Consider the following 57671-nt stretch of genomic DNA (forward strand, 5'->3'; position numbering starts at 1 on the left):
CGAGCCCCAGCCAGGTCACAAAAAATCTAAAAGACGTTGCAATGCAACGTCTTTATTTTTTTAAGGCCATGTGGAGAAACGGTAGACTCGCCATCTTGAGGGGGTGGTGCTCGCAAGGGCGTGAGGGTTCAAATCCCTCCATGGTCACAAATATTTACTTCCTGCAAACTCTTTTCTTATTCATTAAAAAAATTTGTTTGATTATTTTTCTTATTAGTTAAACATTTATTATCATAAAAATTTTTTTGTTTACTTTTTTTGTTACTTTTGTTAAACAAAAACAAAAGAAGATGAACAATGTTAAAAACGTATTTAGTATCAAAGATTTAGAAAATCTTTCAGGCATAAAAGCACATACCATCCGTATTTGGGAAAAACGCTATAATGTTCTAGAACCTATGCGCTCTGATACCAACATACGTTCGTACGATATAAAAAACCTACAAAAGTTATTAAACATCGTATTACTTCATAATTACGGTTATAAAATTTCTAAAATTGGCACTCTGAATCAGGAACAAATTAATAAACTAGCCAATGATATTATTTCCGAAAAAAGTGCAAAAACTCATGCCATAAGTACTTTTAAAATGGCAATGATGAATTTTGATCAATCTTTGTTTTTCAAAACATACAATGAATTATTAAGCGAAAAGTCCTTTAGAGAAGTTTTCTATACTGTATTTATTCCGCTAATGCAAGAAATCGGTTTCTTATGGCAAACTGAAACCATCTCGCCTGCTCACGAGCATTTTATAAGTTATTTAATCAAACAAAAACTTCTAATTAACACAGAAAAAGTTCAAATATTAGAACCTACTAAAACCGATAATGTATATGTTTTATTTCTTCCTTTAAACGAAGTTCATGAACTTGGCTTAATGTATTTGAATTACGAAATTCTATTAAAAGGCTATCAGACCATATATCTAGGAGAAAGCATTCCAACTGAAAGTTTGTTAGATTTAAAAAACTCTTACGAAAACATAACTTTTGTAAGTTATTTAACCGTAGAACCTAATCAAGAAGAAATTGATAGTTATATTGTTGATATGCAAGCAAAATTACTTGAAAACACAAACCACAAAGTATTATTATTAGGAAGAATGACCCAATTCATTACATCCAAAACTCTACCTAACAACGTACATATTTACAATAGCATAGAAGAACTTTCAAATACTTTGTAAAAATATTTGTTTTGTTTAACTTTTTTACTATTTTTGTTAAACAAAACTAAATCAAGTGCATAAAAAAATTATAATAATCGGTTCTGGATTTTCATCATTGTCTGCAGCGTGTTATTTAGCAAAACAGGGAAATGATGTTACAATCTTTGAAAAAAACAGCACCATAGGAGGAAGAGCTCGTCAACTTAAAAAAGAGGGTTTTACTTTTGATATTGGCCCAACATGGTATTGGATGCCTGATGTTTTTGAACGCTTTTTTGGTGATTTTAATAAAAAACCATCCGATTATTACGAATTGATAAAACTTTCTCCAGCTTATCAAGTATATTTTGGACATTTAGATTTTGTAACAATTGCCGATAATTTACCAGAAATTGTAACCACTTTCGAATCTATTGAAAAAGGTAGCGGTAAGCAGTTAGAACAATTTATGGCAGAAGCCAAAAGTAATTATGATATTGCTATTAAAGATTTAGTATATCGCCCAGGCGAATCTCCAATGGAATTAATCACATTAGAAACTGCTAAAAAAGTGAATCAGTTTTTCAGTAACATTAAAAAAGATGTTCGAAAACGATTCAAAAACATGAAATTGGTTCAAATATTAGAATTTCCCGTTTTATTTTTAGGAGCTAAACCAAGCGACACACCTTCTTTTTATAACTTCATGAATTATGCCGATTTTGGATTAGGAACTTGGCATCCAAAAAACGGAATGTACTCTGTGATATTGGCTATGGAAACGTTGGCAAAAGAATTAGGTGTGAAAATCGAAACGAATGCTAACGTAGAAAAGATTGATGTTACTAACGGAAAAGCTACAGGCATATTAGTCAATAATAAAATTGTAACAGGTGATGTAATTTTAAGCGGTGCTGATTATCATCATTCTGAAACTTTATTAGATAAAAATTACCGTCAGTATTCAGAAAATTATTGGGAGAGCAAAACATTTGCTCCATCTTCACTCCTATTTTATGTTGGGTTTGATAAGAAAATAGAAAATGTAGAACATCACTCTTTATTTTTTGATGTAGATTTTGATATTCATGCAGAAGCCATTTATGACAATCCAAAATGGCCAGAAGAACCACTTTTCTACGCCAGTTTTCCATCTAAAACAGATGAGAATTGCGCTCCAGAAGGAAAAGAAGCAGGTATCTTTTTAATTCCATTGGCACCTGGATTAGAGGACACAAACGAGTTAAGAGAACTGTATTTTGAAAAAATAATTACTCGTCTTGAACGATTAACGGATCAAAAAGTAAAAAATAATATTATCTTTAAAGAATCGTTTTGCGTGAATGATTTCATAAAAGACTATAATTCATATAAAGGGAATGCATATGGTATGGCAAATACTTTACTGCAAACTGCTTTTTTAAGACCTAAGTTGAAAAGTAAAAAAGTAAAAAACTTGTATTTTACTGGACAATTAACTGTTCCAGGACCAGGAGTTCCTCCTTCCTTAATCTCAGGAAAACTAGTTTCAGATTTAATAGAAAAATATCAATAAGAATGAAGGCACTATTTGACAAAGTTTCTAATGATTGCAGTGTTAAAGTAACTAAAGCTTACAGTACTTCTTTTTCTAGTGCTGTAAAGATGTTAGCACCAAGTATTAGACAAGATATTTATAACATTTATGGTTTTGTTCGCTTTGCAGATGAAATTGTGGATTCATTTCATGACTATGATAAAGAATTCCTTTTTTCAAAATTTGAACAAGATTTGACAGATGCATTGGAGCATAAAATTAGTTTAAATCCAATTTTAAATTCATTTCAACATACTGTGAATAAATATAATATCCCACAGGAAATGATTGATGCTTTTATGAAAAGTATGAAATTAGATTTGAGTAAAAGTGAATACAAAACTACAGAAGAATATCAAGAATATATTTATGGTTCAGCTGATGTAGTGGGTTTAATGTGCTTAAAAGTTTTCGTTAACGGAAATGAAGAAAAGTACAATGAATTAAAAGATTCAGCTATGCGATTAGGTTCAGCTTTTCAAAAAGTGAATTTCTTGCGCGATTTAAAAGCAGATTTTGAAGAATTAAGCAGAACTTATTTTCCAAATACCGATTTGAATCATTTAGATGAAAAATCGAAACAAGAAATTATTGCTGATATTGAGAGCGATTTTGAAGCCGCATTTGAAGGTATTAAAAACTTACCTTTAGAAGCTAAATTTGGAGTTTACACCGCTTACAGATATTATAAGAAGTTATTAAAAAAGCTTCAAAAAACACCTTCTTTAGAAATCAAAAATACTCGCATACGAGTTTCTGATTATCAAAAAGTAGAATTATTAGCAAGATGCTATGTCAAATACAGATTAAATATAATTTAATACTATAATTATGTGGTTACACGTTTTAGTTTTTTTTACAACCTTTTTCTTTATGGAATTTATGGCTTGGTTTAGTCACAAATACATCATGCATGGATTCTTATGGAGTTTACATGCTGATCATCATAAAAAAGATCACGATTCGTGGTTTGAGCGTAATGATGCTTTTTTTATTTTTTATGCGATAGTGAGTATTGGATGTTTTTTATTGTGGCAAAATGATATTTTAGAAATTGGATTAGCTATTGGATTAGGAATTTTCGCTTATGGTTTAGCTTATTTCCTAGTACATGATATCTTTATTCACCAACGATTTAAGTTGTTTAGAAACGCTAATAATCGTTATGCAAAAGCCGTAAGACGCGCTCACAAAATGCATCATAAACACATTGGAAAAGAACATGGCGAATGTTTTGGAATGTTAATAGTTCCATTGAAATACTATAAAAACTAAAAAATCCCGCTTCTGCGGGATTTTTTTATTTCATAAGTTGTTGTAAGGGTTTCAATTGCTCCATATCTACTTGTGATTTTTGGAGTAAACTAAGCATATTCATTATATGAGTTGGATTCATATTGTTTCCTAAAACGCGAACTACTGCAAAACCGTTTTCTTTCTTTCCTGCTAAAACGACAAATTCTTCTATGTGTTCATCGTCATTTCCAACGAAGTAAATAGCCGCACCATCGTTTCCTGAACCAGCTTTCATTAATTGCTGATAACTTTCGTCTTTCAAAATAGCTTTTACTTCTTTAATTTCCTTTTCGTATCTAGCCGTATTAGTTGAATCGGTTCTGAAAGCAAGAATATTCATTTTTTCAAACGATTCTAAAGCTGCTTTCTCTGTTTCGGAAAGAGAAACTTTATCTGTTTTAATAATGTTTGAAGCTAAATCAATTGCAATAAACTCGGAAGATTCTGTATTTTCTACAAAATACTTTTGAAGTGTAGGCTTATCTTCACAACTGCAAAGTAACATTACACCTGAAACGAGTAATAATAACTTTTTCATTTCTTATTTTTTAGAAGCTTTTTTCAAATCATCTCCACCAGGTAAATTCATTTTCTCTGTTAACATAGAAATTTCATCTAAACTAAAGTTTCCTGTTAATGATAAAACAACTGTACTGGCATCTTTCATATTAGCACCTTCAATAAACATTAAAAGTTCTCTTACTATGTTTTCATTCGCACCCGATTTTACGTAAATTTTTACATTTTTACCATCGCCATTAACACGCATTAACTCTTCTAAAGGATTTGATTTCAAGTAACCACTCACCGTTGCTTTCATATCAGCACTCAATTTTGCATTGCTAGTTGTAAACACTTTTAGGTTGTCTAATTTTTTAAGCAAGTTCATGTATTGTTGCATTTCTTTATCTTTTGCATCCACTTTCACTTTACTCATCATTTCAAACATCTTCTTGTTAACAACAACAGACGCTACTCCTTCTTTATCTTCAAATTTATCAAACGCTCCTTGTGCAAAAGAAACTGTTGATGCCATTAAAAACGCTATAACTACTACTAAATTTTTCATTGTTTTTATTATTTAAAAATTGTTTTTTTTGTTTTTTCGTATTCTTCTAAATATACTACACTTTCCATGCCAATATTTACTTGTTCTGAAACCATTAACAAAGCTTTTTGTGTAGCTTCAAAGGCTTCTTCTGGATTATCATACGTTCCTAAATCTTCATGTTTAGGTACAGATGGATAATAATAGAAAGTAGCCAATCCAAAAAGCACTACAAAACTTGCTGCAATACCTATCCATTTTACAGTACTTTGTTTTCTAGGTTGTAATGGAAGTTTTTGCTCGAATTGCGTTCCTTTTTGTGTTTCAAAGTAACCAAACAGCGCTTGATATTTTGCCAAATGTGGCACCACATCATTGGAAGAAAAATAGGCCTTTAATTGTTTTTCTTCTACTATTGTAGTTTCTCCTTGAAAGTATTTTTCCAATAATTGTTCAACTAACTTGAGTTCCATAATTATGTGTTTTTTCGATTTGTTCTCTTAAGGTTTTTCGAGCTCTTGATAAAGCTACTCGAACCGCCGTTTCATTCATTTCTAATACTTGAGCAATTTCCGAAAATTCATATTCTTCAATTTCTCTAAGTTGTAATATCAATCGTTGTTGTTCAGGTAAATCGTTCATTAACTTTTCTGCCCATTGCAACGTATTTTGATGTTCTATTTGTGTTTCAACACTAGCTTGCTTGTCTTGATAATTGTTATGCACAATTTGCAAATTCGTAGCTCTTTTGCTTTTGAGTTGATCCAAACAATAATTCTTGGTCATTGTCATCGCTAAAGCTTCTACACTATTGTATTGTTCTAAAGAACTGTTTTTATTCCATAATCTCACCAACACTTCCTGAGTAGCATCTTCTGCTTCCTCTGTACTCACGAGCATTCGTTTCGCTAAACGAAATAACTTATCCTTAAAAGGAGTAATTATTTGTACAAACTCGTTTTGGTTCATAGTAATTGGTTAGTTTATAATGAAGACGAATGTAATTTAATTTTGTTACAAAAAAAAATGTATTTATCTTTATAAAAAAAAACTATGAAAAAATTTGGCTTTGTATTACTTATAATACTTTTTACGCAAAGTTTTATAAAATGCTCTGATGATTTTGATGATAACATATCATATGGTTCAGTTAATAATTTTGTTTGGAAAGGACTAAACTTATACTATTACTGGCTTACAGATTCGCCAGATTTAGTTGATGATCGATTTGAATCTACAAATGATTATGAGAATTTTATTAATTCTTTTAGTTCGCCAGAGGCAATCTTTAATCATTTGTTAGTAGATTCTTCTATTGATCGTTATAGTGTTATTTTCTCTGACTATACTGAATTAGAACAAGTCCTCAGCGGTACTCAAAAAAATAATGGTGTTGACTATGAATTGCGCTTCAAAGAAGGAAGCACTACAGAGTTATTTGGTTGGGTACGATACATTTTACCTAATTCAGATGCCTCAACCAAACCAATAAATCGTGGTGATATATTCTATGGTATAAATGGTATTCAACTTAATACATCAAATTATAGAGACTTATTAAATCAGGATAATTACACGCTAAACTTAGCCGAATTTGATGGGGGCGCAATTACTCCAAATGGAAATTCCGTTTCATTAATTAAAACAAATTATTCAGAAAACCCTGTTTACACAAGAAAAGTATTTATTGAAGGAACTAAGAAAATTGGATACTTAATGTATAATGGTTTTTATAGTAATTATGAAGTAGAATTAAATAATGCTTTTGAATATTTTCAAGGACAAGGAATTACACACCTAATATTGGATTTACGTTACAATTCAGGGGGTTCTGTTTCCACAGCTACAAGATTAGCTAGTATGATAACGGGCCAATTTAATAACCAAATCTTTGCTAAACAACAATGGAATTACAAAATTGAAAATTTGATTAATAATCCTGAACAACTGTTAAATAGATTTACAAATTCATTAGGCAACGGAAATAGCATAAACCATATACATTTAGACAAAATATACATTTTAACGACAAAAAGAACAGCATCTGCAAGCGAGCTAGTTATTAATGGATTAAAACCTTATATAAATGTTATACAGATTGGGGATGATACAGCTGGAAAAAATGTAGGATCTATAACATTATATGATTCTCCAACATTTAGAAAAGAAAATGTAAATCCTAATCACAAATACGCAATGCAACCTATTGTTCTAAAAATTGCTAACAACAATAATTTTAGCAATTATACAAATGGATTAACTCCAAATGTACCGCAACTTGAAGACTTAAATAATTTAGGTACAATTGGAGAAATTTCCGATCCTCTTTTAAATACAACAATAAATTATATTAATTTAAATGGTAGATTTCAGCAAAGTGTGCCTGAAAAAATATTTAACCATTTTGAAGACAGTAAATCGATGCGTTTATTTGGTGATGAAATGTATTTGGAATAAAAAAGAGGGCATTAAGCCCTCTTTTTTATTTCTTTATTAAAACAGAAAATTCAATCCTAATTTAAAGTTTCTTCCTCTGGTGTTGTATCCAATTAATTCTTGGAAATCATCGTTTAAAATATTCGTTACAGTTCCAAAAACATGTAAACGATTAGGCAATAACTCATAAGAAATATTAGAATTAACCAACTGATAAGCAGCTAAATTAACAGCTTGTGTTGCCCAAATATTAGAGTCGTAATACGCATCACTTCTATGATCTACATATTGATAATTGATTCCGAATGTTCCTCTTTTGAATTTGTAATTCAAATCAACATTTCCTTTGTGCTTTGGAATCAAACGGTTTAATTGCTCTTCGACTTGGGTAAACGTATAATTTCCACCAATATTGAATCTTTCAGATAATGAGTAACGAACGCTTGCTTCAACTCCTTTTGCGTTGTAAGTTCCGTCAACATTAATATAATACGATTCAAATGTAGATGAATTGTAATAGAATCCAAAAGTATTTTCTTCTTCTCTATAAAAACCAACCGCATTAATAGTCAACTTCTTATCTAGTAATTGCGATTCAAAACCAAATTCTGCCGTAGCATTTTCTTCTGGCGTTAAGCCTAAGTTTCCATAAGGTCCATATAATTGATATAAACTTGGCGTGATGAAAGCTGTGCTATAAGAAGCTAAAACTTTCAAAGGTAAGTTCTCAAATGAATAACTCGGATTGAAGTTGTAAACTGCTTGACTTCCATACTCGCTGTGTGTATTGAAACGAGCTCCTGCGTTAATGTTAAATCCAAAATCAGAATTAAATACCAATGTTGCATACGGATCTAATAAATTGAACTTCGCATTTTCTTTGATAACATCTACTACTCCATTCGTGTTTTGTGTCATATCGAAATATTGATATTGTACACCTAAAACTAAATATACTTGCTTGCTGAAATTGTATTTATTGAAAGCATCAATCGAAGCACTTCTTCCTGAATAATTATAATTATCAATCGTTCCCGACCACGAATTTGAAATATTTAAAACTCTATCAATTGTTGAAGCTCCTGCATTAATTGCAAATTCGCCTTTATTGTATTTATACTTTGGCAAGAATCCTATTCTGAATTGTTCCGAAAAACTATTGTTGTTCAAATCATCTGCATTAGCGATAATTCCGTCAAAAGAATTGTCAAATGTATTTTTAATTCGGTCGTAATTTCCAAAAAACTCAAAACTTAATTTATCATTCGCCTTGAAACCTATTTTTTGCAATACATTGACTCTCGAAAACGTATCTTCTTCAAAATCTTCTCCAGCTGCTTCCGACATTCCTTTTGTTTCCGTGCTGTTTAAAGTAGTCATGTAAGAAACTTTATTAATAGTTCCGTTTACAGACAATCCTTGATTGAAATCTTGTGCGCTCGTTTTTGAAGTTTCCGAAGTATTTTGCGTTCCCATATTGATGTACGCATTACCAGAAATTTCCTTTTTAGCTGATTTTTTCAACGTAATATTGACAACTCCCGTTGCAGCTCCAGTTCCATAAAGCGTACTCGAAGCGCCTTTCATGACTTCAATTTTTTCGATTTGTTCCACTGGAATTAAACGCAAATCATATTCGATATTAATTCCTGAAGCATCAGAAACTGGAACACCATCAATATAAATGGCTACTTGACGATTACGCCCACCACGAATGTAATAACCTAAGTTTTTTCCATTGAACGATTGATTTCCGTTGATTTCAACTCCCGCAACTTGACTCAACACATTAGCCAAATTTTGACCTTTTTTAGCTTCTAAGTCTTGAGCGGTAATAACTTCAATAATTTTACCTGATTTTTCTTTGCTTTGCGCAAACTTGGTGTCCGAAACAACAACTTCTTTTAGGTTGTTAACTTTTAGCGTATCTGATTCTTGAGCATACGCAAAAGCAGTAGCTAGTGTAAATACACTTAAGCCAATAAACTTTTTGTTCATTTTAGGGTTAATAAAAATTTTAATAAATTGGGGAGAAAAGCACAGAATTTACCCATACTCAAACTTTTTTTCCCGAAAGTTTGTTACTCAATGAATGTGGCAGGTCTCCTGGCTTGCGTCTTGTTATCAACCTTCTCACCACGCAAGGCGTGGCAATGGTAATGTAGATAATAACAAGCTTTGTAGCTTACAGTTGCGGGTACAGCTCAAGATTTTTGATTTAAATTGATGATTCAAGATTTAGGAAGTATTCTAAAATCATAAATCGTTACTCAACATTCATCAATCACTTGATTCCCTTTTAATGTTGTTTTGAAAAATTTAGAAACAACAACCAAAATTCGAGGGCAAAGGTACATAATTTTTAAAATAATAAATGATAAAAAATAATATCACTTTTTCTATCTTTGAAATTTCCCAACATTAAATAATTTCTCCCTGAAAATAATTTTACAAACTAAATTTAACATCTAAGTAAAATGTTATTCAAAAACCCTATTTTTTCAATAATAAATAATTATGAAAAAACTAATAACATAAGTAACAATTATGTTTATAGATCTATAAATAAGTACATACTTCTTCAAATTGTCATTTTTACTACTCACTTTCTATTTAATGTAATTGAATATGGATTTATACTAATTTCTAAAGTTCTTCTTTTTTTGATTCTTTATTTTATTTTAATGTTATCATTAAAAAAGAAAACATATGTATATGGAGTACATATAAATATATATTCTTTGATTGCTTATCTTATTTTAATTTTTTCTATTTCTTTTCTCTCTATTCACACTAGACAATTAATTAATATTGATTTATATTATTTCCCTATTATTAGTTCTATTCCTTTTTTATACAACCTAAAAGAAGATAAACCATATGTTTTATCAATTATCATATTAACATTACTTTTGATGTGTATCCCAACACTAATTGATCTTGATTTTATTATTAAAAGCGAATTAATAATAAATAAACGGTCAAACTTAACTTTTATGAAAATAACTAACTTACTAGTTAGCTTTATTGCATTATTTGTTAATCTTCATTTAGTATACAGAAAGGATGAATATATTTTTAAAATCCATAGCGAAAAAGAAACCCTTAAGGAACATATGCACGAACTAGAAGGTAAGTATTTAAATTTAATGCAAAAACAATTTATAATAAACAATATAAACACAGAAGAAATCGATGAAATTTATAAACTAGCAGAAACAAACTCTACCTTATATTTTGATAAATTTTGTATATTATTTCCTAACTTTAAAAATACTTTAGTCAACATAAATCCAGAATTAAATTTTTCTGAGCTTCATTTTTGTTCTTTAATAAAATTAAATTTTGATACAAAGAAGATTGCACAAATTTTAAACTTAACTGTAAGAGCTGTTGAAAGTAAAAAATACAGATTGAAAAGAAAATTAAATTTAAATACGGATATAAACATCCATGAGTTTATTATAAAAATATAACTTTTTTTAATGAAAAATGAGTTTTAATACGCATGCGTAGTTTTGAGTAGTTGTTTTTAATGAATGTTAAGTTAAAAAAAATAAATTGGTCTCAACTAACCAAAACAAAACAATTATGAGACTAAAACTTCAATTAAAATTGTTCTTTATTTTTTTTACTATCTTAAAAATTAATGCTCAAGTTGGAATTGGAACTGTAACACCACATTCGTCTTCAGTTCTTGATGTAACAGCCTCAAATGCAGGTTTTTTAGCACCTAGACTAACCTCTATAGAAAGAGATGCAATTGTATCACCATCACAAGGATTAATTATTTTCAATATAGATACACAATGTTTAGAAGTATACAACCTAACTTTAGGAGTCTGGAAAGCAAACTGTGGTGATCAAGCTGCAACAACTGGTTCTTTTTCTCCAGATTGTAACGGTATTTCTGTTCAAGGCACTTACACAACTGGTAGCACACTTATTAGTACTAGTAACACAATTACTATACCTGTAAATGTTACTCAACTTGGCACTTATTCAATAAATACTTCATCAGCAGGAATGTTTTTCAACAATTCGGGAACATTTACTACATTAGGATTTCAAAACATTGTATTAGAAGGCTCTGGGGTTCCAACTACAACAGGTAGTAATTTAGTTACAATTCAAATGGGAAATACCTACTGCAATGTTATTATCAATGTTCAAAATGGTATAGCAAACATTACAACTTGTCCTACACAAGGAACCATTACTGGAACTGTAGCAACAGGCCAAACTTTAAACAATGGAGATTTAATTATTCCTTTAAACAACATTAACTATACAGGTGGAAACATATATGGTTTTACAACTGCTTCAAATAATGGACTATCTCTCTCTTCTCCACTACAAGGCACTTTAGGAGCAACTCCAGCAAATTTAACAATGAATGTGACTGGTTCACCAATATTGTCAGGTAATACAACTTTAACTTTTTCTATAAATAACATTACAAATTGTTCGGTCACTATACCTGTACAATCAGGAACTGGTAGAGCAAGCGCTATTTCTTGTACAGGCACATTAAGCGGCACATATACTTCAGGTACAACAATGACAGGAACAAATACAAAAGTTATAAATTTAACTGTTAGTACTACTGGTACATTTAATATTACAACGAATACTCAAAATGGTGTACGATTTACAGGAGTATACACAGCAGCTGTATTAGGTGCTCAAAACATGACATTAACAGCAACTGGTACACCTTTAACTTCAGGGCTTTTCACATATACAGTAACTATTAGCAATACTCCTACTACCTTCATTACTTGTACTTTTGATGTTAATTATGCCCTACCTCCAACGGTTCCCAACTATACAACTTTAAGTTGTGGTACCCCTAATAATAACTACACTTATCTTAAACCATCAAACACTTCTTCAGATGATTGGTTTGGGGGATATTATATTAATTGGGATTATACAGGAAACGCTATGCAAATGAGTGCTGATGGTTTAACATTAGTCGTTGGTGGTGTTGGTGAAGATGGAAGCGGAAGTGGCATTAATCCACCAGATAATAATTTACTAACACAAGCAGGTGCAGCTTATGTGTTTACTAGATCAACTATTGGAGGTGCTTGGACTCAACAAGCCTACCTAAAAGCTTCCAATCCAGGTTATGATGATGTTTTCGGTACAGCTGTAGCGATAAGTAACGATGGAAATACTATTATTGTAGGAGCTCCAAGAGAAGATAGTAATGCCATTGGAGTAAACGGAAATCAAAGTAATGATTCGACTGGTGATGCTGGTGCAGCCTATGTTTTTTCTCGTAGTGGAACAACTTGGACGCAACAAGCTTATTTAAAGGCTACAAATCCTGGTGGTTCAGATTGGTTTGGCTTTAGTGTTGCAGTAAGCGGAAATGGGAACACTGTAGCCGTTGGTGCTTATAGAGAAGACGGATCTAATTATGTTATTAATCCTTCAGATAATAATGGGACTGTTGATTCAGGAGCAATCTACGTTTTCACACGATCAGGAAGTACTTGGACATCACAAGCTACTATAAAAGCTTCCAATGGAGGTTACGACGATCGTTTTGGTTTTTCAGTTGCATTAAGTACAGATGGAAATACATTAGCTGCTGGAGCTAATAGAGAAGATAGTAGTACCGTAGGAATAAACTCTTCATCTAACAATTCTGCTGGAGATTCAGGAGCTGCTTACATTTTTTCAAGGACAGGGACAACTTGGACACAACAGGCTTACATAAAAGCTGGTAATACAGGAGGTTCAGATTACTTTGGATATAGTGTAAGTTTGAGTGGAGATGGAAATAAATTAGTTATAGGAGCTCCTTTTGAAGATGGAAACGGAACAGGAGTTAATCCTGCTGAAAACAATTTATGGGGAGATTCAGGAGCAGCTTATATTTTTTCAAGAACAGGAACTACATGGTCGCAAAGTGCATACTTAAAAGCTAATAGCCAAGGTAGTGACTATTTTGGCTGGGGAGTTGCAATTAGTAAAGATTCTGACCATGTTGTAGTAGGTGCCCCAATTGAAGACACAAATTTAAGTTGTATTAATCCTGTTAGTAATAATCTAGCCGCAGATAATGGTGCCGCCTATACATTCCACAATAATGCTGGGAATTGGGGTTTTGGATACTTTATTAAAGCTGCTAACTCAGACACTTCAGATTATTTTGGCAACTGTGTATCTATAAATGAAACAGGAACTACGATTGCAGTTACGGCAGATGCTGAAGATGGAAGCGGATTGGGCATAAATCCAGCTCATAACAACAGTGCTAGTAATTCTGGGGCTTGCTATGTGTTTACTCAATAAAACATATAAAAAATTAAGCTTTTAAAAGAGCCGACAACAGTAGAATAAATAATTAAACATCCATTTATGAATGAGAAAAAAGAAAAATTAAATCATTTAATAAAAGTTAGGGATTTAATTGGCATTAGACTCGAAACCATTAATAATAAAGAGCTTGAGTAAATGGCACTAAAAATAATTCTAGCATGTCAATATATTAAACTTTAACGGTAAAAATCAAAAAATTAATAGCAGAAATTTACGGCTAAACGTATAAAAAAACACTAAACTGAGAGAATTATTGGATGGACATCTATAGTTAGGGAGACTTTGATACCATCCAACTCTCATTTTTTACTTCTTCTTATTCATCTTACGCCACAACCAAATAAAGCCAATTACAAAATGCGCCAAAATAATTGTTGCTACTGCATAAAGGAAGGCATTGGAGTCTGTTCTCATGTTTTTTTATTGCAAATTTAGTGGTTTTTGATAAATCGTTTGGCATCATTTGTTACATATAATCTGTTTTTGAATGTAAAGTACTACTTTTGCAAAAAACATTTTCATGCGCCATTATTTCTTTTTACTAGTTTTATTTTTAGCATTTATCCAATGTAAAGAATCGGAAGGTTCTGCAAATCTGAATACTTCTGAACAAAATAGCATTCAACATGCGGAAGGCTTTTCTATTGAAAAATACGAAGGTTTTTCCGTTGTAAAAGTTACGAATGCGTATCCTGAAGCTAAAAATGATTACACTTACATACTTCATAAAAAAGGGATTCAAATTCCAGATAGTTTACAACAATTTACTTCGATTGAAGTGCCAATTAAAAAAGTAATCGTTACTTCAACAACGCACATTCCAGCTTTAGAATCATTAGGAGTAGAAAATACTTTAATTGGTTTTCCAACCACACAATATATTTCTTCTGAAAAAACAAGAGCATTAATCGATGCTGGAAAAGTAAGAGATTTAGGCTCCAATCAAGGATTAAACACCGAAGTTATTTTAGATATTCAACCTGATTTAATCGTTGGATTTAGCGTTGATGGAGATTTAAAAACCTATAAAAACTTAGAAAAAAACAGTCAGAAAATAATCTTTAACGGAGATTGGACTGAAAAAACACCTTTAGGAAAAGCCGAATGGATTAAGTTCTTCGGTGCTTTGTATGATTTAGACGATAAAGCAACCGAGATTTTCAATTCGATTGAAAAAGAATATAATTCGGTGCTAACTTTGGCTAAAAACGCAAAAAAACAACCGACTATTTTTGCAGGTGCTATCTACGAAGATCAATGGTTTTTACCACAAGGCGATAGTTGGGCGGCTTATTTCTTAAAAGAAGCTAACGGAAATTATTTATGGAAAGATTCCAAAGGAACTGGAAGCTTAGCTTTATCATTCGAAAGCGTTTTAGACAAGGCAAAAGATGCTGATTTTTGGATTGGTCCAGGACAATTTGGTTCGATACAAGAAATTTTGAATAGTAACCCAAATTACATTCACTTTAAAGCGGTAGAAAATAAAAACGTTTATTCGTTTAGCACTAAAAAAGGGAAAACAGGTGGCGTGATTTATTATGAATTAGCACAAAATCGTCCTGATTTGGTTTTAAAAGACATTGTAAAAATTTTACATCCAGAAGTATTACCAAACCATGAGTTATTCTTTTTTGAGAAATTAAAATAACCTAATTTAGCCAAAAATTCAAGGCATGCCTTTAACCAAAAAACAAAACTTTCTTTTTATCATCTTACTTTTAGTAATGGTGTTTTTGTTTTTGGTAAACATTAGTCTAGGTTCTGTGTCAATTCCTTTGAAAGAAGTGGTTAACGGACTTTTATCGCAAGAAATGAGTAAGGAAAGTTGGGAAATTATTCTGTGGAATTTCCGCTTTCCAAAAGCCATTACTGCAATTTTAGTAGGAATTGGACTTTCGATGAGCGGATTGTTGATGCAAACTTTGTTCAGAAATCCATTAGCTGGACCTTATGTGTTAGGATTGAGTTCGGGTGCGAGTTTAGGAGTTGCATTTGTTATTTTAGGAACAGGATTTTTACCCACTTTTATTTCCTCTTTCTTTCTATCAAATTACGGATTAGTTTTAGCTTCGAGTTTAGGTAGTTTTTTAGTTTTGATGGCAGTTTTATTAGTTTCCCAAAAATTAAAAGACACCATGGCAATTCTAATTGTCGGATTAATGTTTGGGAGTTTCACTAGTGCCATAGTTTCGGTTTTATCTTATTTTACTTCGGCTGAAAAATTGCAGAAATTTACTTTTTGGTCGATGGGAAGTATTTCGAATTTGTCATGGAATGAAATTTCACTTTTATCCGTTTTTGTTATCATCGGAATTGGTATTAGTTTTATAGTTATCAAACCTTTGAATGCTTTATTATTAGGAGAAAAATACGCCCAAAGCATCGGAATCAACTATAAAAAAACCCGTTTTTTAATTATTATCGCAACCAGTATTTTAGCTGGGAGCATTACCGCTTTTGCAGGTCCGATTGCGTTTATTGGGTTGGCGGTTCCACACATGGCGAAATTATTGTTTCAAACAAGTAATCATTTTGTGTTGTTTTGGAGTACGCTTTTACTTGGTGCAATTGTGATGCTTTGTTGTGATACTATTGCTCAAGTTCCAGGAAATGATATAACCTTACCAATTAATGCGATAACTTCTGTAATTGGAGCGCCAGTAGTGATTTGGTTGTTAGTTAGAAAGAAACGTTTTTAGGAACACAGATTAAAGAAATGAGAGAAATTAACTTAAATGAACTTTTGTGTAATTTTATAAATACTTTTAACTTATATGACTTATATGTTTAAAAATTAATCCGTGGCAATAAAATAAAAATGACCCAACAAAATTTCACCATACAAACCCAAAACCTTTCGATTGGATACAAATCCAAATCGGAAACGATTACTATTGCTCAAAACATCAATCTTGGTTTAGAAAAAGGCAAATTAATCGCTTTAATTGGTGAGAATGGAATTGGGAAATCTACTTTATTAAAAACAATAACTGGAATTATTCCTCCTTTACAAGGTAAAGTTTCTTTACTCCATAAGTCGCTTCAAAGTTACAAACCACTTGATTTAGCTCAGGAATTAAGTATAGTTTTAACAGAAAAATTGCCTCCAAGTAATTTAACCGTTTACGAAATCATCGCTTTAGGAAGACAGCCATATACTAATTGGTTAGGAACTTTATCAGAAGAAGATACAATCAAAATTGAAGAAGCTATTTCGCTTACAGAAATCCAACATTTGATTCATAAAAAACACGATGAAATTAGCGATGGTCAGTTGCAAATTGCATTGATTGCACGTGCTTTGGCACAAGATACTTCGATTATAATTTTAGATGAACCTACAACGCATTTAGATTTGGTTCACAAAGCGACTTTATTAAAATTGTTGCAAAAACTAACACACGAAACAGGTAAAACCATCCTCTACTCTACGCATGACATCGATTTAGCGATTCAAATGACTGATGAAATGATTGTATTTACGCCAACTCAAATTGTTCAAGACCAACCTTGTAATTTGATTCAAACTGGGATTTTTAATACCTTATTTAATACTGAACATCTGACTTTTGATGCAACTATTGGAAAATATAAAATCAAGTAATTTTATTCCAATTTTACATTTTGTTTAACGCACTAAACTAACTATTTTCATAATTTTACTAAAAAAAAGTTATGAAGTACATTTACATTACCTTACTCTTAGCAACATTGAATAGTTTTGGACAATTAGTAAAAGTAGATTACTCAGATGGTAATCAAAATTTAGAAGGCTATTTTGCCAAAGCACAAAAAGCAAATCCAAAGAAAATTGGTATCATCGTTTTACCCGCATGGATGGGTGTTGATGCGCATGCAAAAGAATCAGCTGAAAACTTATCTAAATTAGGCTATCATGCTTTTGTTGCAGATATTTACGGAGTTGGAAACAATCCGAAAAATACAGGTGAAGCTGGAAAAAATGCAGGTTTCTACAAAAACAATCCTGCGGAATATCAAAAAAGAATTCAATTAGCTATTGACCAATTAGTAAAAGCCGGTGCTGATAAAAATCAAATTGCAGTTATTGGTTATTGCTTTGGTGGAACGGGTGCTATCGAAGCGGCTCGTGGGAACTTAAACATAAAAGGAGTAGTTTCTTTTCATGGCGGTTTAGGAAAAGCTACAAATAGTCCAACCAGTGAAATTAAAACTAAAGTTTTAGTGTTACATGGTGCGGATGATCCTTATGTTCCTGCAAAAGAAATTGAAGCCTTCCAAAACGAAATGAGAACTTCTAAAGCCGATTGGCAAATGATTTACTATGCAAATTCGGTTCATGCTTTTACACACAAAGATGCAGGAAATGATAACAGTAAAGGCGCTGCTTATAACGAATTAGCCGATAAAAGAAGTTGGGAAGCAATGAAAACGTTTTTTACAGAAATTTTCAAATAATCGTTATAGTATTTCAAAAACTAAAACAGTTATTTCACCTGAAATAGCTGTTTTTTTTATACATCAAAACCACTCACTTCCAAAACTTCACCTGCTTTTAAATCATTCAAATGAATGTTTCCTACTCGCACACGAACTAATCGCAATGTAGGAAAACCAACTGCTGATGTCATTTTCCGAACTTGACGAAATTTTCCTTCGGTTAAAGTTATGGAAACCCAAGAAGTTGGCCCGTGACGCTCATCGCGAATCTTTTTACCGCGTTCGCCTAAATTGGGAATTGACTCTAATTTAAAGGCTTGACATTTTTTGGTTTTGTATTTTTTACCATGTAAGCCAATTTCAACTCCGTTTCGTAATTGTTTAGCGGCTTCTTCGGTAATGATTCCGTCAACTTGCGCGTAATATTCTTTTTCTACTTTTTTACTTCGCACAATTTCGCTCATCATGCCGTCTGTAGTTAACAAAAGTAAACCTTCTGAATCTTCGTCTAAACGACCAATTGCCATAGTGTTTTCAGGAAAATCGTATAATTCGCCCAACAACTTTTTCTTGCGTTTTAATTGGTAAATAAACTGCGATAAATAACCGTAAGGCTTATGAATAAGGAAATGATGATGCATTTAGAAAATTAAGTTTAAGATGCAACGAAGATAGTAAAAACTGTTGGAGTGAGACAAAAAATAAGGAGGCCTTATTAAGACCTCCCTGTGTCGATTTTGATTTATTACGTTTTTCTGATCTACTATAAATTGAGAAGAATAAACGACTGAATCTCTTTTTAGATATGTAACTAATGATATATTCAATAACTAATCAAAATCACATAGTAAAAGTAAAAATTATTTCACTACAAATAAATGATTTTTAATTGTTTAACATATAATTATAATTAAAATTCGATGAACGAATCATAACATCGATTAATAAGTTTTTAATAAAATTTCAAAGACTTTTAAATACTAATATGGCTTCAAATTTTATTTTTTGTTACATTTACAGTATTAAACAAAATCACCCACCATGTCACAAACACTTTTAGTACTTGCCGCATTTATTATTGCCTTAGGAATTGGAATTTTCATTGGAAAAATATTGTTTTCCGCCAAATCACAATCTGAAAAATCGGGTTTAGAAGAACGAATTAACGGACTTTTGAATCAAATTGAACAATTAAAAATTCAATTTCAAACCGAAAGAAATCAATTTGAAAAATCATTTACCCAACTTTCAACTGAAAAAGAAAACCTTCAAAAAGAAAAAGAAAGTTTATCGATTCATTTGGCTAAAAAAGAGAATGATTTTGAAAATCTTTGGGAACGCAACAAAGAACAAAAGCAAGAAGTAGAGCAACTTCAAGAAAAATTCACCAAAGAATTTGAAAACTTAGCCAATAAAATTCTGGAAGAAAAAACGGTTAAATTCACCGAGCAAAACAAGGAGAATTTGAAAAATATTTTGTCACCTCTACAAGATAGAATTCAACTTTTTGAAAAGAAAGTCGAAGACACACACAAAGAAAGTATCGATTATCACGCAGCTTTACGCCAACAAATTTTGGGACTTCGCGAAATGAACGAACAAATGAGTAAGGAAACCATCAATTTAACCAAGGCTTTAAAAGGCGATAGTAAAATGCAAGGAAATTGGGGTGAATTGGTCTTAGAACGCGTATTAGAAAAATCGGGATTAGAAAAAGATAGAGAATATTTCGTGCAACAAAGTCATACTACTGAAGATGGTAGTCGAGTTTTTCCAGACGTTATCATCAATCTTCCTGATGGCAAAAAAATGATTATCGATTCAAAAGTAACACTTACAGCTTACGAACGTTACATTAACGAAGAAGATGACAACGTGAAAAGTCAGTATTTAAAAGAACATGTGGTTTCGATTAATCGTCACGTAGAGCAATTGGGCAACAAAAATTATCAGGATTTATACCACATGGAAAGTCCAGATTTTGTTTTGTTGTTTATTCCAATTGAATCAGCTTTTGCTGTGGCTTTAAACGAAGATACAACCCTATATAACAAAGCATTTGAGAAGAATATTGTAATTGTTACACCTTCAACCCTTTTGGCCACTTTACGCACGATTGATAGTATGTGGACTAATCAAAAACAGCAAGAAAATGCAATTGAAATTGCGCGTCAGGCGGGTGCTTTGTATGATAAATTTGAAGGATTTGTTGGCGATTTGATTAAAATTGGTAAAAAAATGGACGAAGCCAAAATTGAATATGGTAACGCCATGAACAAATTAGTTGACGGAAAAGGAAATTTAATTACCAGCGTTGAAAAATTAAAGAAAATGGGTGCTAAAGCTAAAAAAGCATTACCCGAATCGGTTTTGAAAAGAGCAGAAAACGAAGAAAATTTACTAACAGAAGAAAATAACTAACTCATGAACACAGCAAGAAAAATTTTGGTTTACTTCCTATTAGCCGTAACCATAGGTTTAATAGGTTATACATTATTTATTTATAATTTCACTTTAAGCGATGGTGTTAGAAGTGGTGTTTTATCAAAATTTAGTCATAAGGGTGTTATTTTCAAAACTTGGGAAGGCGAACTAAATGAAGGTTTTGGAGCTACCCGATTTTTTCCATTTTCAGTTGAAGATGGCGAAGAAAAAGTCATTGAAGATTTAAAAAAATACCAAGGTCAATATGTGAAATTGGAATACAAAGAAAGATTAAAAACATTACCTTGGTGGGGCGATACACATTATTTTATTGTAAAAGTAACCCCTGAACAATCTCCATATTTTAATAGTAAATAGATGGAAACAGCCAATACAGTTAAAGCATCAAAAATTACGTTATCGGAATTAATGTTGCCGTCTCACTCCAACTTTAGTGGAAAAATCCATGGAGGCTATTTGTTGAAGCTTATGGATCAAATTGCTTTTGCTTGTGCTTCAAAATATTCGGGATGTTATTGCGTAACGGCTTCTGTTGACACGGTTGATTTTTTAAATCCGGTGGAAATTGGCGAATTAGTAACTTTGAAAGCTTCAGTAAATTACGTTGGGAAAACTTCGATGGTTGTGGGCATTCGAGTAACATCGGAACACATTCAAACAGGAATTAAAAAACATTGTAATTCGAGTTATTTTACAATGGTTGCCAAAGACGAATTGGGAAATAACGTAAAAGTTCCAAAGTTGATTATTTCAAATATGGAAGAAGTGCGTCGTTTTTATGACAGTATTAATCGTATTGAAAATAAAAAGAAATACAAAGAATTGGAAATGACTTTTGATTATCATTCAGAAGATGCCCTAAATAATTTGAAAAAATATAATGTTGAAATTTCAGAAAAACTAACAAACATTAGCTAACTTTTACAAAAAAAAAATTTGTCATTTTAAAAAAAAAGTTATATTTGTTTTTACAAAAACAAACAAACCCCACTAATATGACAAAAAAATACGCAATTCTATCCTTTTTTGCTATTTCACTTCTTATATTTTTTTCTTGTACAGACAATGATGACGAAGAATACACTCCAGTTTCACCAGTAACTGTAGATTTAACACAGGTTCCATATCCTAAATTATCAGACTATCATTTTTTTGACGGAGAAATGAAGAATCAAGTTCCTTCATTAGATGTTTTACCCTACGAACCAATTTCTTCTTTATTTACCGATTATGCACATAAAAAAAGATTTGTTTGGTTACCAAATGGAATGAAAGCAACTTATAATGGTGATGATCAAATATTAGATCTTCCTGTGGGTGCTGCTATTATTAAAACTTTCTATTATGACAATGTGCAACCTTCTAATACTACAAAAATCATTGAAACACGAATTATGATTCGAAAATCTGATGGATGGATTTTTGCTGATTATGTTTGGAATGATGATCAAACAGAAGCCTATTTAGATTTGAATGGAAGCACAAAAAATATTACATTTAAAGATGAAAATAATGTAACCCGAACTGTGGATTATCGTATTCCAAATGAATCGCAATGTATCGTTTGTCATAAAACTAAAAGTTATGAAAACGGGAATTATGTTCAAAAAAATATTCCTATTGGTATAAAACCACAAAATTTAAACAAAGTATTCAATTACGGTAGCGAAACCAAAAATCAGTTAACAAAATGGATTGATGCTGGTTTATTGACAAATAATTTCAGTTTACCTTCAGAAGCAAACACCATTGTTGATTATAATGACAGCAGTAAACCTCTTGAAAAAAGAGTTCGCTCTTATTTTGATATTAATTGCGCTCATTGTCACAAAGAACACGGTCACTGCGATTATAGACCAATGAAATTTGCTTTTTCGGAAACCAATAATAATTTAACAAACATGGGGGTTTGCGTAGATACTCAGGATATGCAAAATTTTGAACCTGCACTTTCTAAACTCGTTACTCCAGGAAATATTTACAGATCTATGCTTTATCATAGGCTTAATACTGTTGATGAAACATACAGAATGCCTTTACATGGACGAACAGTAATTCATGAAGAGGGCGTACTTCTTGTTGAAGAATGGATTAATTCATTAACACCTTGCAATTAAAAACTAACCTACTAACTAAAACAACTCAACTATGAAAAAAACTACTTTTTATTTTCTATTTTCATTATTTTCTTCTTTAGGAATACATGCCCAGGACGATTGTGGCACTGCTTCACCAATTTCGGGTCCTGGAATTTATACAGTTGGAGTTATTAATGGAACGCAACCAACTACATTTTGTGCAGCTAACAATGCTATTCCTGTTGGAAATATTCCAGCTGGTGAATGGTATGCATACACTCCAACTCAAAATTATTCGGTAACAATAACATCTGATATTGCAGCAAACACTCCAAGAAAAGACACTCGTGTTCATATTTATACTGGTGATTGTGCGACTTTAACTTGTTATGCAGGAGATGATGATACTGGTTCAGGTTATTCTTCTGTAACTACTTTTAATGTAGTTGCTGGAACAACCTATTATATTGCTTGGGACAACAGATGGTTAAATACAACAAACAATACAGGATTCAGTTTTCAATTATCTGAGAGTACAATTATAGTACCTACCACACCGATTTCATATACAACACAAACTGTAGCTACTATTAATAGCGGTTACAATATTTGTGTTGTTGACATGAATGGAGACTACAAAGATGATATTGTTGGTATAAGTGCGGCTAATATGAGAATACATTATCAAACTTCTACTCCAGGAACTTATACTGTTACTGATTATCCATTATCTGGAACCGTTTTACAACCTAACTGGAGTTTAGCGGCTGGAGATTATAACAAAGATGGTTTTAACGATGTTGTTTTAGGAAATGGTAGTGGCGCTACAATCTTGACATCAAATAGTACCGGAACTGCATATGCAACAAACACACCTGGACAGTACATTTTTTCACAAAGAACTAATTTTACAGACCTAAACAACGATGGAAATTTAGATGTTTTTGTTTGTCATGATATTGCTCCAAGTTGTTACTACTTAAATGATGGAACTGGTGCTTTAACTTTTTATCAATCTACAGTAACTCCTGGTGCAATGAGCATTGCAACAACAACTGGAAACTACGCTACTTTATTCACAGATTTTGATAACGATGGTGATTCTGATGTTTTTGTATCAAAATGTTCTGGTCCTCCATGTGAATTATATCGTAATGATGGAAATGGAGTTTACACTAATATTTCTGCTTTAGCTGGAATTAACATTACACCTATACAAACTTGGTCGTCTGCTATTGCTGATTTTGATAACGATGGAGATATGGACATCATAATAACTGCAAGTTCAGGAGCACATAATTTTTTCAGAAATAATTTAGACACTACCAATGGAACTGAAGAGGCTTACTCTAATATTACTGTAGGTTCAGGATGGGATACCAATATTTCAACAAATATTGATAATTTAGCATATGACTTTGACAATGATGGTAAAGTAGATGTAATTGGTGGTGGAAATAAAATCATGTTTAATCAAGGCAACAATACTTTTGCTCCGGTTACATACACTGGATTAGGGGTTTCTTCTGTGGGTGATTTAAACAATGATGGGTTTTTAGATTTTCAAAGCGGTACAACTATTCGATATGCCGTTCCAAACGGAAACAATTGGATAAAATTCAATCTTCAAGGCATTCAAAGTAATAGAAACGGAATTGGTGCAAGAGTTGAAATTCATGGCGCATGGGGAAAACAAATTAGAGACATTAGAAGTGGAGAAGGATTCAGACACATGAGTACTTTGAATGCTCATTTTGGAATTGGTACAGAAACAGCAATTACTCAAGTTGTGGTTATTTGGCCATCTGGTGTAGTGGATGTTATCAATAATCCTAACATTAATCAAGCTTTAACAATTATTGAAGGCTCTAGTCCTTTGAGTTTAGTTGATAATGGTAATTCAAAAATTAAATTATATCCTAACCCAACATCTGATATTCTTACACTTTCAAATATCGAAATGCTATCTATTAAAAACATTTCTATCATTTCAACATTAGGAAAAGTAGTTAAAAATGTACAACTTTCTAATTCAAGTGTTTCGGTTTCAGATTTGTCTGAAGGATTTTATATTCTTTTGATTGAGACAGAAGATGGAAAAAAATATTCGGAAAGTTTTCTGAAAAAATAAGACCATTCTTTTTTTGATTAAAAAATAAAAACTGCCTTTAATAAAAGGCAGTTTTTATTTTAATATGTAAACTATTTTTTTATATTATTGCAAATTATTTTAACATGAAAATTTTTCCATTTTTATTCGTCCTTTTCTTTTGTATTTCATCTGTTGCCCAAAAAAATGCAGATCCATCTCCTGAAGAAATTAAAACTGCAAAATCGATACGAGAAAAGTACGATAAATTTGATATCGCAATTCTTAACAGTACCGAAAAAGTGACTTTTAATATTAACAAAACAAATGACCTTGTTGAAGTTAATTACAGCGTAAAAGAACATTTAATGAACATAAACCATAGAGCGGATATTCAGAAATATGAGTTTTATGACAGTCAATCTAGCATTGAGAATTTCTCTTTAAAATACAAAACCGATAAACAAGCTAACTTTATTGTAAATGATGAGTTTTACAAAAGTGATGACTTATTCTACAATGATGCACGAGTAAAATTCATGCAAGTTGATTTTCCCGTTCAAGGTTATACTTACAAATATCAAATGGAAAAGAAAATCAAAGACAGTAAATATTTTACAAGTATTTACTTTAGTGATGAATTTCCAGTTATTGAAAAAAAAGTAATTATTGAAATTCCAAAATGGTTAGATTTAGAAATTAAAGAATTTAACTTCGACGGATTTGCAATTAAAAAAGCAATTACTCAAAATGCTGAAAACACCATTTACACCTACACGATTGAGAATTTAAACGGAAACCCAAAAGAAAATTATAGTCCTGGACCAAGTTTTTTATATCCACATATCTTATTTGTTGCAAAATCATTTTCGGTTAAAAACGAGAAGAAAACGCTTTTTAGTTCTACTGCCGATTTATATAAATGGTACAAATCGCTTGTAGATTCCATGAAAGATAATCCTGCCATTTTTGCTGAAAAAGTAAAAGAATTAACTGCCAATGCAAAAACCGACGAAGAGAAGATAAAAAACATCTATTATTGGGTTCAAGACAATATAAGATACATTGCTTTTGAAGACGGAATTGCAGGTTTTAAACCCGATGATTCTCAGAATGTTTTCCAAAAAAGATATGGCGATTGTAAAGGAATGGCCAACTTAACAAAACAAATGCTAAAGCTAGCAGGTTTTGATGCTAGATTGTGTTGGATTGGAACCAACCATATTGCTTATGATTATAGTACACCTTCCCTATCTGTAGACAACCACATGATTTGCGCTTTGATTAAAGATGGGAAGAAATACTTCTTAGACGGAACTGAAAAATACAATTCGTTTGGAGAATACGCTCAAAGAATTCAAGGAAAAGAAGTATTAATTGAAGATGGCGATAAATTTATTTTAGATAGAATTCCAGTACAAAAAGCAGCTTCAAACACAGAAAAAAGTGTAATTAACTACGTAATTGAAAACGAAAGTTTAAAAGGAAAAGTAAAAGCGGAATATCTTGGCGAAAGTAGAGCTTCTTTTTTATACAGCTATAACTCTATAAAAAACGATAAAAAAGAAGATGCTTTACGATGGTATTTGAATTCGAAAGATAAAAATTGTACCGTAACTAATATTAAGACTTCCGATTTATTAAATAGAGATCAAAAACTAACTTTGGATTATGATGTTTCCATTGCCAATCATGTTTCTTCTTTTGATAATGAAATTTATGTGGATTTGAATTACAGTAAAGAATATAATTCATTTGATTTTAAAGAGCGCAAAACTGATTTCATGTTGAGCTATAAATCATTTGACGACATTACGATTAGTTTACAAATTCCTGATGGTTATAAAGTAACAAAAATGCCTGAAAATATTTCGATAATTACAGATGATTATACCATTTCAATGAAATATGAAGTAAAAGGAAATACGTTAGAATATACCAAACAATTCCAATTTAAAAACGGAATCATCAAGTCATCAAAATTTAATGATTGGAAAAATCATTACGCAACAATTCAAAAAAACTATTCAGAACAAGTTGTTTTAACCAAATAAAAATCCAAAATGAAATTCAAATTATTCTTACTAACCTTTCTTTGGGTTAGTCTTTCACAAGCGCAAACAAAAGACGAAATTAAAGATTTCTTTTGGGGCAAAAATGACGAATACAAAAGCCAAAATACTATTCCAGATAAGTATAAAAACGAATCTGCTGTAATCATTTATAAATATGAAGATTATGATTTTCATAAATTTGGAAAAAGCGTAACCTTTAGAGCAGCCTTCAGAAAAAGAGTTAAATTAAACGACCAGGCTGCTGTTACAAGTTTTTCAGAATTTAATTATTCTGAAAAATCAAATCCAAGATATGGAGCTGTTCTTAAAACAGTTATTGGTATAAAAGTTATTAAACCAAACGGAACAGAAAACATTATTAATACCGAAAAAGAAGCCGTTACCGTTGACAAGGAGAAAAAAATTGCCGTTCCAAATTTAGAAATTGGCGACATTATTGATTTCTATAATTACAGTACAGAAACCTTCAGTTCAACTTATGAATTTGGATTTGATGCCGTAGAAAGAACACTTGGCGAAAGTTATCCCATTTTAAATTACAAATTAACTTTTCAAACCGAAAATGATTTCTTTGTTAACTTCAACACTTACAATAATGGTCCTGAATTAAAACAAATTCCTTTAGATAAAAGTGGCGAACGTAAATATGAAATTGTAGCAACTGATATTCCAAAAAACGATTTTCCAAGATGGTTTTTACCATTAGTAGAACTTCCTTGTTATAAATTTCAAGTTTATTTTGCGCGTTCGGGAAAGTTTGAGCAAAGAGCTGCTGCTTTTTTACCTGAAAAAGAAAGTATCATTAAAAGAACGGTTTCTAAAGAAGATATTTTTAATTATTATGATACCAAATTTTATCCATCAGGTAATTTAAATGATGTAGAAAACTTTTTAAAAGGTAAAAACTTTAAATCTAATGAAGAAAAAGTAAACGCTGTATATTATTTTATGCGTCATCAATTTTACACAAGATACATTGAAGCTTTTGTAATTAACGATGCAAATATTATGAATCCTTTTGGACTTTATGGTTATGATCCTGTTTTCTTTACAAAAGAAGAACAGTTCATTAATTATTTCATGCAATTTCTAAAAAAGCAAAAAATCGAATTTGATATCATAGTTGCAACGGGAAGAGAAAATGGTCCAATAAGTGATGTGTTAATTCAGGAAAACATTAGAATTCTTTTAAAAGTAAATACAGAAAGCCCTATTTATTTCGGAATTTTTGATCCTTTTTCTATCCCAAATCAATTTGACAGTACTTTAGAAAATACAAAAGCTTATGCTTTAAAAGTTTCAAAAAGTAAAAAAGTAAGTGATATTGAAGAAATAAAACTTCCAGGTTTAACCTATAAAGACAACGTCACAAAAGTGACAACTAATCTTTCAGTAAATACAGATTTTACAACTGCAAATGCCACAAAAATTTCTTCATTATATGGTCATAATAAAGAGTTTGAGCACAATAGCAAAATTTTCTTCTATGATTATATTAGTGAAGATTATGAAAAATATGGAACCAGTCCAGTTTTAGATTTAGTTCGAAAACAAAAAGATAAAGACAAATACAAAAAAGAATACGCTGCTTTAATTGAAAAATTTAAACAAAATCAGGTTGAAAAATTCAAAAAGGAAATTGAAGAAGAATACGACATTAAAGTTGACAAACACGACTTAAAGGTTGATAAAACAGGAAGATTTGGTATTAATGAACCATTAGTGATTACAGAAAACTTCACTATTACTTCAAATTTTATCAAAAAAGCAGGAAACAATTATATTTTAGATATTGGAAAATTCATCAGTTCACAAGTAGATATTGAAGAAAAAGAATACGAAAGAACCAATAATATTTATACCATTTTCCCACGTTCTTTTGAATACACTATTAATTTGGATATTCCAGAAGGATATACTGTTAGTGGTTTAGAAAAACTAAACGTAAAAGTGGAAAATGAAACAGGAAGTTTTGTAAGCAAAGCCGAAATAAAAGACAATAAATTAGTTATTGTTTCCACAAAAAATTACATCAATTCGTACGAACCTAATGCCAATTGGAAAAAAATGATTGCCTTCTTAGATGCGGCATACCAGTTTTCACAAGAGAAAGTATTACTTAAGAAGAATTAAAAATTAAAAACCGAGCTAAGCTCGGTTTTTTTATGCTTTAAAAAACTCGTACCAAATTAAATCCAAAACCAAACTCGCCTTTTCCCCAATCACCTACTGTTTGTCCTAAATAACCTGTTTCATGCATTGCCGTTGCATTTGTAAAATGCATTTGAAAAACGTGTCCGCCAGTTTCTAAATCAAAACCTATCGATAGCGGATTTTTATAAATAGATTCGTTAGCGCGGTTTAAATGAGCTACATAATCTATGTTAAACGACCAACGTTTAGTTAACTTATAACGACCTCCAATTCCTATTGCATATTGTGTATTATCTTGAGGATTTGGAGAAATTACCATATTATTTTCATCTAAAACATCACGTAATGTATTTTCATGAAAAAGGGTTGGCGCCAATTCTAATGATAACTTTTCTGAAAATTTTCGAGAAATTAAAATTTGAGTGGCAAAACTCAGGCGATTTTCAAATTCTAATTTTGGATAATCTTCCTCTTTTAATTCTGTATTAACAGCAACACTATTAAATCCTACAATAGTCACTGGAAAGTTATTTTCTCCTTGCGCAAACAATCGATATTTTATCGCTGCATCATAGGTTTCTTGAAAACCACTTCTTGCTACGTGAACGGTTAACCATTCATTTACTCCGTAAAGAAATTTTAATTGGGTATTGGCATTATCCAATCCAAAAAAATCGTCAAATCCATTATTTACAAATCCAAAACGATGCGCTACCACAAAATAAAAGTCACCTTTTGCGGCTAATTTTGTAGATTCTAAATTCACAATTTTTAACGATTTAAAAGCCGATTCTACCTTTTGATTTTGAGGAACAGAATCGATTTCACTTAATAAATCATCTTGGGCAAATCCCAAAAATGGGAACATCAAGGCAAAGAAGAATGTTTTTTTCATAAAATTTGTTTTAATCTACTATTAGAATTTTAGAGGCTAATCCATTATCAGAATCAACTTTAACTATATACGTTCCTTTTTGCAAATTGGATGTTTCTATTCTTGAAGAAGTTGTATTTAGTAATTCTTTTTTAACAAGTCGTCCTAAGTAATCATATATGAAAATGGTTGCGTTAGAAGTTAAATCAGATAAATCAATCGTGACATAGTCTTTAGCAGGATTTGGATACATCTTAAACTCTGACAATACAAAATCGTTGTTTCCTAGAGTGAAATTAGCCGAAGTTACTCCTCTTCCCCCGTGATACGATAAAGCGTAACTGTTTGCCGTACTTCCGTAAGCCCAAATCAAACTTATTGGATTTGGATTGGATGAGAATGTATAATCATTTGTATCACCGGTACTCAATGCTCTTGTAGCAATAATAGTTCGAACAGAACCACTTACCGTATTTGACGTTATGGTCCAATGCTGAGCGCCATCAGAAACAGGTGCTGAAAACCCAGTTAGATATCGATCAAATGAAGGCAACGCAACGGTATTTGCATGACAAACTACTACATCTGTTCCTGCGGTCATTGAACTAGCTCCAAAACCTAAAGCAAACCAGCGATTAGAAGGTCCAGTTAAAGTAAGAGTTACTAAAGTGTTCACATCAATCTTAGCCGTCATAGCAACACCAGCCGTATTGTTCAAACTAATTGTTCCGGTTGAATAACCCTGTGCCGAACTGTAAAAAGTGGCTAAAAAATAAAATAAAAAAGTAATTTTTTTCATAATCTATAGTTTTAATAAGTGTTGTATTTGTTCGTCTTTTAAGTTCATTGCATATGCTTTTGCTGTCATTCCCATATTATCTTTTATAGTAATTTGAGGCTGATATTGCATCAAAAGTGCTATCATTTCATAATTTCTAAATTGAATCGCATAATGTAAAGCTGTATAGCCATTTCCGTCTTGTAAATCGGGATTAGCGTTGTGGTCTAGTAATAATTTTGCTAATTTTTGATTATTTTTAACTACCGTAGCCATTAATGCAGTTCCATTTGGACTCACATTATTTAAACTGGCTTTTTGTTGAATTAAAAAAGTAGCTACATCATCATTACTGTTGTAACAAGCTAAAATCAAAGGCGTAAATCCTTGAGCGGTTTTACTCTCTATTGCTTGAGGTTGTGCTGTTAATAAAGAAGTCATTTCGGCAACTGTTCCTCTTCTGGCAACATCAAAAATATTGGCTTGAGAAAAAACCGAAGAAAATCCCAAAAAAGCGATGATTAAAATAATTGATTTCATACGTTTCAATTTATTCTTCAATTGTACATTGATCCATTCGTAACTCATTGAACAATTCGTCAAAGCCAATAAATCGTCCTTTTAATTTTACCAATTCTCCCATCTTGGCTTTATTCATTTGTTCCTTAGAAGCAGTAGCAATTAACTTATTATCTAACGTAATTGTGTTTTGCTTTAAATCCAATGCTGTTACATTTCCGTATATGGAAATAGTTTGGTCAGCATAAGTTACAGTTGAAGAATCTGGATTATTTATGAAACGTTGCGATAATTCACTCACACTAGTTTCAAAAGCGGCTTGTTCAGCATCTATATCGCGATGCGATTGATACATATAAAAATTCAAAACAACAATGGCAGAAATCATTACCAAAACAATACCAAGTCCTAACCTAAATTTTAATTTTCTATTCATAACTAATACTTTTTAAAATGAAAAAAATGACACAAAAACTCCCAATTCTAGCTCTTATTTTAGTAACGTTTATGAGTTGTAGCGAAGACAGTGTTTCCGACTTAACAGAAACTGAGATTCCAACTTCAATAAGTTATCAAAATGATGTGAGACCCATAATTCAAAACAATTGCTTGAATTGCCATGGAAACCCAACCAATTTTGGCGCACCCAATTCTTTAACTACATACGAAAATGTGAAGGCTTCGGTTTTAAATAATTTAATTGACCGAATTTCAAGACCAGAAGGAACATCTGGAGCCATGCCACTTGGTGGTCCTAGATTATCTCAAAATGACATAAATATTATTATAGCATGGCAAAATGCCGATTTTCCTCAATAACTAAATTTTAAGATTATGAAAACTAAAATAATTATGGCTTTACTTTTAATTAGTAGCCTCAGCTTTGCACAAGACAAATTAATTACGAAAACTGGAACCATAACTTTTGAAGCTTCGGTACCGTCGTTTGAAGAAGTAAAAGCCAAAAATTCAGGCGTTTCTTGTGTATTAAATACGAAAACTGGAGAAATAGCTTCTTTAGCTTTGCTGAAGGGATTCCGATTTAAAGTCGCTTTAATGGAAGAACATTTTAATGAAAATTATGTGGAAAGCGACAAATTTCCCAAAGCAACTTTTAAAGGGAAAATAGAGAATTTCGACTTATCTAAAATAACTACAACTGCAAACAACTATACCATTAAAGGTAAATTAGAACTACATGGAAAATCAAAGGATATTGCGATTACTGCAAAAATTAAAAAAGGAAAAGATGGCATAGAAATTGTATCAGACTTTACTGTCAATACAGACGATTTCGACATTGAAATTCCAAGTGTGGTAAACAAAAAAGTGACCAAAAAAGTAAATGTTCGCTTTGAATTTGTATTGAAATAGTATTTTATTATATTTACCAATATTATTCAAACAAACTATTCAAATGAAAAAACTCACACAAATTGCATTAACTGCCTTATTATTTGTAGGAATTACAGCTACTGCTCAAACACAATTAAAAAAAGGTTCTGTAACTTACAGTATGACAATGCCTAATGTTAGCGAAGAAATGGCAGCTATGGGTGAAAGTACTATAACAGTTCACTTTGATGAAAAAACGCAAGCTACCGATATGAGCATGATGGGTGGTATGATGTTAATGAAAACCATCGTTCCTAATGAGAATAAAAAAGACACGAAAATGACGGTTGAAGTAATGGGTATGAAATATGAAATTACTGATGCTGGAGAAGAAGCTTCAAAAAATGCAAATGGTCTTACCAATTTAGACAACGCAAAAGATATTGTTTACGATAAAAAAGATACAAAAGAAATTGCAGGTTTTAAATGTTATAAAGCTACTGTAAACATGAACGATGGCACAAAAAGCACATTATATATAACAGAAGCAATTGCACCACAAATGGGTGCGGCAGAATCTAAATTAAAACTTGCTGGTTACCCTTTAGAAATTACAACTCAAACGGCTCAAGGCGACATGGTAATGAAAGCTACTAAGTTTTCAAAAGAAGTTTCTGCCGAAGCTTTTAAAGTTGGTGAAGGTTACACAAAAACAACTATGGAAGAATTCCAAAAACAAATGGGTGGTATGTAATACTAACTTCATTTATGATATAAGAAGCACTGAGAAATCGGTGCTTTTTTTGTTTGTTGTAATTTGATGATGCACAAAACCTATTGATGATTTGTAAGATTTTTTTATTATTTTTGAACAAAGATGAAACTGACGTTTGTCAGACATATATACAAGTTGTGCGAAATCATAAAAAACTATGCTTAAAGAAGAAATTGAAAATATAATAAATAATGGTGAATTTAAAACCATTGGCTGTCAATATACCATAATGTATATGGCAAGATTATTTTCTCAAGCCGAATTTTTAGCTCATAAAATTATGAAATTGACTGGTAAAGTTTTTTCAAAATATGAGGTTCAACAAGTTTTTGAAGCATTTACTATTAAGACTCTTTGTGATTGGGAATGGTATATAGAAAAAATAATATGTGAATGTCTAAAAACAGACACTAGTAAATTAGCAAATCAATTATCGTTGAACTTGCCAAAAAAAATAACTACAGACGAATGCATAGCTTATTTGAATGGACTTGGATATTTTGATTTAAAAGGTGCAAACAATCTAAAGGCAATTTCAAAAAAAATACTAATTGACAATCAGAATCCTTTTTTAAACCTAAATAAAGATGCGTGTAAAAGAATTGATGATTATTATATAATTAGAAATTATATTGCACATAGAAGTAATAAGTCTAAAAAATCTTTAATTACAATGTATGCAAGATATCAACAAGATAAGTTTATTGAAGCTGGTGATTTCTTACTCTCTATAGATCCTAATAAAAATGATTTACATATTCAATTATTTGAAAGTTCGTTTTGGCTTACTTCGTACAACATTTTAGAATTTCTTTACCCAAAAACATATAATTGGATTATGGGAAATGAAGAAGTGTATAATGATAAATGCCAAGCAAGATTTCGCATTTTGATTGAGTTAAGTCCGAATATACCAAAACCATGACATAGCACAACAGCGGTTTCAAGAAATGGCGAGGCTCGGGATTTATTTGAAATGGAAAAGGTTTTTAATTTAAAGTTTTGGTTATATTTGTAAAGGCTTGGTCTTGGTTCATCGCCACTTCTTAAAGCCGCGACATGTTGGTGGTAATTTAAAAACGAATCGTTAAACATAGAACAATGAAAAAAATACTTATTCTAATTATTTTAACAATAACAATAAATAGTTATTCTCAAATATCAACATTTGAAGAAAAAACAAATAATTACATTATCGAATTTTTAAAACAGAAAAAATATTCTGATGATTTAGGCACCAATCCTTTACTCGTAATAGATGGAAAACCTACTTCAAAAGAAAACTTATACCAATATGCAATCTTAAAACCTGAAAACATAGATGATATAAATTCTATTAGTAAAAGCTCTGGAACCGGAGAGGTGATTTGGGGAGAAAATGCTAAAGATGGAGTTCTAATGATTAAAACAAATCTTGTAAAATATTCAGAATCAACAGATGCACAAAATAGTAAAATTCTTTTTATACTTGACAACAAAATAATAACTAAAGAAGAAGCTTATTCAATAGACGCTGGAAAAGACATTCAAACAGCTACTGTTTATAAAAACAGTAACAAATTTCTTGTTTTGCATAATGAAGAATTTGATGGAATTATAGTGTTAGTTTCCAAAGTGAAATAAACTTCCGTTAAAAGCGGTTTAGTGGTAATAAACCCTAAATTCAAAAATCTAACCCAATTTTCACGTTCAACACTGTGCTAGTTCAAATACGAATTCATTGTATTTTATGTAGTGCTAACTTCAAGTTTATATCCTTTACCGCGTATAACAACAATATTGATATTGGGGTCAAATTCTAGCTTTTTTCTAAGTTTTGATATAAACATGTCTAAACTTCGCCCCACAATAACACCTTCATCTTCCCAAATCTCTTTTTGCAATCGGCTTCTCTCTATGGTTTCATTAGGAGACGATGCGAAAATGAGCAATACACGGGTTTCCGTTCCAGTTAAGTCAATTGTTTTTTCATCTGCAACAAGTTTCTTATTTTTTGCATCAAATAATAGCGAACCCAAAACGAACATATTAGCATTTTGACCGTCTGGTAAAGATTTTTGCGGCTTAACATTTCTCAAAAAAATAAAACCTACAAAGGCTAAAAAAGTCAGGCTACCCAAAAGATATCCATTTTTTGCTGTAACTATTCCTGTCGGTTTGAATTTGATATTTATAATATAACATGACTTTGGTTGTCTTCTTCCTTTACAAGTTACAATATCATCTTTCTCATTTTTGGATATAGCATATCCATAAATCACACTTGAGTTATCACAGTTCAAAACATTAACAATATAATTACTTGAAAGTGGCGAGTTGTCTAAAAAACGCTGGGTAGTACTCATTAGGGAATCAGGCAGAAAAGTAAACTCATTCTCAAACCTAATCTGATATTCATTTTCAGCTATCTTTTTTACGGGAAGAACTCTTGATGTACTATCACCTGACTGAAGGAGTATTTCATGTCCAATCCTACGAAGAAGAACTTCTCTTCTAGAATTATTATAACTGTCACTATCCTCAATATTAAAAGCCACGCAGATTATAGCAATAAAAAAGAGAAGTAACAACCCCAAAAGGTAATTACGTTTTCCGAGAAGGAGATTTATGCTATTCAACATAGTGTCAAGTTTATATTTACAAAGTTTACATTTTTATTTACAATTTTAAGCTCACAACCCGAAAAATATTAAAGTAATTTTACTCCACTAACTTTAAAACAAGATAAAACTATATCATTAATTTAAAACTAAAAAACATGAAAAAAATCATTTATGCTTTAATTTTATCAGTGGTTGTGGTAAGCGGACTGGTATTTAGCTTCACTCCCTTGACCGACAGCTCAGGTACTAATCGTGAAATTAAAACTGAAACCACTAAAAAGTCAATACAAAAGCAACTCACTGCAGCTGAAAGGAATACTGAATTAAAAAAATGGGAGGCGTGCCCTGATGGTATAATGTTCAAAAATTGGGAAACGTCGCCTGCAGGTAAAAAAGTGGATGCCGGTATTGCTAAAATAAGTAAATCCGTTAGAGACTATACCAATATGGAGGCAATTGTAACCTCTCTTTCTCTTCCTTCAGGCTCAAGATTGGGTTTCGGAGTGATGGTAAGGATTAATGGTGACGATTATATTCTTAGTTTTGGACCAGAAAAGTCTACTAAGAACAACTATAATTTTGACAGTGAATTTGAGCAATTGTACAGACTGAAAGTAAACGACAAAATTATTATAAAAAGCCATAGCATATCAAAAGCACCCAAGTATTACTATCCAATAGTGGCAGGCGACTATGTAGAACGAGACGGTAAAATAATTTATAAACGCGCACCTAGCAAAGACGGTTGCTAAGAATCTTCTAAACTAATTCTCTAGTTGGCTAAAGATTTGATTGCTCGGAATTATATTACATCCCACAATCAATAATGAAGTCAAATCGCTTCATAAAAAAATCCCAATCTTTCGATTGGGATTTTTTTTATTTTTCAAACTCTTTTAAAGTATTTATGATAATTGCAACACAGTCTCTTAGTTGTTCTTCTGTCATTACTAACGGAGGAGCAAAACGAATTATGTTTCCGTGTGTTGGTTTTGCCAACAAACCGTTTTCAGCTAAACGTACACAAATGTTCCAAGCGGTGTCGCTTTCTTCGGTGTCGTTAATTACAACGGCATTCAACAAACCTTTTCCTCTTACTAGAGTAGCGATGGTTGACGTTTCGATAAATTTTGCTAATTCCCCTCGGAAGATGTTTCCTAATTTTCTAGCATTTTGAGATAAACTCTCTTCCGAAACTACTTCTAAAGCCGCCATTGCAACCGCAGCCGCAACTGGATTTCCTCCAAAAGTAGAACCGTGTTGTCCTGGCTTAATTACATTCATAATGCTATCATTTGCCAAAACAGCCGAAACTGGATAAGCACCACCTGATAATGCTTTTCCTAAGATTAAAATATCTGGTTGTGTATAAGTGGCTTGTTTTTCACATTTTGCTTCACAAGTACAATTACCACAAACCGCTAATAACGAACCCGTTCTTGCAATACCTGTTTGCACTTCATCAGCAATGAATAAAACGTTATTGGCTTCACAAATTGCTTTTGCTCTTTTAAGAAAATCTTCTGATGGTGTGTAAACTCCAGCTTCCCCTTGAATAGGTTCTACTAAGAATCCAGCAATATTTTTTGATGAATTCACAGCTTTTTCTAAAGCTTCAATATCATCGTAAGGAATGCTAATAAATCCTGCTGTATAAGGTCCGAAGTTTTTACGTGCGTTTTCATCGTTTGAGAATGAAATGATTGTAGTAGTTCTTCCGTGGAAGTTACCATCACAAACGATAATTTGCGCTTCGTTTTCGTTGATTCCTTTTTTCTCGTATGCCCATTTTCTACACAATTTTAAAGCAGTTTCTACTGCTTCAGCTCCTGTGTTCATTGGTAATACTTTATCAAATCCGAAATAGTTGGTTACAAATTGTTCGTAAACCCCTAATTTATCATTGTAAAATGCTCTTGATGTTAACGTTAAAGTTTGGGCTTGTTGCACCATTGCTCCTACAATTTTTGGATGACAATGTCCTTGATTTACCGCAGAATAAGCCGAAAGAAAATCGTAATATTTCTTTCCTTCTACATCCCAAACATAAACTCCTTCTCCTCTACTCAAAACTACTGGTAGTGGATGATAATTGTGTGCACCATACTTGTCTTCTAATGCAATAGCTTCAGCCGAACTCATTTTTTCTAAAACTGACATAAAATTTTGTTGTTGATTGTTACATCGCAATTCCTTCTTAATGGTGAGAAATCAACCGAATAGTTGTCAAAAATACAAAAATCAAGGGCAAGTTCAAATTCAAATTTAATAATCTGTAAAAATTCAATTTTGAAACACGCTGTTTATCAAAGTTTCCGCTAGCAACTTTAGTTTTTTTTTAAACATATAAGTCATGTAAGCAAAAAATGATAGTTTTAAATTATGAAAAAAAACTCAAAAAAGATTCCTAAATTCAGGCTAAAAACATTCTGAAATCTGTTAAAATCAGCGATTCGCTTTGCGAATCTGTTTCATCCGCGTGCTAATCACGCAAACATTTCTAACAACGTCGTAACCGTATTCCAATTTCTAATTGTGGCGACAACGTTTAATTTTTTCTCGATATATTTTTGATCTAATCTGGTTTTTCCTGCTCCAACTGCATATTTAATGTAAATTCTACTTTTATCAATTGCAGCTTCGTCGGGTTTGAATTGACTTATTTTTAAATCGTTAATGGCGCTTCCTTGTAATTCTTTGGACAAAAATGCTACATACAATTTCTTAGTATCGCAATCTTTCTCTTTGAGATATGAATTGTTTTTGAAACACGCTTCCAAATCTTCTTTACTAATAACTACAACTGGAACTTCCAATCCTAATTCTTTGAAGATTTCTTGTTTGATTTTAAACCCAACACTAGCACCATGTTCTTCTTCCGAATCCACAAAAACATTTCCCGATTGAATATAAGTTCGTACATTTTGAAATCCTGCGTTTTCTAAAAGCGATTTCAAAACGTCCATTTTTATCATATTGTGACCGGAAACGTTAATTCCGCGAAGTAAAGCTAAATGGGTTTTCATGGTTTATTTTTTTCTTTTTCTATACAAATCAATATAAGAATTTTCTTTTGAGGGATCAAAAAATCTATCATAAATGAGCTTATAAAACAAATAAACACCTAAACAACTCCAAACAAATATTATTAATTTCGAAAACTCATTTTGTTTAAAATTATTCCATTCCAATTTATCCATTATATAATTAGTCTCTTGGATATAGTTGTAAGCTAAAAACATTGAAAATAAAAAATATAAAATAAATCCCTTTATAGCATTATTTTTCCATTTTTTAACAGCGATTAACTCATCATTTGTTAAACCTGGTTTTGATTTAGAATTAGGGAGTTCGTGATTTACAACTTTAAATTCTTCGATTTTACCATCATTGCCAAGAATTCCTATATTAACAGGAGCGTTAAAATTATTAGTTACAGAATTAACTTCTTTTACTAATGCTCTATTATTTTCGTCTTCTTGCATATTTTTTTTATCAATCAAATAACAATATTCTTTTACATTTACTTTTTTAAATTCTCCTATTTCATTACAAAAATTTATTTCTGATAAATCCTCGTTTTCTTTTATTTTTTTCCAATCTGCAAAGAAAACACAATCTATACTAACATAAACATTAAAAAAAGTTGAAACCCAATTATATTTGTTTTCCCAATTCCTACTTTCAAACTCCTCTAAATACCCATCATATTCTTGGATTCTTTCAGAAAAATGGGGTGAATAATCTTCGTCATCAAAATTTAAAACATCTCTCCATCTTTTATTCCTATGGTTATCAAAATTCCTTTTTGGTGAATCAACATCTTCAGGTAAATCTAAAATAAAATCTACAATTTCTTTTTGAAGAATCAAATTTTTACCTTCTTTGTCTTGATATATCTCAATAGTTTGTTTTTCTCGATTTAATTCAATCATTAAAACACAACCATCTTTTTTAATAATTATTCCATTTCTCCAAAACCTGTATTCATTATCATCTTTACTAACAAAGCTACCATATTTTGAGAATATTTTTTGCATAGCAACACTCATCAAATAATTATCTCCAATTATTTTTATATTAGAACCAATAAAAATTTGTTCTTTTAAATCTTTTATATGAGGATTTATAGATTTTAAATATTGCGGAATAAAATAAACATCCTTTTCATCATTAATTTCAAAAATTAAATCAAAATACTTTAGTAGATTAATAACTTCTTCAACACTTAATTCCAAAGAATTTTTTGTAATTGATTCTTCAATTTCACTTTGAGTTAATCTATCTTTCTTTTCTTTACTTAAAATTTTTTCATATAATAATTCAAGTAAAACTTGAGGTTTACAAAAGACTTTATCTGGTATTAATTCGTGAAAATACAATAACATTCCCATGTTATGAAAAACCTTTAAAGCTGCAATAGCATTTTCTTTAGAAGGTCGGTTATTTATTTCATTAACAGTTACAAAATCTTTATTTAATTCTTGAATTCTTCTCCAAAAAACTTCATAAAATGCAGGATAATTAAACTTTGACATTATACTTTCAGCTTTTTCAAGAAAAATACTTTTAAAAATCTCTGTTCTTTTGAGATTAAGCAAGCTAAAATTGGTAAAACTTAAATTAAGTATTTTATAATTTTCAGAAAGTTCTTTTTGATTTAAAATTGTTTCTTGATTAATAGGGTTATTTAAATCAATTTTATTTTCTATTATTAAAACTTCTTCTTTTTTTGATTTATAATTTAATTGTTCTACAATACGTAACCAATAATCTAAATTAAAAAATTGATTTTCAATTTCGTCTGAATTTCTCGGAATGTCTTTACCCCAAAGAATTATGTTTAATGCATTTGGGCTAAAAAATAATTTGTGTGTTGCATGAAAATATTCTTGCCCACCAAAATCCCAAACATGAAAATTTATATCATTTAAAACAATGTGTTTATATCTTACACCATGAGTTGAATCGTTTAATATCGGAACCTCATTAGTTTCTAAATACTCTAATAAATTAGACTTCCCAATATTTGGGTTTCCTAACAGCAAAACCTTGATGTTTTTAAAAGGAATTCTTTCCTTAGCCTTTTGAGAATATTGCTTAATTGCTCCCCAACCTGCTTCTAAAACTTCTTTTGGAAAATCAATCTCGATTTTTTTATTCCCTCTTAAATTGACAGATTTAAGACTATCATTTTTTAATAAATCTGTAATGTCAGAAATTTCATTTTCTTCGAGATCAACTTTTTTTAATTTATTTAAGTGTCTTAATGGAGAAATATCGGAAACTTTTGTTCTTTTAATCCTTAAATACTCTAAATTTTTTAATTCTCCAATTATTGTAATATCACTTATTGGGTTTGATTTTATATTTAAATTCTTTATTTTAATTAATTTTTTTAAAAAAGATAAATTTGAAATACCATTTAGTTTTAGTCTTAGGGTTTTTAATTTTATTAATTCCCCAATAAAACCAGGTTCTTTTATTTCACAACAATCCAAATCCAAAAATTTCAAATTTTTTAATTTACCAATTTCATCAATATTATTTAATTTCAATGAATATACCATTAAAATTTCAAGTTTATCTAAAAATGAAATTGGTGATAAATCTATTAATCCAGAAGGATGAATAGACAAAAATTTAAGTTTTGATAATTCTTTAATAAAATTTATATTATTATTTTCACCACTAGTACTAAATGTTAATGAAGTTAATTCTTTTAATTTTTTGAGACTATCTAAATCCTCAATATTAGATATGTAAATTACTAAATCATTTAGCCCTGAAATTTCACTAATCAATTGCAAATTCTCTTTTGAACTAATCTCAACTCTTAGCTTTTTTAGGTTATTAAAATCTTTTAAAAAAGTTAAATCAATTTCATTATTCAATGACAATTCTTCAATTTCATGTAAATCATTTTTTAAAAAATCAATAATTTTAATTGTTACATCACTATCTTCTTCAATTTTTAGTGCTTTTATTGTTTCTTTTTCATTTAATATATATCCATTTTTTACATAAACAAAACTATAACATTCTTTAAACTCAATACCAAATTCACTTTCTAATTTTTGAATACTTTCTGGCTTCATAAAAAAACTAATTTCCCCAAATATACTAATTCCATGATATCAACATCAGAATGTTTTTAACGAATTAGCTAATACACTATATTTTTTCTTTAAAGATTCTAATAAAACAATTCATTATCTTATTTTTGCCTCATGGGAAAAAAGAAAACAGACAAAATCGTATTCGAAAACGTAAAAATCCTTGATGCAGGTGCAAAAGGTGTATCGGTAGCTAAAGCTCCTGATGGTAAAGTAATATTTCTTCCAAATGTAGTGCCAGGCGATGTGGTAGACGTACAAACCATGAAGAAAAGAAAAGCCTACTACGAAGGTAAAGCTATAAAAATCCACGAATTTTCAGAACATAGAATTGAACCGGTTTGCGAGCATTTTGGTGCTTGTGGTGGTTGCAAATGGCAAAACATGAAGTACAGCCAACAATTGTACTATAAAAATCAGGAAGTATTTAATAATTTGAAACGTATTGGTAAAATTGAATTACCAGAATTCGAGCCGATTTTAGGTTCGGAAAAGCAATTGTTTTATAGAAATAAAATGGAATTTGGTTTCTCGAATGCACGTTGGATGACCGATGCGGAAATTCAATCGGGAACTGAATTTGATAATAAAAATGCATTAGGATTTCATATTCCAAGAATGTGGGATAAGATTTTAGATATTGAAAAATGTCATTTACAAGAAGATCCATCAAATGAGATTCGTAACGAAATCAAACGTTTTGCAAACGAAAACAATCTTACGTTCTTTAATGCTAGAGCTGTGGAAGGTTTGTTGCGAACATTAATGATTCGTACAGCTTCAACCGGAGAACTTATGGTGTTGATTCAGTTTTATGAAAACGATAAAAACGGAATCGAATTGATGATGAATTTCTTGGCAGAACGTTTTCCTCAAATAACTTCGTTACAATATGTTATCAATCAAAAGTTGAATGATACGTTGTATGATCAAGATATTATTTTATTCAAAGGTCGTGATTATATCTTGGAAGAAATGGAAGGTTTGCATTTTAGTATTAATGCAAAATCTTTCTATCAAACCAATTCAGATCAAGCGTATGAATTGTACAAAATTACTAGAGAATTTGCTGGTTTAACAGGAAATGAAACCGTTTACGATTTGTATACAGGAACTGGAACTATTGCGCAATTCGTATCGAAAAAAGCGAAAAAAGTAATTGGTGTTGAAGCTGTTCCAGAAGCGATTATTGATGCAAAAGCTAACGCCGAACGCAATAACATTACAAATTGTGAGTTTTATGTAGGTGATATGAAAAACGTTTTCAATGACGAATTCATCAACCAACACGGACAACCCGATGTTATTATTACTGACCCGCCAAGAGACGGAATGCACAAAGATGTGGTAGAGATGTTATTAAAAACTGATGTACCAAAAATTGTGTATGTAAGCTGTAATTCGGCAACACAAGCCCGTGATTTGGCTTTGATGGACGAGAAATACAAAGTAGTTCGTGTGCGTCCTGTGGATATGTTTCCGCAAACGCATCATGTGGAAAACGTGGTTCTTTTAGAAAAAAGATAAATTATGAAAAAAATAGTTTTTATAACCCTATCATTGCTTTTAGCCGTTTCGTTTTGGAACTGCGAAAAAGATGATATTTGTGCCGAAGGAACGCCCGTAACACCTCGATTAATTATTGAGTTTTACGACGCTGCTAATCCTACCGTTTTAAAAAGTGTTACGAATTTAGGTGTAATTGAACCTACTTTTACAGAAGGTATTCCTTTTAATGGCGTTTCTAAAATTCAAGTTCCATTGCGAACTACGGCTAATATTACTACTTTGAATTTTATCCAAAACGGAAGTGACACTGATACTGCAAATGATAATATTGATGCGATTACTTTTAACTATGAAAGAATCAATGAATATGTTTCTCGTGCTTGTGGCTATAAAACACTATTTTATTTAAATGATATCAATCCAATTGAATTAACTGCTGATGGCAACAACTGGATTCAAAACATTGAAGTAATGCAACCTAATATTGAAACCGAAAATGAAGTACATGTTAAGATTTATTTTTAGTCTGAGCTTGGTTTGTATTTCGTTATTAGGAAATGCACAAACCAAAGACACCGCAAAAGTTATGTATCCTGAACGCTATGGTTTGCGCGTGGGCGTTGATTTACACAAAATAGCGCGTTCGTTTTACGAAAAAGACTACAGAGGTTTTGAAGTAGTTGGAGATTATCGTTTAAGCAAGCGTTTTTACCTAGCAGGAGAAATTGGAAACGAAGACAAAACCGTTGACGACGACCGTTTGAACTTCACTACAAAAGGAACGTATTTTAAAGTAGGTTTTGATTACAATTCGTTTGAAAACTGGCTCGACATGGAAAACATGATTTACGCCGGAATGCGCTACGGAGTTAGTAGTTTTAGCCAAACCTTAAACAGCTACACCATTTATGACCCAACAAACTATTACGGAGAAAACACCATAATTTCAGGAGCAGAATTTGATGGCTTAAATGCAAGTTGGTTAGAAGTTGTAGGTGGTATCAAAGCTGAGTTATTTAATAACCTTTATATGGGTTTTTCGGTACGATTGAACTATTTGGTTTCCAACAAAAAACCAGATAATTTTGACAACCTTTTCATACCAGGATACAACCGAACGTATGACGGAAAATTTGGAGCCGGTTTTAATTACTCTCTAAGTTATTTCATACCGATTTACAAGAAAAACAAAACTACAACTGAGAAAAAATAATATACGAAGCGTTACGAAAGTGACGCTTTTTTTTGTGAGTGATATTTATAATGTTGTAACTATTTTATTATATTTGAATTTAACAAAATAATCCTCAACAATACTTGAGGATATAGACAAGTTATCCACAAATTAAATATGAGTAATGGAAATAATTGACAAAAAACGAGTAAAATACTTTACTATTACAACTGCTGTCATATCAGGAGTTATTGCAGTAATTCCGATTGCCATGTATTTTTGGAATTTTCGATATGGCTTGTCAGACAGTAAAGCAGATTGGGGAACTTTTGGAGATTTTATTGGAGGAGTTGTAGGTACAATTTTTAGCTTGATTGCTGTAATATTCTCGTTAATTAGTATTTATATATCTTTAAGAATTGCAGCTAGAATTCACGATTCAGAAAAAGAACTACATAAAGAAAATATTACACATGATGTAGAAAGATTTAAAAGAGAAAAGGAGTTAATTGAACTGCAAAACAAACCAGTTCCTTATTTTAATCTTACACGTTTTCCTGAATTGACTAAAGTTGAATTGATGAACAATGGAACTGGCACTCTAATTGTCAACAAAATAAAAATATTTCATAAAGGTATATATTACCCAAACTTTTCCGAATTTCTAACACCTTTGGTAGAAACTGATGCGGAGCCCGAAGATGATATAATTTTCTACTTCAATTCAGCACCAACACACGTACTTTCCCCTGGCTCATCAAAAAAAATTTTCAAATTATATCCTGAAAATAATATTGTGAACAAAGCATTTACTGAATATCAGTCTGGTTGTAGAGATCTACTAAAAGACTCGAAAATCACAATTGACTACGAAGATATATTTGGAAATACTTTTGAGTATAGTTATGACTTAATTTATTTGAAGAATTAATAAAATCTAGAAATAACAGGAGTTTGGCAAGATTGCGAATTTTGTAGTAAATTCACGTTTACGTTTCGCAAGAAATTTTATCTTTGATAGAAAATAATCGGTTCCGAAGTTCGCAACTGACGAGAAGCGACGGGACGTTGTGTGTAATTAAATAAACAATGGAAATAGCACAAATAATATTAGAAATAATTCTTGTCATAATTGGATTATACTTAGCACTTTTTAAATCTTACTTTCAGGAAAAAGGAAAAAATCTTGCTACCAAGGAAGATATTCAAGATATCACAAAACTTGTAGAAACTGTAAAAAACCAAATTCATTTCACAACCCAATCTAAACTGAGTTTAAAAACCGAAGAAAGAAATGCGTTGGTAAACCATTATGAAAAGTACAACTATTGGTTGAATACAATACTTGACACATACTTTGGTGGAATAAATGAAGAAAATAAAGAAAAACTGAAAGATTATGAGCATCGACTCAATGATGCAAAATTTAAATATGAGATTGCCGATGGTAGAAAAGAAGTCTTTGTTAATAATGAGGAAATTGATGAATTACTCAAAGAACTCAAGATTAAAACTCTAGAACTTCAGCATATGATTGAAAAGAAGATTGGGGAATTAGAATATTGGTTTTTTGAAGTTGAAAGTATGCGAAGCACTACACCTCTTGATCAACAGGTTGCCAAGTATAAAGAATTATTAGAGAAAAAAACTAACATTCTGAAAGAAATGAATGCTGAAAGACTCGAGAGATATAAGGAAATAGCACCCAAAGACAAAGAGTTCCAAATATTAGTATACAATCACTTGCAAAATATAATAAAAGAAGAATAACTGCATACAACAAAACCTTTACCAATGACCGACGACACTGCACATAGCCAAACAGTTAAAACCCAATCTAAAAAGCTGTTTATGGATACTCGCCATTTTTAAAGTATAAAAAAATCCCGAGCTCACACTCGGGATTTTCTTATTCTATTTCTTTCACACCTTTTATAAAAAACCACTTCATGTAGATTTTCTCACCATTGTGGGTTTTAATCGCTTGAAATTTAGGAGCTAAAATTAAAGCTACCATAAAAGCGGTCATTGGTATCCAAAGTCCATTCAAATGCGTGAATTCATCCACTAAATATAATGTTGGTAAATAAATCACCACAAATCCTAAGAAGTTATATAAGAATGATTTTACTTTTTTATTCATTGTTTATAATGTTTAATTGTTGAACTGATAAATTGTTGAATTGAAAACGTATCTGTCATTCTGAACTCGTTTCAGAATCTATCTGGAGAAGCTGAAACGAGTTCAGCTTGACAAAAAATGTTACTCTTCAGTATTCATATACTTTCCTTTCTTGCTGCCTTCGTACATTTCGTATTTCACCAAACGTGCTTCTAACTTACCATTGAAAAGTTTAATTTTTCTACTTGGTTTCAAGCCTACGAATTTCAAAGCTTCTAAATTGGCAGTAATAAACCAAGCGTTCGTATTTGGATAATTTTGTTTTAAAGTGTCACCAATTTCTCTGTAAAAACGTTCCATATCAATATCCAAACGCTCACCATAAGGCGGATTGAACACCATGTGCAATGGTCCTTCGGTTTCTTTTTTAGAATCAAAGAAGTTTTCATTTGAAATTGTGATGTATTCGTCTAAATTGGCATTTCTAACGTTATCTTTTGCTTTTGAAACCGCACTTGGCGCTTTGTCATAACCCGTAATCGTATAATGAAATTCGCGTGTTTTCTTTAATAACGATTCCATAATGTTATCAAACAATTCTGCATCCCAATCTTTCCATTTCTCAAAACCAAATTCCTTACGATTAATATTCGCTGGAACATTACAAGCAATCATCGCAGCTTCGGCTAAAATAGTTCCCGAACCACACATTGGATCTAAAAAATGACTTTTTCCTTCCCAACCAGCTAAAATCAACATTCCTGCTGCTAAAACTTCGTTGATAGGCGCAATATTCGTAGCCGTTCGATACCCTCTATGGTGCAACGAAGCGCCTGAAGAATCTAATGAAACCGTTACATTATCTCTATCAATATGCACGTGAATTTGTAAATCTGGGAAGTCTTTATCGATACTTGGACGTTTTCCGTTCAAATCTCTAAATTGATCCACAATCGCATCTTTGGTTTTCAAAGCCACAAACTGACTGTGATTGAAGTTTTCAGAATGCAACGTTGTTTCTACTAAAAACGTATTGTGTTCCGTTAAGTAATCCGACCAATCAATCGCTCTAATGCCTTCATACAACGCTTTGTCATTATGCGCTTTAAACGTTTTTATAGGTTTTAAGATTTTTAAAGCTGTACGAAGTGCCAAATTGGCTTTGTACATAAATCCTTTATCTCCTTTAAAACTCACTACACGCGTACCGATTTCAACTTGTTGCGCACCAAGAATTTGTAGTTCTCTTGCTAATATTTCTTCAAAACCAAAGAAGGTTTTGGCGGTCATTTTAAAATTTTCCATTCTTCAATTTCAAGTTCAATTGCAAAAATCAATTGCAATCGTAATAATTAGGGTATTCTTGTGCAAAAATACATTAAATTTGCAAGATTAATTTGCCAGAAAAAGAATAAATGTCAGAAATTCAAAAGCCTGTATCAGAAAATTGGTTCGAATCTTGGTTTGATACCGAATATTATCACATTTTATACAAGGAACGCAACGACGAAGAAGCGCAATTGTTAATGGACAATTTAACGCACTACTTAAACCTTCCAGAAGACGCTAAAATCTTAGACTTAGCTTGCGGAAAAGGACGTCATGCGATTTATTTAAATTCCCTTGGCTTTGATGTTACGGGTGCTGATTTATCTGAAAATAGTATTAAGGAAGCCTCTGAATTTGCGAATGAAAAACTGCATTTCAAAGTGCACGATATGCGCGAAACGTGTAACGAAAAGTACGATGCGATTTTCAATTTATTCACCAGTTTTGGCTATTTTGAAGACGATGCCGACAATTATAAAACCATCAAAGCCATTCACAACAGTTTAACCGAAACAGGTTTTGCAGTAATCGATTTTATGAATGTGGATTATGTTTTGGAAAATTTGGTAGCCGATGAAGTAAAATCAGTTGACGGAATAGATTTTCATATCAAACGCTATTTGAAAGACGGACATATTTATAAAGAAATTGATTTCGAAGATAAAGGCGAAAAGTTTCATTTCACCGAAAAAGTACAAGCACTTAGCTTAGAAAATTTCGAAAAAATCATGGAAGAAGCCGGCATTTATCTTTTGGATATTTTTGGCGATTATAAATTGCGAAAATTCTTTAAAACACAATCCGAACGTTTAATTATGATTTTTAAATAATGCAATATATCATCACCTTTTCAGCCGTTATTTTAGGGTTTTTAATCGCTTTGTTTTTAAAACCACAAAAGAAAAAAAACATCAAATTATTGTTAGCGTTCAGTGGTGCGTTTTTACTTTCGTTAACGGTTTTGCACTTACTTCCCGAATTATTTAGCGAAGGTCACAATCACGTTCATGAAGGCGAAGAAGCGCATGCAACTTTACCAGTTGGTGTTTTCATTATGATAGGAATTTTGTTCCAAATTTTACTAGAATTTTTCTCAAAAGGCGCTGAACACGGTCACGTTCACGTACACACCGACGAGCATAACGAATTACATCACATTCCGTGGTTGTTGTTTATTAGTTTGTGTATTCATGCCTTGTTAGAAGGTTTTCCAATTCACGAAAACAACAATTTAGCCTATGGAATTGCAGTACACCACTTCCCTATTGCTATTATTTTGACCTTGTTTTTCGTAAATGCGAAGATGAATAAACTAATGATTTTTGCTTTTATGTTTTCTTTCGCATTAATGACTCCACTAGGAACTTTATTAGCGGAACAAATGCATTTTGCCCAACATTACTCAAAGGAAATTTCGGCGGTTGTAGTGGGAATTTTATTTCACATTTCGTCTACAATCATTTTTGAAAGTAACGAAGGACACAAATTCAATTTGGCAAAGATTACCATGATTGTATTTGGTTTTGTTTTGGCTTACATCATCGAAATGGGGCATTCGCATTAAAAATTTAAAAGGCTTAAAACATAAGTAGTTTTTAGTTAAATTTGAAGAACATTTAAAACAATTAATATGGGATTATTTTCTGCGCTACTTGGCAATGCAGGTGCTGTAAATCAAGAAACTTTAGTGAAAGATTATGGCAAATTATTAATCACGGGTGAAGAAATCGAATTGGGTTTCAAACTAATTCGCGATACTTTTATTTTCACTAACAAACGTTTAATTCTAATTGAAAAACAAGGAATTACAGGTAGTAAAATAGAATATAAATCCATTACTTACAAAAGCATTTCACGTTTCAGCGTTGAAACGGCAGGCACTTTTGACTTAGAAGCCGAATTGAAAATTTGGGTTTCTAGTGAAGCTAATCCGAGTATCGTGAAACAATTTAATAAATCAGTTAATGTGTATGATGTGCAAAATGTTTTAGCCCATCATGTTTTAAAATAATCGCATGAACTTTACTAAAACCACTGAACAAGCTTCCAAATACGAACATTTAGAAAAAATGTCGGTCACTGATTTGTTGACGAATATCAACAATGAAGATAAAACCGTACCGTTAGCCGTAGAAAAAGCTTTGCCTCAAATTGAAACTTTAGTGACTGAAATCGTTTCTAAAATGAAACATGGCGGTCGTTTATTTTACATTGGAGCAGGAACTTCGGGACGTTTAGGAATTGTTGATGCATCGGAATGTCCGCCTACTTTTGGCGTTCCGTTTGATTTGGTAATTGGAATTATTGCGGGTGGCGATACAGCCATTAGAAAAGCAGTAGAATTTGCCGAAGACGACAGAGAACAAGCGTGGAAAGAATTACAACAATGGAATATCAACGAAAATGATGTTGTAGTTGGAATTGCAGCTTCAGGAACAACACCTTATGTAATTGGTGGATTAGAAATGTGCAATCAAAATAACATCAGCACAGGAAGTATCAGTTGCAATGCGGAAAGTCCATTATCCAAAACTGCTAAATTCCCGATTGATGTAGTAGTTGGACCTGAATTTGTAACGGGAAGTTCTCGTATGAAAGCAGGAACGGCTCAGAAGTTGGTTTTGAATATGATTTCGACTGCAACTATGATTCAGTTGGGTAAGGTAAAAGGCAATAAAATGGTCGATATGCAATTGAGCAACACCAAATTAATTGATAGAGGAACGAGAATGATTATGGAGGAAATTCCAGTAAGTTATGAAGAAGCCAATCAATTATTACAAACGCACGGAAGTGTTAGAAACGCAGTTGATTTTTATAATAACAACAAATAAAATATATCATGAAACAATTCTTTTTAATCATAGCAGTATTTGGTTTTTCGATATCTTTCGCTCAAAAATTAGAGTACACAGATGGTAAAATATTTCAAGATGGAGAGCAATTATCTTCATTTGAAACCAAGAACCTAATGAAAACCGATTTAAAAGCATTGCATTTATTCAAAAAAGCAAAATCGAAAGAATCCATTGGAGGCTTTATTTTAGGATTAGGAATTGGAGGAACTGTTGCCGATTTAGTAATGGGATTAACATCAGACGATAAAAAATACCCAACAGTAATTACATATGCCGGTGTTGGATTAATGGCTGTTTCGATCCCAATTTTATCAGGAAGAAAGAAAATGGTGCAAGAAAGTGTTGATATTTATAATGCTGGATTAAAAGAGCAAAATAAAACGTTAGGCGATAATTTTGAACTAAATATTGTGAATAATTCTAATGGAGTTGGACTTCGAATTAATTTCTAATGGCAACTGATAAAAACATATTAGCAAAAGGAGTAAAATATCTTTCAGGTGCTTTGCCTTTATTATTTCTAGGTCCAGTAATTATAAACAGTGCTTTTAAAAATCAAGAAAGCCCATTATATCCTTATGTTTTAGGATTAGGAATCATAATTGCTCTAGCGGCTATGTTTTTAATTTTTAAAGGCATTACTACCTTGGTAAAAAGTATGTTTGATGGAGATAAACAAGGGCAATAACAAATTCAAAAATCAAATATGAAATTCAAAATACAATATTCTATTTGTAGTTTATTACTACTTACATTGCTAACTTCTTGCTACAATCAAGAACGCAATTGTACTGATTTTAAAACTGGTAAATTTACATCCGAAACTGAAATTGAAGGTAAAAAATACACCAGTACTTTTGAACGAAACGATTCGATTCAGATAGAAAGCTACGAAGGAAAAATAGACACTTTTAAAGTTAGATGGACTAATGATTGCGAATACATTATTCAAAATACGAATCCAAAAAACCGAGAAGAGAAAAAACCAGTTCAAATGAAAATTTTGACAACTGACTCAGATTCATACACTTTTGAATATTCTTTTGTTGGCGATTCAAAAAAACAACGCGGCACTGTAACAAAACTGAAGTAACCAACGTAAAACACAATTTAAAACACTAAATAAATGGAAGTTTTCTTAAACCCAGATGCTTGGATAGCACTTTTAACTTTAACCTTCTTGGAAATCATTTTAGGTATCGATAACATCATTTTTATTTCGATTGTTACCGGAAAATTACCTCAAGAAAAACGTAAAAGAGCAACCCGAATTGGATTATTCCTAGCTATGTTCATGCGTATCGCATTACTTTTCGGAATTACGATTTTAATTGCAATGAAAGCGCCATGGTTTAGCTTTGATTTCGGATGGTTTTCAGCTGATATTACAGGTCAAGCCTTAATCTTATTACTAGGAGGTTTGTTTTTAATTTACAAGAGTACCAAAGAAATCCACGAAAAAGTTGACCACAAAGGCGAAGAAGAAAAAGAACTAAAAACTTCGGCAACCAAATCATTTGGAAGCGTTATTGGTCAAATTTTATTAATCGACATTATTTTCTCTGTAGATAGTATATTAACTGCGGTAGGTATGACCAACGGCATTGAAGGTGCATTAGTAATTATGATTACAGCAGTAGTAATTTCTGTGGGAGTTATGATGCTATTTGCAGTTCCTGTTGGGAATTTCGTAAATGCAAATCCTTCGATTCAAATACTAGGTTTAGCCTTCTTAATCTTAATTGGATTCATGCTAATTACAGAAAGTATGCACTTATCACACGCTGAATTAGCAGGACAACATGTAGGCGCTGTTCCAAAAGGCTATTTGTATTTTGCAATTGCTTTCTCGCTAGGAGTTGAATTCATCAATATGAAAATGCGTAAGAAAAATTAATTATAAAAATATTACATAAAAATGTCCCGATAATATCGGGACATTTTTATTTATAAAATATATGTATTAAGATAATCCTGTGATCACACCGTTATTATCAATATCAATTCGTTCTGCATTTGGAACAGCTGGTAAACCTGGCATTCGCATTACTTCACCTAAAAGCGGTACAATAAATCCAGCGCCACTTGCAATTTCAAATTCACGAACCGTAATATCAAAATTCGTTGGGCGACCAATTAACTTTTCATTGTCTGAAAAGCTAGCTGGTGTTTTAGCCATACAAACCGAAAAATGACTAAAACCTAAATCGTTAATCATTTTTAATTGTGATTTTGATTTTGGAGAAAACTCTACTGAATTCGCTCCATAAATTTCTTTAGCAACTACATTAATTTTATGCTCAATACTGTCTGAAGGTTGATATAAAGGTTTGTAATTGGCATTTCCTTTATTAATTTCTTCTACCACTTTTTCAGCCACTTCCGCCGAACCTTTTCCTCCATGAACAAAAGCTGTGCTTACAATTGCTGTAACTCCTTTAGTAGCACACAATGCTTTCAATTTATCATATTCAGCTTGTGTATCATCTGGGAAAGCATTCACACAAACCACTGGATTAATGCCAAATTTTTGAATGTTTTCGATATGCTTTTCTAAATTACAGAAACCTTTTTCAATCGCGCTTACATTTTCAGTTTTGAAATCTTCTGCTACTAATCCCGCATGATGTTTAATCGCTCTAATTGTTGCCACTAAAACCACTGCATGAGGTTTTAAACCACTTTGTTCGCATTTTATGTGTAGAAACTTTTCGGCTCCTAAATCAGCACCAAAACCAGCTTCTGTTACAACGTAATCACCAAGAGATAATCCCATTTTGGTTGCAATTGCTGTGTTAGTTCCTTGTGCAATACTTGCAAACGGTCCGCCATGTAAAATTGCTGGATTTCCGTCGATGGTTTGTACTAAGTTCGGCTTAATCGCATCTTTTAATAAAGTTGCCATCGCTCCTACTACATTCAAATCTCTAGCGAAAATAGCTTTTCCTTCTAACGTTTTCCCAACGAATATATTTCCTAAACGGAATTTCAAATCTTCTAAATCTTTTGCCAAACATAAAATTGCCATCACTTCCGAAGCAGGCGTAATATTGAAACCATCTTCACGCATGGTTCCATTAGCTTTTGCTCCTACTCCAATAATAATCTGACGTAGTGAACGGTCGTTCATGTCCATCACACGTTTCCACGCGATTGATTTTGGGTCGAGATTTAATGAATATTTCGTGTTTTGTAAATTGTTATCAATGACTGCAGAAAGTAAATTATTCGCTTTTTCAATTGCCGAAAAATCGCCAGTAAAATGCAAATTAATATCTTCCATCGGCAACACCTGAACATAACCGCCACCAGCTGCTCCACCTTTTAAACCGAAAACAGGACCTAATGAAGGCTCGCGTAAAACAGCAATTGCTTTTTTACCGATATAATTCAAACCGTCGGTTAAACCAATTGACATGGTGGTTTTCCCTTCACCATATTTGGTTGGTGACATGGCAGAAACTAAAATTAGTTTCCCCTTAGGATTTTCTTGTTGTAAGTGTAAAGGTAATTTGGCTTTGTACTTGCCATAATATTCTAAATCGTCTTCTTCAATATTGATTTTTTTAGCGATTTGTTTTATGTGAGACATCGTTGCATTTTGAGCAATTTCAATGTCTGATGGAAATGTTGACATTAGTTGTTGTGTTATGATTTGAGTTTAAAATTAAGTATTTAGTAGTGTAGTTAAAATGACAAATGTCAATAAAAATCATATTTTATTACTTCCATCATTCATAACAAGTTTTGCAGTTTCATTTGCTAATCCAATTGTCGCTATAGTTCCACTATTAAACTTCAAAAAATCGTTTTCAATACCATCACTAAAAATAACACCATTATTTGGCATAAGTGATTCTATTACTAAACTATTCTGTCCTTTAAATAAACCTGCAGTTAATCCAATTTGTGTTTTTATACTTTGAAAAGGTTCTCTAACCGTAAATATCAAATCATCATCTTTCAATTTTGGACGCTTTAATTTTATATTTTTTTCAAACAAACCGGCTACTCCATAAGCCATATTGAATACAGAGCTTAGCCATCCCGTTGAACCTGCTTGAGTTGAAATTAATACACCACTTGAAGAATGTTCTTCCGTTAAATTGTTATATGAAATTTTATATCTAGCTGAAACATGTGAAGATGAACCAATAAACAAATCGTTAAAAGCTAATATTTTTTGTCCATCATTAAGTGATGCTTCAGCAAATCGCATTGTTTTATAGTTAAAAGTATTATTTAAAACACTTTCAACTCCGTAAATAAAATTTACCGAATCAAAAGGCAACAAAACACCATCATATCTTGAGACATCAGGGTTAACAGCAATCATTGGAACTCCTTTTGAATATTTAGCTGTATTAGCCACAAGACCGTCTTGACCAATAACAACAATTACATTCTTTTCAGAAAAAATATAATTTGGTAAAAAAGTTCTCTCAACCACTTTATTCTTTAGAGTTGTAGCGAGTTGCTTTTGAATTTTTTCTAACGAATGATGAAAAACATCATGCTCAACAACATAATCTTCAAAATTTCCACCAAGACGTTCAATGTAAAATTTTGCCTGATCTCTTGTATTAAATCGCTCAATTAATGTTTCAAGACGTGTTTTATTTTTAACAATGATTGCATATTCTACACTCATTTTTTACTACTCTTGTCGTTCAAAATGGATTCTAATAATTCAGGACTAATATTCAAATTACCTATCTTATCCGCATTTTCTGCTAATTGTCTAAATGCTAATGAAATATTGAATTTTGGATCAGGATTATTATTAAGAGCAGTTAATATTTTCCAATCAATGTCCTTATAAGGTTTCAAAGTTGTGTCGATTACATATCCTTGAGTTTCTGCTTCTTTTTTATCATTTGCAGTTCTTTGCTCAATTAATTGCTTTCTTTGATTTTCAACTGCTATATCTGCATCAAGTTGCATTTCACGTAATTTTCTATCATTTTCTGCTCTTTGAACCTCCGATTCCATTTTCTTTTCCTCAATTTGCTTTTGCTTTTCTTCAACCGCAATTTCAGTATTTAATTCAGACTCTTTAATTTTTCTTTCTTGTTCTACAGCAAAATTTCTACGCTCATAAATGGCTTGATCTGCTTCTTGCTGAAGTTTTTCTCTAGTTTCTGTCTCCAAAGCTCTGGACATTTCTGGTGAAGCTTGAATAGACAAAATACTAGCACTTAATATTTCAATTCCAAGCATATTAATTGCTTGAGAATTTTTCAATCCTTCCAAAATATTAGCTTCAATTTTTTTTGCTGAACGAATAGCGTCTTTTAGAGAAATCCCATGTATGAAAGACGCTGTAGCAGTTTGAGCTTCATTTATAATTCTTTGATTCAATTTTTCAATGTCATTTTTCTTGTAGAAACCATCATCTGAAACTGTGAAATCTAAATTATCTGATAATGTTTTTGGATTTTCAATTTTATAACTTATTTGTCCTTGAATAGAAACCGATTGGTAATCATTTGTAGTTTCACTAAAAATGAATGGTAAATCGTTACTTCCCATCGGAATTGCAACAATGGAACTATTTGGAGAAAAATAGAAAAATGAAAGGCCTCGACCTTCTCTTTTTATGTTTCCATTTACGTAATGAAGAACATAAGTCATCGAATCAAATTTTATATGCTTTATTCCGAACATTTTATTTATATTTTTTTTAAACCTACAAGGTTATAAAAAACTTGTAAATTGAGTTTTACTTTTATTCTAAAGACAATGTTATCTGTCCGTCGTCATCTAATTCTATGTTGAAATCGGTTATATCCGCGCCTTCACTTTCATCAGTAGCTTCTGGTTGCCCTTCAGGTTCTTCCAAAATTTCTTCATAAGGTAATGGATCTAACAAATTGATTTGTTTCAGCTTGTCAGTAGTTAATTGGTTACCCAAAGCTTTTATTCCTTTTACCGCAATAAATTGTTCTAAATCAACAATTTGATTTTCTTTTTGAACTCCTTTTACTTTGGCAAAAATGACTTCAGCAACCGGACGCCAATCAGTAGAAACAATTTCTAATTGGGATTTTTCGTGTTCGGTAATGAAAATTTCCTCTTTATTTTCGTTTTCAACTAAGAAACGTTTTACAAAGTATCTATCTTTTTCGCCACAGTAATAAATACACGAAACCGGTTTATTTGGATTCCATTTTTCCAACACAATCATATCTTCGTCGAAATGCGTTGTTAATTCTGGAATAATGGTTTTCAATTTTCCGGATTGGTTCACAATCAACAAACGATCATTTGGACGGAATTCGCCTAACAACTCTCCTCTTCCATCTACATTTAAGCGTTGTACCGTATCGTCAAACCAAACTTTTCTTGGTCGTAAAGTCGAAATTCCTTTCTCTTTTAACTCGATTTTTTTGATTGGATATTTGGTCACCGTATTGCCACGAGAAGCTCTTCCTTTGATTGCAATATCTGAGAAATCTACATCCCATTTCAGTTTTTTCACGCTTCCTACTTGGCGTAATAAAATCGTAACTACTTCGGCTTCTCCGTTTGGATTGGCTGAGAAATACGATACCATTGAACCTGGTTTTTCTT

57 protein-coding genes, 1 tRNA gene and 1 riboswitch (1 of these 59 cut by a window edge) are annotated in these 57671 nt (G+C 31.6%); of the genes, 38 read left to right on the forward strand and 20 right to left on the reverse strand.

What is annotated here, in order from left to right:
* Positions 1–64 precede the first annotated feature (64 nt).
* The 5 genes from B2741_RS10695 (at position 65) to B2741_RS10715 (ending at position 4002) form a co-directional block, all read left to right on the forward strand.
* Positions 65–147, forward strand: a tRNA-Leu gene (locus tag B2741_RS10695).
* Positions 148–290: 143 nt separating this feature from the next.
* Positions 291–1190, forward strand: a complete 900-nt coding sequence (locus B2741_RS10700; protein WP_291138701.1) for a MerR family transcriptional regulator — start codon at positions 291–293, stop codon at positions 1188–1190.
* Positions 1191–1245: 55 nt separating this feature from the next.
* A complete protein-coding gene (locus B2741_RS10705; RefSeq protein ID WP_291138703.1) occupies positions 1246–2706 on the forward strand; it encodes a phytoene desaturase family protein in 1461 nt (486 codons plus the stop codon).
* Positions 2707–2708: 2 nt separating this feature from the next.
* Positions 2709–3548, forward strand: coding sequence for a phytoene/squalene synthase family protein (locus tag B2741_RS10710; protein WP_291138705.1), 840 nt, complete (start codon positions 2709–2711; stop codon positions 3546–3548).
* 10 nt (positions 3549–3558) lie between these two features.
* Positions 3559–4002 carry a sterol desaturase family protein gene (locus B2741_RS10715; RefSeq protein WP_291138707.1) on the forward strand — a complete coding sequence of 148 codons (444 nt, stop codon included), beginning with the start codon at positions 3559–3561 and terminating at the stop codon, positions 4000–4002.
* Between the two features lie 25 nt (positions 4003–4027).
* On the opposite strand, the gene B2741_RS10720 is transcribed toward B2741_RS10715, so the two are convergent.
* The 4 genes from B2741_RS10720 to B2741_RS10735 are packed head-to-tail and all read right to left on the reverse strand — an operon-like array spanning position 4028 to position 6040.
* A complete protein-coding gene (locus tag B2741_RS10720; protein ID WP_291138709.1) occupies positions 4028–4561 on the reverse strand; it encodes a DUF4252 domain-containing protein in 534 nt (177 codons plus the stop codon).
* Between the two features lie 3 nt (positions 4562–4564).
* Positions 4565–5092: a DUF4252 domain-containing protein gene (locus B2741_RS10725; protein WP_291138711.1), complete on the reverse strand. Its 528-nt coding sequence runs from the start codon at positions 5090–5092 to the stop codon at positions 4565–4567.
* Positions 5093–5100: 8 nt separating this feature from the next.
* A complete protein-coding gene (locus tag B2741_RS10730) occupies positions 5101–5544 on the reverse strand; it encodes a hypothetical protein (RefSeq protein ID WP_291138713.1) in 444 nt (147 codons plus the stop codon).
* On the reverse strand, positions 5525–6040 hold the full coding sequence (locus B2741_RS10735) for an RNA polymerase sigma factor (protein ID WP_291138714.1): 516 nt from the start codon (positions 6038–6040) through the stop codon (positions 5525–5527). The genes B2741_RS10730 and B2741_RS10735 overlap by 20 nt, the downstream gene beginning before the upstream one ends.
* Positions 6041–6124: 84 nt before the next feature.
* Between B2741_RS10735 and B2741_RS10740 the strand changes: the two genes are divergently transcribed.
* Complete coding sequence (locus tag B2741_RS10740) at positions 6125–7528, forward strand: S41 family peptidase (RefSeq protein ID WP_291138715.1); 1404 nt, start codon at positions 6125–6127, stop codon at positions 7526–7528.
* 36 nt (positions 7529–7564) lie between these two features.
* On the opposite strand, the gene B2741_RS10745 is transcribed toward B2741_RS10740, so the two are convergent.
* Positions 7565–9505, reverse strand: coding sequence for a TonB-dependent receptor plug domain-containing protein (locus B2741_RS10745; protein ID WP_291138716.1), 1941 nt, complete (start codon positions 9503–9505; stop codon positions 7565–7567).
* 81 nt (positions 9506–9586) lie between these two features.
* Positions 9587–9859: riboswitch (cobalamin riboswitch) on the reverse strand.
* A 125-nt stretch (positions 9860–9984) separates the two neighbouring features.
* Between B2741_RS10745 and B2741_RS10750 the strand changes: the two genes are divergently transcribed.
* From B2741_RS10750 to B2741_RS10775, 6 genes are all read left to right on the forward strand, one after another.
* Positions 9985–10983, forward strand: a complete 999-nt coding sequence (locus B2741_RS10750) for a helix-turn-helix transcriptional regulator (protein WP_291138718.1) — start codon at positions 9985–9987, stop codon at positions 10981–10983.
* Positions 10984–11098: 115 nt separating this feature from the next.
* Positions 11099–13816 (forward strand): beta strand repeat-containing protein, encoded by a 2718-nt coding sequence (locus B2741_RS10755; protein WP_291138720.1) that lies wholly within the window; start codon positions 11099–11101, stop codon positions 13814–13816.
* 547 nt (positions 13817–14363) lie between these two features.
* The gene (locus tag B2741_RS10760; protein ID WP_291138722.1) at positions 14364–15494 is read left to right on the forward strand and encodes an ABC transporter substrate-binding protein; all 1131 of its coding nucleotides are present in this window, start codon (positions 14364–14366) and stop codon (positions 15492–15494) included.
* A gap of 25 nt (positions 15495–15519) precedes the next feature.
* Entirely contained in the window at positions 15520–16545 is a 1026-nt protein-coding gene (locus tag B2741_RS10765) for a FecCD family ABC transporter permease (protein ID WP_291138724.1), read from the forward strand.
* Between the two features lie 119 nt (positions 16546–16664).
* Positions 16665–17450 (forward strand): ABC transporter ATP-binding protein, encoded by a 786-nt coding sequence (locus B2741_RS10770; protein WP_291138726.1) that lies wholly within the window; start codon positions 16665–16667, stop codon positions 17448–17450.
* 71 nt (positions 17451–17521) lie between these two features.
* Positions 17522–18283 (forward strand): dienelactone hydrolase family protein, encoded by a 762-nt coding sequence (locus B2741_RS10775; RefSeq protein ID WP_291138728.1) that lies wholly within the window; start codon positions 17522–17524, stop codon positions 18281–18283.
* Positions 18284–18339: 56 nt separating this feature from the next.
* Here the strand turns inward: B2741_RS10775 and B2741_RS10780 are convergent, their stop codons facing one another.
* Positions 18340–18906, reverse strand: a complete 567-nt coding sequence (locus tag B2741_RS10780; RefSeq protein ID WP_291138730.1) for a pseudouridine synthase — start codon at positions 18904–18906, stop codon at positions 18340–18342.
* Positions 18907–19306: 400 nt separating this feature from the next.
* Here B2741_RS10780 and rmuC point away from each other — a divergent pair, with 400 nt between their 5' ends.
* The 7 genes from rmuC (at position 19307) to B2741_RS10815 (ending at position 29085) form a co-directional block, all read left to right on the forward strand.
* The gene (gene rmuC, locus B2741_RS10785; RefSeq protein WP_291138732.1) at positions 19307–20686 is read left to right on the forward strand and encodes a DNA recombination protein RmuC; all 1380 of its coding nucleotides are present in this window, start codon (positions 19307–19309) and stop codon (positions 20684–20686) included.
* Positions 20687–20689: 3 nt separating this feature from the next.
* Positions 20690–21067 (forward strand): 6-phosphogluconate dehydrogenase, encoded by a 378-nt coding sequence (locus B2741_RS10790; RefSeq protein WP_290821649.1) that lies wholly within the window; start codon positions 20690–20692, stop codon positions 21065–21067.
* Complete coding sequence (locus B2741_RS10795) at positions 21068–21628, forward strand: acyl-CoA thioesterase (RefSeq protein WP_291138734.1); 561 nt, start codon at positions 21068–21070, stop codon at positions 21626–21628.
* Between the two features lie 77 nt (positions 21629–21705).
* Positions 21706–22827 (forward strand): hypothetical protein, encoded by a 1122-nt coding sequence (locus B2741_RS10800; protein ID WP_291138736.1) that lies wholly within the window; start codon positions 21706–21708, stop codon positions 22825–22827.
* A 31-nt stretch (positions 22828–22858) separates the two neighbouring features.
* Positions 22859–24919, forward strand: coding sequence for an FG-GAP-like repeat-containing protein (locus B2741_RS10805; RefSeq protein WP_291138738.1), 2061 nt, complete (start codon positions 22859–22861; stop codon positions 24917–24919).
* A 104-nt stretch (positions 24920–25023) separates the two neighbouring features.
* The gene (locus B2741_RS10810; RefSeq protein ID WP_291138740.1) at positions 25024–26931 is read left to right on the forward strand and encodes a transglutaminase-like domain-containing protein; all 1908 of its coding nucleotides are present in this window, start codon (positions 25024–25026) and stop codon (positions 26929–26931) included.
* Positions 26932–26940: 9 nt separating this feature from the next.
* Entirely contained in the window at positions 26941–29085 is a 2145-nt protein-coding gene (locus tag B2741_RS10815) for a DUF3857 domain-containing protein (protein WP_291138742.1), read from the forward strand.
* Positions 29086–29122: 37 nt separating this feature from the next.
* Here the strand turns inward: B2741_RS10815 and B2741_RS10820 are convergent, their stop codons facing one another.
* From B2741_RS10820 to B2741_RS10835, 4 genes are read right to left on the reverse strand one after another with little or no spacing between them, the layout of a single operon-like run.
* Positions 29123–30001 (reverse strand): DUF5777 family beta-barrel protein, encoded by an 879-nt coding sequence (locus B2741_RS10820; RefSeq protein WP_291138744.1) that lies wholly within the window; start codon positions 29999–30001, stop codon positions 29123–29125.
* Between the two features lie 10 nt (positions 30002–30011).
* Complete coding sequence (locus B2741_RS10825; protein WP_291138746.1) at positions 30012–30779, reverse strand: T9SS type A sorting domain-containing protein; 768 nt, start codon at positions 30777–30779, stop codon at positions 30012–30014.
* A 3-nt stretch (positions 30780–30782) separates the two neighbouring features.
* Positions 30783–31298, reverse strand: coding sequence for an ankyrin repeat domain-containing protein (locus B2741_RS10830; RefSeq protein ID WP_291138748.1), 516 nt, complete (start codon positions 31296–31298; stop codon positions 30783–30785).
* A gap of 10 nt (positions 31299–31308) precedes the next feature.
* Positions 31309–31713 carry an OB-fold protein gene (locus B2741_RS10835; RefSeq protein WP_291138750.1) on the reverse strand — a complete coding sequence of 135 codons (405 nt, stop codon included), beginning with the start codon at positions 31711–31713 and terminating at the stop codon, positions 31309–31311.
* A 26-nt stretch (positions 31714–31739) separates the two neighbouring features.
* Between B2741_RS10835 and B2741_RS10840 the strand changes: the two genes are divergently transcribed.
* The 5 genes from B2741_RS10840 to B2741_RS10860 all read left to right on the forward strand — a co-directional run bounded on the left by B2741_RS10840 (position 31740) and on the right by B2741_RS10860 (position 35010).
* Complete coding sequence (locus tag B2741_RS10840) at positions 31740–32096, forward strand: c-type cytochrome (RefSeq protein ID WP_291138752.1); 357 nt, start codon at positions 31740–31742, stop codon at positions 32094–32096.
* 15 nt (positions 32097–32111) lie between these two features.
* Entirely contained in the window at positions 32112–32651 is a 540-nt protein-coding gene (locus tag B2741_RS10845; protein WP_291138754.1) for a YceI family protein, read from the forward strand.
* A gap of 43 nt (positions 32652–32694) precedes the next feature.
* A complete protein-coding gene (locus tag B2741_RS10850) occupies positions 32695–33366 on the forward strand; it encodes a hypothetical protein (RefSeq protein ID WP_291138756.1) in 672 nt (223 codons plus the stop codon).
* Between the two features lie 178 nt (positions 33367–33544).
* Positions 33545–34312 carry a hypothetical protein gene (locus B2741_RS10855; RefSeq protein ID WP_291138758.1) on the forward strand — a complete coding sequence of 256 codons (768 nt, stop codon included), beginning with the start codon at positions 33545–33547 and terminating at the stop codon, positions 34310–34312.
* 176 nt (positions 34313–34488) lie between these two features.
* Positions 34489–35010 (forward strand): hypothetical protein, encoded by a 522-nt coding sequence (locus B2741_RS10860; protein ID WP_291138760.1) that lies wholly within the window; start codon positions 34489–34491, stop codon positions 35008–35010.
* Positions 35011–35114: 104 nt separating this feature from the next.
* On the opposite strand, the gene B2741_RS10865 is transcribed toward B2741_RS10860, so the two are convergent.
* Positions 35115–36008 (reverse strand): winged helix-turn-helix domain-containing protein, encoded by an 894-nt coding sequence (locus B2741_RS10865; protein WP_291138762.1) that lies wholly within the window; start codon positions 36006–36008, stop codon positions 35115–35117.
* Positions 36009–36145: 137 nt separating this feature from the next.
* Between B2741_RS10865 and B2741_RS10870 the strand changes: the two genes are divergently transcribed.
* On the forward strand, positions 36146–36742 hold the full coding sequence (locus B2741_RS10870; protein WP_291138764.1) for a hypothetical protein: 597 nt from the start codon (positions 36146–36148) through the stop codon (positions 36740–36742).
* 127 nt (positions 36743–36869) lie between these two features.
* On the opposite strand, the gene rocD is transcribed toward B2741_RS10870, so the two are convergent.
* From rocD to B2741_RS10885, 3 genes are all read right to left on the reverse strand, one after another.
* A complete protein-coding gene (gene rocD / locus B2741_RS10875) occupies positions 36870–38150 on the reverse strand; it encodes an ornithine--oxo-acid transaminase (protein WP_291138766.1) in 1281 nt (426 codons plus the stop codon).
* Positions 38151–38476: 326 nt separating this feature from the next.
* Positions 38477–39016 (reverse strand): DUF1697 domain-containing protein, encoded by a 540-nt coding sequence (locus B2741_RS10880; RefSeq protein ID WP_291138768.1) that lies wholly within the window; start codon positions 39014–39016, stop codon positions 38477–38479.
* Between the two features lie 3 nt (positions 39017–39019).
* Positions 39020–42088, reverse strand: a complete 3069-nt coding sequence (locus tag B2741_RS10885; RefSeq protein WP_291138769.1) for a COR domain-containing protein — start codon at positions 42086–42088, stop codon at positions 39020–39022.
* 132 nt (positions 42089–42220) lie between these two features.
* On the opposite strand from B2741_RS10885, the gene rlmD reads away from it, so the two are divergent.
* From rlmD to B2741_RS10910, 5 genes are all read left to right on the forward strand, one after another.
* Complete coding sequence (rlmD, locus tag B2741_RS10890) at positions 42221–43633, forward strand: 23S rRNA (uracil(1939)-C(5))-methyltransferase RlmD (protein WP_291138771.1); 1413 nt, start codon at positions 42221–42223, stop codon at positions 43631–43633.
* A 3-nt stretch (positions 43634–43636) separates the two neighbouring features.
* Positions 43637–44140, forward strand: a complete 504-nt coding sequence (locus B2741_RS10895; protein ID WP_291138773.1) for a DUF6452 family protein — start codon at positions 43637–43639, stop codon at positions 44138–44140.
* A complete protein-coding gene (locus B2741_RS10900; protein ID WP_290821614.1) occupies positions 44121–44828 on the forward strand; it encodes a DUF6048 family protein in 708 nt (235 codons plus the stop codon). Before B2741_RS10895 ends, B2741_RS10900 begins: the two co-directional genes overlap by 20 nt.
* Positions 44829–44973: 145 nt before the next feature.
* Complete coding sequence (locus tag B2741_RS10905; protein ID WP_291138775.1) at positions 44974–45720, forward strand: hypothetical protein; 747 nt, start codon at positions 44974–44976, stop codon at positions 45718–45720.
* Positions 45721–45878: 158 nt separating this feature from the next.
* Complete coding sequence (locus tag B2741_RS10910; RefSeq protein ID WP_291138777.1) at positions 45879–46559, forward strand: hypothetical protein; 681 nt, start codon at positions 45879–45881, stop codon at positions 46557–46559.
* Positions 46560–46698: 139 nt separating this feature from the next.
* Here the strand turns inward: B2741_RS10910 and B2741_RS10915 are convergent, their stop codons facing one another.
* Complete coding sequence (locus B2741_RS10915; RefSeq protein WP_133607754.1) at positions 46699–46932, reverse strand: hypothetical protein; 234 nt, start codon at positions 46930–46932, stop codon at positions 46699–46701.
* Between the two features lie 120 nt (positions 46933–47052).
* Positions 47053–48216 (reverse strand): THUMP domain-containing class I SAM-dependent RNA methyltransferase, encoded by a 1164-nt coding sequence (locus B2741_RS10920; RefSeq protein ID WP_291138780.1) that lies wholly within the window; start codon positions 48214–48216, stop codon positions 47053–47055.
* A gap of 110 nt (positions 48217–48326) precedes the next feature.
* On the opposite strand from B2741_RS10920, the gene B2741_RS10925 reads away from it, so the two are divergent.
* The 8 genes from B2741_RS10925 to B2741_RS10960 all read left to right on the forward strand — a co-directional run bounded on the left by B2741_RS10925 (position 48327) and on the right by B2741_RS10960 (position 52995).
* Entirely contained in the window at positions 48327–49070 is a 744-nt protein-coding gene (locus B2741_RS10925; RefSeq protein ID WP_291138782.1) for an SAM-dependent methyltransferase, read from the forward strand.
* A complete protein-coding gene (locus B2741_RS10930) occupies positions 49070–49804 on the forward strand; it encodes a ZIP family metal transporter (protein ID WP_264550065.1) in 735 nt (244 codons plus the stop codon). The genes B2741_RS10925 and B2741_RS10930 overlap by 1 nt, the downstream gene beginning before the upstream one ends.
* A 66-nt stretch (positions 49805–49870) precedes the next feature.
* Complete coding sequence (locus tag B2741_RS10935; RefSeq protein WP_153208188.1) at positions 49871–50251, forward strand: PH domain-containing protein; 381 nt, start codon at positions 49871–49873, stop codon at positions 50249–50251.
* 4 nt (positions 50252–50255) lie between these two features.
* Positions 50256–51074: an N-acetylmuramic acid 6-phosphate etherase gene (gene murQ / locus B2741_RS10940; RefSeq protein ID WP_291138785.1), complete on the forward strand. Its 819-nt coding sequence runs from the start codon at positions 50256–50258 to the stop codon at positions 51072–51074.
* Between the two features lie 8 nt (positions 51075–51082).
* Positions 51083–51550 (forward strand): hypothetical protein, encoded by a 468-nt coding sequence (locus tag B2741_RS10945; protein WP_291138787.1) that lies wholly within the window; start codon positions 51083–51085, stop codon positions 51548–51550.
* Complete coding sequence (locus tag B2741_RS10950; protein ID WP_291138789.1) at positions 51550–51786, forward strand: DUF6095 family protein; 237 nt, start codon at positions 51550–51552, stop codon at positions 51784–51786. The genes B2741_RS10945 and B2741_RS10950 overlap by 1 nt, the downstream gene beginning before the upstream one ends.
* Before the next feature lie 18 nt (positions 51787–51804).
* The gene (locus tag B2741_RS10955) at positions 51805–52191 is read left to right on the forward strand and encodes a DNA topoisomerase IV (protein ID WP_133607770.1); all 387 of its coding nucleotides are present in this window, start codon (positions 51805–51807) and stop codon (positions 52189–52191) included.
* A 33-nt stretch (positions 52192–52224) separates the two neighbouring features.
* Positions 52225–52995 carry a TerC family protein gene (locus tag B2741_RS10960; protein ID WP_291138791.1) on the forward strand — a complete coding sequence of 257 codons (771 nt, stop codon included), beginning with the start codon at positions 52225–52227 and terminating at the stop codon, positions 52993–52995.
* 66 nt (positions 52996–53061) lie between these two features.
* On the opposite strand, the gene B2741_RS10965 is transcribed toward B2741_RS10960, so the two are convergent.
* From B2741_RS10965 to B2741_RS10980, 4 genes are all read right to left on the reverse strand, one after another.
* The gene (locus tag B2741_RS10965) at positions 53062–54735 is read right to left on the reverse strand and encodes a formate--tetrahydrofolate ligase (RefSeq protein ID WP_291138793.1); all 1674 of its coding nucleotides are present in this window, start codon (positions 54733–54735) and stop codon (positions 53062–53064) included.
* 75 nt (positions 54736–54810) lie between these two features.
* Positions 54811–55749 carry a sugar kinase gene (locus B2741_RS10970; protein WP_291138795.1) on the reverse strand — a complete coding sequence of 313 codons (939 nt, stop codon included), beginning with the start codon at positions 55747–55749 and terminating at the stop codon, positions 54811–54813.
* Complete coding sequence (locus tag B2741_RS10975) at positions 55746–56765, reverse strand: SPFH domain-containing protein (protein ID WP_291138797.1); 1020 nt, start codon at positions 56763–56765, stop codon at positions 55746–55748. The genes B2741_RS10970 and B2741_RS10975 overlap by 4 nt, the downstream gene beginning before the upstream one ends.
* Positions 56766–56826: 61 nt before the next feature.
* Positions 56827–57671, reverse strand: partial view of a DNA gyrase/topoisomerase IV subunit A gene (locus B2741_RS10980; RefSeq protein ID WP_291138799.1) — the final stretch only. Its footprint extends 1870 nt past the window's final position; the window shows 845 of its 2715 coding nt (coding positions 1871–2715); its start codon lies off the right edge, out of view — the gene reads right to left on this strand; its stop codon occupies positions 56827–56829.

The sequence above is a fragment of the Flavobacterium sp. UBA7663 genome (assembly GCF_002483315.1).
In the GTDB taxonomy this organism is placed as follows: Bacteria; Bacteroidota; Bacteroidia; order Flavobacteriales; family Flavobacteriaceae; genus Flavobacterium.

What these genes read in the sequence shown, in the direction of transcription:
- B2741_RS10700 (WP_291138701.1), top strand. Translation starts at nt 291, where the DNA reads ATGAACAATGTTAAAAACGTATTTAGTATCAAAGATTTAGAAAATCTT.
- B2741_RS10710 (WP_291138705.1), top strand. Translation starts at nt 2,709, where the DNA reads ATGAAGGCACTATTTGACAAAGTTTCTAATGATTGCAGTGTTAAAGTA.
- B2741_RS10715 (WP_291138707.1), top strand. Translation starts at nt 3,559, where the DNA reads ATGTGGTTACACGTTTTAGTTTTTTTTACAACCTTTTTCTTTATGGAA.
- B2741_RS10720 (WP_291138709.1), bottom strand. Translation starts at nt 4,561, where the DNA reads ATGAAAAAGTTATTATTACTCGTTTCAGGTGTAATGTTACTTTGCAGT.
- B2741_RS10725 (WP_291138711.1), bottom strand. Translation starts at nt 5,092, where the DNA reads ATGAAAAATTTAGTAGTAGTTATAGCGTTTTTAATGGCATCAACAGTT.
- B2741_RS10730 (WP_291138713.1), bottom strand. Translation starts at nt 5,544, where the DNA reads ATGGAACTCAAGTTAGTTGAACAATTATTGGAAAAATACTTTCAAGGA.
- B2741_RS10735 (WP_291138714.1), bottom strand. Translation starts at nt 6,040, where the DNA reads ATGAACCAAAACGAGTTTGTACAAATAATTACTCCTTTTAAGGATAAG.
- B2741_RS10740 (WP_291138715.1), top strand. Translation starts at nt 6,125, where the DNA reads ATGAAAAAATTTGGCTTTGTATTACTTATAATACTTTTTACGCAAAGT.
- B2741_RS10745 (WP_291138716.1), bottom strand. Translation starts at nt 9,505, where the DNA reads ATGAACAAAAAGTTTATTGGCTTAAGTGTATTTACACTAGCTACTGCT.
- B2741_RS10750 (WP_291138718.1), top strand. Translation starts at nt 9,985, where the DNA reads ATGTTATTCAAAAACCCTATTTTTTCAATAATAAATAATTATGAAAAA.
- B2741_RS10755 (WP_291138720.1), top strand. Translation starts at nt 11,099, where the DNA reads ATGAGACTAAAACTTCAATTAAAATTGTTCTTTATTTTTTTTACTATC.
- B2741_RS10760 (WP_291138722.1), top strand. Translation starts at nt 14,364, where the DNA reads ATGCGCCATTATTTCTTTTTACTAGTTTTATTTTTAGCATTTATCCAA.
- B2741_RS10765 (WP_291138724.1), top strand. Translation starts at nt 15,520, where the DNA reads ATGCCTTTAACCAAAAAACAAAACTTTCTTTTTATCATCTTACTTTTA.
- B2741_RS10770 (WP_291138726.1), top strand. Translation starts at nt 16,665, where the DNA reads ATGACCCAACAAAATTTCACCATACAAACCCAAAACCTTTCGATTGGA.
- B2741_RS10775 (WP_291138728.1), top strand. Translation starts at nt 17,522, where the DNA reads ATGAAGTACATTTACATTACCTTACTCTTAGCAACATTGAATAGTTTT.
- B2741_RS10780 (WP_291138730.1), bottom strand. Translation starts at nt 18,906, where the DNA reads ATGCATCATCATTTCCTTATTCATAAGCCTTACGGTTATTTATCGCAG.
- rmuC (WP_291138732.1), top strand. Translation starts at nt 19,307, where the DNA reads ATGTCACAAACACTTTTAGTACTTGCCGCATTTATTATTGCCTTAGGA.
- B2741_RS10790 (WP_290821649.1), top strand. Translation starts at nt 20,690, where the DNA reads ATGAACACAGCAAGAAAAATTTTGGTTTACTTCCTATTAGCCGTAACC.
- B2741_RS10795 (WP_291138734.1), top strand. Translation starts at nt 21,068, where the DNA reads ATGGAAACAGCCAATACAGTTAAAGCATCAAAAATTACGTTATCGGAA.
- B2741_RS10800 (WP_291138736.1), top strand. Translation starts at nt 21,706, where the DNA reads ATGACAAAAAAATACGCAATTCTATCCTTTTTTGCTATTTCACTTCTT.
- B2741_RS10805 (WP_291138738.1), top strand. Translation starts at nt 22,859, where the DNA reads ATGAAAAAAACTACTTTTTATTTTCTATTTTCATTATTTTCTTCTTTA.
- B2741_RS10810 (WP_291138740.1), top strand. Translation starts at nt 25,024, where the DNA reads ATGAAAATTTTTCCATTTTTATTCGTCCTTTTCTTTTGTATTTCATCT.
- B2741_RS10815 (WP_291138742.1), top strand. Translation starts at nt 26,941, where the DNA reads ATGAAATTCAAATTATTCTTACTAACCTTTCTTTGGGTTAGTCTTTCA.
- B2741_RS10820 (WP_291138744.1), bottom strand. Translation starts at nt 30,001, where the DNA reads ATGAAAAAAACATTCTTCTTTGCCTTGATGTTCCCATTTTTGGGATTT.
- B2741_RS10825 (WP_291138746.1), bottom strand. Translation starts at nt 30,779, where the DNA reads ATGAAAAAAATTACTTTTTTATTTTATTTTTTAGCCACTTTTTACAGT.
- B2741_RS10830 (WP_291138748.1), bottom strand. Translation starts at nt 31,298, where the DNA reads ATGAAATCAATTATTTTAATCATCGCTTTTTTGGGATTTTCTTCGGTT.
- B2741_RS10835 (WP_291138750.1), bottom strand. Translation starts at nt 31,713, where the DNA reads ATGAATAGAAAATTAAAATTTAGGTTAGGACTTGGTATTGTTTTGGTA.
- B2741_RS10840 (WP_291138752.1), top strand. Translation starts at nt 31,740, where the DNA reads ATGACACAAAAACTCCCAATTCTAGCTCTTATTTTAGTAACGTTTATG.
- B2741_RS10845 (WP_291138754.1), top strand. Translation starts at nt 32,112, where the DNA reads ATGAAAACTAAAATAATTATGGCTTTACTTTTAATTAGTAGCCTCAGC.
- B2741_RS10850 (WP_291138756.1), top strand. Translation starts at nt 32,695, where the DNA reads ATGAAAAAACTCACACAAATTGCATTAACTGCCTTATTATTTGTAGGA.
- B2741_RS10855 (WP_291138758.1), top strand. Translation starts at nt 33,545, where the DNA reads ATGCTTAAAGAAGAAATTGAAAATATAATAAATAATGGTGAATTTAAA.
- B2741_RS10860 (WP_291138760.1), top strand. Translation starts at nt 34,489, where the DNA reads ATGAAAAAAATACTTATTCTAATTATTTTAACAATAACAATAAATAGT.
- B2741_RS10865 (WP_291138762.1), bottom strand. Translation starts at nt 36,008, where the DNA reads ATGTTGAATAGCATAAATCTCCTTCTCGGAAAACGTAATTACCTTTTG.
- B2741_RS10870 (WP_291138764.1), top strand. Translation starts at nt 36,146, where the DNA reads ATGAAAAAAATCATTTATGCTTTAATTTTATCAGTGGTTGTGGTAAGC.
- rocD (WP_291138766.1), bottom strand. Translation starts at nt 38,150, where the DNA reads ATGTCAGTTTTAGAAAAAATGAGTTCGGCTGAAGCTATTGCATTAGAA.
- B2741_RS10880 (WP_291138768.1), bottom strand. Translation starts at nt 39,016, where the DNA reads ATGAAAACCCATTTAGCTTTACTTCGCGGAATTAACGTTTCCGGTCAC.
- B2741_RS10885 (WP_291138769.1), bottom strand. Translation starts at nt 42,088, where the DNA reads ATGAAGCCAGAAAGTATTCAAAAATTAGAAAGTGAATTTGGTATTGAG.
- rlmD (WP_291138771.1), top strand. Translation starts at nt 42,221, where the DNA reads ATGGGAAAAAAGAAAACAGACAAAATCGTATTCGAAAACGTAAAAATC.
- B2741_RS10895 (WP_291138773.1), top strand. Translation starts at nt 43,637, where the DNA reads ATGAAAAAAATAGTTTTTATAACCCTATCATTGCTTTTAGCCGTTTCG.
- B2741_RS10900 (WP_290821614.1), top strand. Translation starts at nt 44,121, where the DNA reads ATGTTAAGATTTATTTTTAGTCTGAGCTTGGTTTGTATTTCGTTATTA.
- B2741_RS10905 (WP_291138775.1), top strand. Translation starts at nt 44,974, where the DNA reads ATGGAAATAATTGACAAAAAACGAGTAAAATACTTTACTATTACAACT.
- B2741_RS10910 (WP_291138777.1), top strand. Translation starts at nt 45,879, where the DNA reads ATGGAAATAGCACAAATAATATTAGAAATAATTCTTGTCATAATTGGA.
- B2741_RS10915 (WP_133607754.1), bottom strand. Translation starts at nt 46,932, where the DNA reads ATGAATAAAAAAGTAAAATCATTCTTATATAACTTCTTAGGATTTGTG.
- B2741_RS10920 (WP_291138780.1), bottom strand. Translation starts at nt 48,216, where the DNA reads ATGGAAAATTTTAAAATGACCGCCAAAACCTTCTTTGGTTTTGAAGAA.
- B2741_RS10925 (WP_291138782.1), top strand. Translation starts at nt 48,327, where the DNA reads ATGTCAGAAATTCAAAAGCCTGTATCAGAAAATTGGTTCGAATCTTGG.
- B2741_RS10930 (WP_264550065.1), top strand. Translation starts at nt 49,070, where the DNA reads ATGCAATATATCATCACCTTTTCAGCCGTTATTTTAGGGTTTTTAATC.
- B2741_RS10935 (WP_153208188.1), top strand. Translation starts at nt 49,871, where the DNA reads ATGGGATTATTTTCTGCGCTACTTGGCAATGCAGGTGCTGTAAATCAA.
- murQ (WP_291138785.1), top strand. Translation starts at nt 50,256, where the DNA reads ATGAACTTTACTAAAACCACTGAACAAGCTTCCAAATACGAACATTTA.
- B2741_RS10945 (WP_291138787.1), top strand. Translation starts at nt 51,083, where the DNA reads ATGAAACAATTCTTTTTAATCATAGCAGTATTTGGTTTTTCGATATCT.
- B2741_RS10950 (WP_291138789.1), top strand. Translation starts at nt 51,550, where the DNA reads ATGGCAACTGATAAAAACATATTAGCAAAAGGAGTAAAATATCTTTCA.
- B2741_RS10955 (WP_133607770.1), top strand. Translation starts at nt 51,805, where the DNA reads ATGAAATTCAAAATACAATATTCTATTTGTAGTTTATTACTACTTACA.
- B2741_RS10960 (WP_291138791.1), top strand. Translation starts at nt 52,225, where the DNA reads ATGGAAGTTTTCTTAAACCCAGATGCTTGGATAGCACTTTTAACTTTA.
- B2741_RS10965 (WP_291138793.1), bottom strand. Translation starts at nt 54,735, where the DNA reads ATGTCAACATTTCCATCAGACATTGAAATTGCTCAAAATGCAACGATG.
- B2741_RS10970 (WP_291138795.1), bottom strand. Translation starts at nt 55,749, where the DNA reads ATGAGTGTAGAATATGCAATCATTGTTAAAAATAAAACACGTCTTGAA.
- B2741_RS10975 (WP_291138797.1), bottom strand. Translation starts at nt 56,765, where the DNA reads ATGTTCGGAATAAAGCATATAAAATTTGATTCGATGACTTATGTTCTT.